This window comes from Streptomyces cupreus (assembly GCF_014257025.1).
GTDB classification, from domain to species: domain Bacteria; phylum Actinomycetota; class Actinomycetes; order Streptomycetales; family Streptomycetaceae; genus Streptomyces; species Streptomyces cupreus.
In genome coordinates, this window is record NZ_JACMSF010000045.1 from 1 (window position 1) to 57,671 (window position 57,671).

45 protein-coding genes and 2 pseudogenes (1 of these 47 running past the window's edge) are annotated in these 57,671 nt (G+C 68.8%); 17 read left to right on the forward strand and 30 right to left on the reverse strand.

Annotated features, from left to right (window positions below; translation table 11 throughout):
• The 5 genes and pseudogenes from H4N64_RS46900 to H4N64_RS32020 form a co-directional block, all read right to left on the reverse strand.
• Positions 1-1,280: pseudogene (locus tag H4N64_RS46900) on the reverse strand (IS701 family transposase); the annotation flags it as partial.
• 72 nt (positions 1,281-1,352) lie between these two features.
• Positions 1,353-2,681, reverse strand: a complete 1,329-nt coding sequence (locus H4N64_RS32005; RefSeq protein ID WP_186285935.1) for a hypothetical protein — start codon at positions 2,679-2,681, stop codon at positions 1,353-1,355.
• A gap of 107 nt (positions 2,682-2,788) precedes the next feature.
• A complete protein-coding gene (locus H4N64_RS32010) occupies positions 2,789-3,235 on the reverse strand; it encodes a hypothetical protein (protein WP_186285936.1) in 447 nt (148 codons plus the stop codon).
• 138 nt (positions 3,236-3,373) lie between these two features.
• The gene (locus H4N64_RS32015) at positions 3,374-4,345 is read right to left on the reverse strand and encodes an NAD-dependent epimerase/dehydratase family protein (protein ID WP_186285937.1); all 972 of its coding nucleotides are present in this window, start codon (positions 4,343-4,345) and stop codon (positions 3,374-3,376) included.
• Positions 4,342-5,550 carry a glycosyltransferase gene (locus H4N64_RS32020; protein WP_186285938.1) on the reverse strand — a complete coding sequence of 403 codons (1,209 nt, stop codon included), beginning with the start codon at positions 5,548-5,550 and terminating at the stop codon, positions 4,342-4,344. Before H4N64_RS32020 ends, H4N64_RS32015 begins: the two co-directional genes overlap by 4 nt.
• Before the next feature lie 142 nt (positions 5,551-5,692).
• On the opposite strand from H4N64_RS32020, the gene H4N64_RS32025 reads away from it, so the two are divergent.
• Genes H4N64_RS32025 through H4N64_RS32035 form a run of 3 tightly spaced genes read left to right on the forward strand, consistent with a single transcriptional unit; the run spans position 5,693 to position 9,979 of the window.
• Positions 5,693-6,796 carry a glycosyltransferase gene (locus H4N64_RS32025; protein WP_186285939.1) on the forward strand — a complete coding sequence of 368 codons (1,104 nt, stop codon included), beginning with the start codon at positions 5,693-5,695 and terminating at the stop codon, positions 6,794-6,796.
• 47 nt (positions 6,797-6,843) lie between these two features.
• Positions 6,844-8,703 carry an asparagine synthase (glutamine-hydrolyzing) gene (gene asnB, locus H4N64_RS32030; protein ID WP_260860089.1) on the forward strand — a complete coding sequence of 620 codons (1,860 nt, stop codon included), beginning with the start codon at positions 6,844-6,846 and terminating at the stop codon, positions 8,701-8,703.
• Between the two features lie 22 nt (positions 8,704-8,725).
• Complete coding sequence (locus tag H4N64_RS32035; protein ID WP_260860093.1) at positions 8,726-9,979, forward strand: lipopolysaccharide biosynthesis protein; 1,254 nt, start codon at positions 8,726-8,728, stop codon at positions 9,977-9,979.
• Between the two features lie 5 nt (positions 9,980-9,984).
• Here the strand turns inward: H4N64_RS32035 and H4N64_RS46905 are convergent.
• From H4N64_RS46905 to H4N64_RS32060, 5 genes and pseudogenes are all read right to left on the reverse strand, one after another.
• Positions 9,985-10,356: pseudogene (locus H4N64_RS46905) on the reverse strand (IS110 family transposase); the annotation flags it as partial.
• 240 nt (positions 10,357-10,596) lie between these two features.
• The gene (locus H4N64_RS32045) at positions 10,597-12,006 is read right to left on the reverse strand and encodes a Gfo/Idh/MocA family protein (RefSeq protein WP_186285943.1); all 1,410 of its coding nucleotides are present in this window, start codon (positions 12,004-12,006) and stop codon (positions 10,597-10,599) included.
• A 371-nt stretch (positions 12,007-12,377) separates the two neighbouring features.
• Complete coding sequence (locus H4N64_RS32050; protein ID WP_186285944.1) at positions 12,378-13,259, reverse strand: class I SAM-dependent methyltransferase; 882 nt, start codon at positions 13,257-13,259, stop codon at positions 12,378-12,380.
• Between the two features lie 505 nt (positions 13,260-13,764).
• Positions 13,765-14,808, reverse strand: coding sequence for an MraY family glycosyltransferase (locus H4N64_RS32055; protein ID WP_186285945.1), 1,044 nt, complete (start codon positions 14,806-14,808; stop codon positions 13,765-13,767).
• 32 nt (positions 14,809-14,840) lie between these two features.
• Positions 14,841-15,929, reverse strand: a complete 1,089-nt coding sequence (locus tag H4N64_RS32060; protein WP_186285995.1) for an NAD-dependent epimerase/dehydratase family protein — start codon at positions 15,927-15,929, stop codon at positions 14,841-14,843.
• A 254-nt stretch (positions 15,930-16,183) separates the two neighbouring features.
• Here H4N64_RS32060 and H4N64_RS32065 point away from each other — a divergent pair, with 254 nt between their 5' ends.
• On the forward strand, positions 16,184-17,461 hold the full coding sequence (locus tag H4N64_RS32065; protein WP_186285996.1) for a nucleotide sugar dehydrogenase: 1,278 nt from the start codon (positions 16,184-16,186) through the stop codon (positions 17,459-17,461).
• Positions 17,462-17,856: 395 nt separating this feature from the next.
• A complete protein-coding gene (locus tag H4N64_RS32070) occupies positions 17,857-19,698 on the forward strand; it encodes a diguanylate cyclase domain-containing protein (protein ID WP_186285946.1) in 1,842 nt (613 codons plus the stop codon).
• Between the two features lie 48 nt (positions 19,699-19,746).
• On the opposite strand, the gene H4N64_RS32075 is transcribed toward H4N64_RS32070, so the two are convergent.
• The 5 genes from H4N64_RS32075 to H4N64_RS32095 all read right to left on the reverse strand — a co-directional run bounded on the left by H4N64_RS32075 (position 19,747) and on the right by H4N64_RS32095 (position 22,588).
• Complete coding sequence (locus H4N64_RS32075) at positions 19,747-20,331, reverse strand: vitamin K epoxide reductase family protein (protein WP_186285947.1); 585 nt, start codon at positions 20,329-20,331, stop codon at positions 19,747-19,749.
• The gene (locus H4N64_RS32080; protein WP_186285948.1) at positions 20,331-20,828 is read right to left on the reverse strand and encodes a DUF5949 family protein; all 498 of its coding nucleotides are present in this window, start codon (positions 20,826-20,828) and stop codon (positions 20,331-20,333) included. Before H4N64_RS32080 ends, H4N64_RS32075 begins: the two co-directional genes overlap by 1 nt.
• Before the next feature lie 186 nt (positions 20,829-21,014).
• The gene (locus tag H4N64_RS32085; RefSeq protein ID WP_186285949.1) at positions 21,015-21,254 is read right to left on the reverse strand and encodes a chaplin; all 240 of its coding nucleotides are present in this window, start codon (positions 21,252-21,254) and stop codon (positions 21,015-21,017) included.
• Positions 21,255-21,393: 139 nt separating this feature from the next.
• Entirely contained in the window at positions 21,394-22,227 is an 834-nt protein-coding gene (locus H4N64_RS46225) for a chaplin (protein WP_336246846.1), read from the reverse strand.
• Between the two features lie 133 nt (positions 22,228-22,360).
• The gene (locus tag H4N64_RS32095; protein WP_186285951.1) at positions 22,361-22,588 is read right to left on the reverse strand and encodes a chaplin; all 228 of its coding nucleotides are present in this window, start codon (positions 22,586-22,588) and stop codon (positions 22,361-22,363) included.
• A gap of 379 nt (positions 22,589-22,967) precedes the next feature.
• On the opposite strand from H4N64_RS32095, the gene H4N64_RS32100 reads away from it, so the two are divergent.
• Complete coding sequence (locus H4N64_RS32100) at positions 22,968-23,378, forward strand: rodlin (RefSeq protein ID WP_186285952.1); 411 nt, start codon at positions 22,968-22,970, stop codon at positions 23,376-23,378.
• Positions 23,379-23,601: 223 nt separating this feature from the next.
• A complete protein-coding gene (locus H4N64_RS32105) occupies positions 23,602-24,009 on the forward strand; it encodes a rodlin (RefSeq protein ID WP_186285953.1) in 408 nt (135 codons plus the stop codon).
• Between the two features lie 63 nt (positions 24,010-24,072).
• Here the strand turns inward: H4N64_RS32105 and H4N64_RS32110 are convergent, their stop codons facing one another.
• The 5 genes from H4N64_RS32110 to H4N64_RS32130 all read right to left on the reverse strand — a co-directional run bounded on the left by H4N64_RS32110 (position 24,073) and on the right by H4N64_RS32130 (position 33,178).
• The gene (locus tag H4N64_RS32110; RefSeq protein ID WP_186285954.1) at positions 24,073-25,995 is read right to left on the reverse strand and encodes an AMP-dependent synthetase/ligase; all 1,923 of its coding nucleotides are present in this window, start codon (positions 25,993-25,995) and stop codon (positions 24,073-24,075) included.
• Between the two features lie 89 nt (positions 25,996-26,084).
• The gene (locus H4N64_RS32115; protein ID WP_186285955.1) at positions 26,085-27,653 is read right to left on the reverse strand and encodes a vWA domain-containing protein; all 1,569 of its coding nucleotides are present in this window, start codon (positions 27,651-27,653) and stop codon (positions 26,085-26,087) included.
• A gap of 147 nt (positions 27,654-27,800) precedes the next feature.
• Entirely contained in the window at positions 27,801-28,664 is an 864-nt protein-coding gene (locus H4N64_RS32120; protein ID WP_186285956.1) for an ABC transporter permease, read from the reverse strand.
• The gene (locus H4N64_RS32125) at positions 28,661-31,519 is read right to left on the reverse strand and encodes a CocE/NonD family hydrolase (RefSeq protein WP_186285957.1); all 2,859 of its coding nucleotides are present in this window, start codon (positions 31,517-31,519) and stop codon (positions 28,661-28,663) included. Before H4N64_RS32125 ends, H4N64_RS32120 begins: the two co-directional genes overlap by 4 nt.
• Before the next feature lie 264 nt (positions 31,520-31,783).
• A complete protein-coding gene (locus H4N64_RS32130) occupies positions 31,784-33,178 on the reverse strand; it encodes an APC family permease (protein WP_186285958.1) in 1,395 nt (464 codons plus the stop codon).
• 277 nt (positions 33,179-33,455) lie between these two features.
• Between H4N64_RS32130 and H4N64_RS32135 the strand changes: the two genes are divergently transcribed.
• Positions 33,456-34,304 (forward strand): SCO4651 family lipoprotein, encoded by an 849-nt coding sequence (locus tag H4N64_RS32135; RefSeq protein WP_186285959.1) that lies wholly within the window; start codon positions 33,456-33,458, stop codon positions 34,302-34,304.
• A 48-nt stretch (positions 34,305-34,352) separates the two neighbouring features.
• Here H4N64_RS32135 and mmsA read toward each other — a convergent pair whose 3' ends face one another.
• From mmsA to iolC, 5 genes are read right to left on the reverse strand one after another with little or no spacing between them, the layout of a single operon-like run.
• The gene (mmsA, locus tag H4N64_RS32140) at positions 34,353-35,855 is read right to left on the reverse strand and encodes a CoA-acylating methylmalonate-semialdehyde dehydrogenase (protein ID WP_186285960.1); all 1,503 of its coding nucleotides are present in this window, start codon (positions 35,853-35,855) and stop codon (positions 34,353-34,355) included.
• Positions 35,856-35,869: 14 nt separating this feature from the next.
• The gene (iolD, locus tag H4N64_RS32145) at positions 35,870-37,747 is read right to left on the reverse strand and encodes a 3D-(3,5/4)-trihydroxycyclohexane-1,2-dione acylhydrolase (decyclizing) (protein WP_186285961.1); all 1,878 of its coding nucleotides are present in this window, start codon (positions 37,745-37,747) and stop codon (positions 35,870-35,872) included.
• The gene (iolB, locus tag H4N64_RS32150) at positions 37,744-38,568 is read right to left on the reverse strand and encodes a 5-deoxy-glucuronate isomerase (RefSeq protein WP_186285962.1); all 825 of its coding nucleotides are present in this window, start codon (positions 38,566-38,568) and stop codon (positions 37,744-37,746) included. Before iolB ends, iolD begins: the two co-directional genes overlap by 4 nt.
• A 7-nt stretch (positions 38,569-38,575) precedes the next feature.
• Positions 38,576-39,466 (reverse strand): Cgl0159 family (beta/alpha)8-fold protein, encoded by an 891-nt coding sequence (locus tag H4N64_RS32155; protein ID WP_186285963.1) that lies wholly within the window; start codon positions 39,464-39,466, stop codon positions 38,576-38,578.
• On the reverse strand, positions 39,463-40,530 hold the full coding sequence (gene iolC / locus H4N64_RS32160) for a 5-dehydro-2-deoxygluconokinase (RefSeq protein WP_260860090.1): 1,068 nt from the start codon (positions 40,528-40,530) through the stop codon (positions 39,463-39,465). The genes H4N64_RS32155 and iolC overlap by 4 nt, the downstream gene beginning before the upstream one ends.
• A gap of 125 nt (positions 40,531-40,655) precedes the next feature.
• Here iolC and H4N64_RS32165 point away from each other — a divergent pair, with 125 nt between their 5' ends.
• The 3 genes from H4N64_RS32165 to H4N64_RS32175 all read left to right on the forward strand — a co-directional run bounded on the left by H4N64_RS32165 (position 40,656) and on the right by H4N64_RS32175 (position 43,195).
• Positions 40,656-41,582 carry a sugar phosphate isomerase/epimerase family protein gene (locus H4N64_RS32165; RefSeq protein WP_186285964.1) on the forward strand — a complete coding sequence of 309 codons (927 nt, stop codon included), beginning with the start codon at positions 40,656-40,658 and terminating at the stop codon, positions 41,580-41,582.
• 114 nt (positions 41,583-41,696) lie between these two features.
• Entirely contained in the window at positions 41,697-42,620 is a 924-nt protein-coding gene (locus tag H4N64_RS32170; protein ID WP_418896305.1) for a helix-turn-helix domain-containing protein, read from the forward strand.
• A 374-nt stretch (positions 42,621-42,994) separates the two neighbouring features.
• A complete protein-coding gene (locus tag H4N64_RS32175; protein WP_186285965.1) occupies positions 42,995-43,195 on the forward strand; it encodes a helix-turn-helix transcriptional regulator in 201 nt (66 codons plus the stop codon).
• Between the two features lie 90 nt (positions 43,196-43,285).
• Here H4N64_RS32175 and H4N64_RS32180 read toward each other — a convergent pair whose 3' ends face one another.
• The gene (locus tag H4N64_RS32180) at positions 43,286-44,332 is read right to left on the reverse strand and encodes a zinc-dependent alcohol dehydrogenase family protein (protein WP_186285966.1); all 1,047 of its coding nucleotides are present in this window, start codon (positions 44,330-44,332) and stop codon (positions 43,286-43,288) included.
• Between the two features lie 36 nt (positions 44,333-44,368).
• A complete protein-coding gene (locus H4N64_RS32185) occupies positions 44,369-46,600 on the reverse strand; it encodes an MMPL family transporter (protein WP_186285967.1) in 2,232 nt (743 codons plus the stop codon).
• Positions 46,601-46,723: 123 nt separating this feature from the next.
• Between H4N64_RS32185 and H4N64_RS32190 the strand changes: the two genes are divergently transcribed.
• From H4N64_RS32190 to H4N64_RS32205, 4 genes are all read left to right on the forward strand, one after another.
• Positions 46,724-47,386 carry a TetR family transcriptional regulator gene (locus H4N64_RS32190; RefSeq protein ID WP_186285968.1) on the forward strand — a complete coding sequence of 221 codons (663 nt, stop codon included), beginning with the start codon at positions 46,724-46,726 and terminating at the stop codon, positions 47,384-47,386.
• Between the two features lie 209 nt (positions 47,387-47,595).
• Positions 47,596-48,549 (forward strand): PrsW family glutamic-type intramembrane protease, encoded by a 954-nt coding sequence (locus H4N64_RS32195; RefSeq protein ID WP_186285969.1) that lies wholly within the window; start codon positions 47,596-47,598, stop codon positions 48,547-48,549.
• Positions 48,550-48,620: 71 nt separating this feature from the next.
• Positions 48,621-48,836 carry a heavy-metal-associated domain-containing protein gene (locus H4N64_RS32200; RefSeq protein WP_186285970.1) on the forward strand — a complete coding sequence of 72 codons (216 nt, stop codon included), beginning with the start codon at positions 48,621-48,623 and terminating at the stop codon, positions 48,834-48,836.
• A 13-nt stretch (positions 48,837-48,849) separates the two neighbouring features.
• Positions 48,850-51,084 (forward strand): heavy metal translocating P-type ATPase, encoded by a 2,235-nt coding sequence (locus H4N64_RS32205; RefSeq protein WP_186285971.1) that lies wholly within the window; start codon positions 48,850-48,852, stop codon positions 51,082-51,084.
• Between the two features lie 529 nt (positions 51,085-51,613).
• Here the strand turns inward: H4N64_RS32205 and H4N64_RS32210 are convergent.
• Positions 51,614-52,903: a citrate synthase gene (locus H4N64_RS32210; RefSeq protein WP_186285972.1), complete on the reverse strand. Its 1,290-nt coding sequence runs from the start codon at positions 52,901-52,903 to the stop codon at positions 51,614-51,616.
• Positions 52,904-53,148: 245 nt separating this feature from the next.
• On the reverse strand, positions 53,149-55,380 hold the full coding sequence (recD2, locus tag H4N64_RS32215; RefSeq protein WP_186285973.1) for an SF1B family DNA helicase RecD2: 2,232 nt from the start codon (positions 55,378-55,380) through the stop codon (positions 53,149-53,151).
• 151 nt (positions 55,381-55,531) lie between these two features.
• On the opposite strand from recD2, the gene H4N64_RS32220 reads away from it, so the two are divergent.
• Positions 55,532-56,452 carry a ribokinase gene (locus tag H4N64_RS32220; RefSeq protein ID WP_186285974.1) on the forward strand — a complete coding sequence of 307 codons (921 nt, stop codon included), beginning with the start codon at positions 55,532-55,534 and terminating at the stop codon, positions 56,450-56,452.
• Positions 56,453-56,759: 307 nt separating this feature from the next.
• Positions 56,760-57,521 (forward strand): hypothetical protein, encoded by a 762-nt coding sequence (locus H4N64_RS32225; protein ID WP_186285975.1) that lies wholly within the window; start codon positions 56,760-56,762, stop codon positions 57,519-57,521.
• On the opposite strand, the gene H4N64_RS32230 is transcribed toward H4N64_RS32225, so the two are convergent.
• Positions 57,425-57,671, reverse strand: the final stretch of a protein-coding gene (locus H4N64_RS32230) for an NACHT domain-containing protein (RefSeq protein WP_186285976.1). The gene runs 1,838 nt beyond the window's last position; the window shows 247 of its 2,085 coding nt (coding positions 1,839-2,085); its start codon lies beyond the right edge, outside the window; the stop codon is at positions 57,425-57,427. The two genes, H4N64_RS32225 and H4N64_RS32230, sit on opposite strands and share 97 nt — an antisense overlap.

Consider the following 57,671-nt stretch of genomic DNA (forward strand, 5'->3'; position numbering starts at 1 on the left):
AACCCGGCGGTAGAGATCAAGGTGGCTGCCGGGGTGAGCCAGGAGCGAGTGGCGCGTAATGCCCTGGGCCAGCAGGGCGGTTGGGGCTGGTGGGGTGAGGCGGTGCCCCCTCTCTGGCCGCTCGTCGGGGCAGGGGTCGGGTGCGGTGGCATCCAGCGCCCCGGGTGGGGCGAAACCACTGGTCCCAGCAGAACGAGAAGGCGCAGTTGACCAGGGTCTGGTGGCGGCGGATGGCGTGGTCGGAGGGAACTGGAAGTCTGCCCAGCCGAGTTCGTCCTTGATCTGCTTGTAGCGCTGCTCGATCCACGGCCGCAGCCCGTAGAGCCGCACGATTTCGGCAAGGTCGGCCGACGGGTGCGGACTGGTGACGGCGTGCGGGGCGTCGGGATGAGGCAGGTTGGTGGCCAGGTACCAGGTCGCCTTCTCCGACAGGGTGGCCGGTCGGTGGTGGCCACGACCAGGCGGCAGGGGCTGTCGGGGCCGTAGCCGCCCAGGCTCGCGTCGGCGGCCCACCAGCTCTCGGTGTGCCCGTCGCGGAAGCGGCGCTCGACGGGTGTCCACTCGCCGGGTTGGCCGGCGTCCCACCAGACCAGAGCGGGTGCGGTGTCGACGGGGTTGTGCGGCTGGTCGGCCGGGGATCACGTACCGTTGCGCCGCTTGAGGGCCACCACGTAGGCCAGCCCGGCGTCGCACAGCGTGAAGTACCAGTCGTCGCTGACGGAGTAGGCGCAGTCGGCGACCACCGCCCGGAAGCCGAAGCCCGCCTCCTTGCCTCGGGCCGCAAGATCGGCGGCCAGCTGCGGTTTAGTGCGGAAGGCCGGCTCACCGGCCGCGGGCGAAGTGGTGGGCGGGTGTGTAGCAAGTCGCGTGCAACGGGTAGTACACGCGGCCGTCGGTCCACACCGTGGTCACCGTGACGATGCCGTTGTCGGTCTTGCCCAGCCGGCCCAGCCACTGCCGTCCCACATGCGCGATCGCCGTGCCGTCCTTGCGGTCCCCGGAGTCGTCGATCACGATGACCCCGCCACCGTGCGGAGCGGTCGTTGTCTGGCCGCGCAGCAGGTCAAGTCGTCGGTCGTTGACTTGCTCGGCGTTCCAGGTGGACTCGGACAGGAAGAACTGCAGCCGCTGCGCTGCCGCCGCTCCCGCGGCGCGAGCAGCCCGGTCAAGTACTCGCGAAACCCCCGCCGCTGGGCGAGGCCGGCAAAGAGGTCGTCGAACCGGTCCGCGGACTCCTCCCAAGGGCCTGGGGCGGGCTGAAACGAACGGCGGGCAGTCATCATCAGCCCCCAGCATGGCAGTTGACTCGTACCCACCGCTCTACGACCGAACCAGCCAGCCGTCAACCCACGCTACCGCCGGGTTAACGAACTACCGGTACCAGCGCGGCTTGTGCCAGCGGATGCGCGCCGTCCGGCCGCCGTAGGGCAGATGCCGAGGCGCAGTGACGCGCCGGTCCTTTCACCCTCGCCGCGCTCCGCAGCAGGATCGGGAGTGAAGTCCGCTGACCCTCGGCTGATCCGGGCGAGCGGTGCGAACAGGCTCGCCGCCAGGACGATGGGAATTCGCTGTCGGAACACAAGGCCGATGTTCGCGAAGCTGATCGAATAGGCGACCACACTCGGGACGATGAACGCCAGGAGCACCCAGAACGACGTGCGGTCCCTCTTCCACAACCGCCGCGCCCCGATCGTTGCGAGCACTGCCAGGATGTACCAGATCAGCGCGTCGATCTTGCCCAGCTGGAGCGCCAGAGTCCCACTTTCCCAGGGGAAAGGCGCGAAGACGGTGTAGACCAACCGCAGGGCGAACGAAGCGATTGAGTCGTCGTCGAGTGCAACTCCCGACCCTCCCACGAGCAGGGCCTGATGCACCGTCTCGGACTGCGCCAGGGCGAGCTGCGCATGAAGACTTCCCGCTACGCCGTCGCCGCCTTTCTCAGAAATGAGGAGTGCCGCCGCCGTGCCAGTCATCGCAATACAGGCGATAGCCCGCATCGACACCAGCTTCACAGGCCGGAACATCCCGATGAGGAGCGGTGGGATGCAGAGAAAAACCATGTACGACCGGACGTACCAGAGCGCCCACAGCAACGGCACGGCCGGTAGAAGCCTTGCCACTCCGGGTCGCTTCGCGCAGCACACGGCGGTCGCGACGCAAGCGATGACGAGAAACGCGTTGAATCCGTCCTTATACATGTCGGAGGTGTGCAGGACGAACGACGGCAGAAAGGCCGAGACGGTGAGCAGCCAGAAGGCCATGCGATCCGGCGCCCCCAGCGCAAGCGCTGTCCGGTAGAGGATGATGCATGTCGCGCAGGCAACGAAGGCTACGAATGCGGTACACGCCAGCGGCGCGGAACCGCCGCATGCGTACATGATTAGTGCGAACAGATTACACGGCAGGGGCACGCGGACGGCGGATAGCTCGTCCACCGTGACAAACGAAATCCCATTTTGTTGCCACAATTGCACGATAGTGCGTGCAATTGCCTCGTAGCCCAGATTGTCGCCACCGTAGCCGATCGCGTCCACGCGGGTCACAGTGATGTGAACGGCGAGGCGGAGCGCGAACGCCGGCACCAGCACGGCCAGGCACCGAACCACATTTATCCTGGGGGCGGCAAACAGTACCGTCACGAACAGTGCCAGCGCAATGACCGCCACCAAAAGGATCTCCACCTGCGTTTCCTGCCTCTCCAAGGTCTCGTAAAGAGATCCGCCCCGGGCCGTGCCGCGGGTCCATTCCGCCCGCCTCGATCTATCAATAACCCATCTCGATGCCGAAGTCAGGGCTGGCATGCTGGGTCTTCGAAATTAATGGGGGTGCGTGTCTCGCCGGCTTCGGCGGGTGGTTGCGCAGCGTGACCGGAGGCGCTGGTTCTCTCGGTTCGTGAAGGCGAAGGCGTTGCGGGCTTCGAGCTTGATGAGGTGCGGTTGTTGCCCTCGGACCTCGGCCAGGACGAGGAGTTCGGGCAGGTGGGCGTGGAAGCGGTAGCGGGCACGTGGATCTGCCGTCCGTAGGTCCCCGTGTGGTCCAACTCGATATTGAGCAGGGCGAGTTGCTCTTCGGTGAGGTCTTCCTTGCTGCGGCGCAGGAGTGTGCGGACGGTGTAGATGCCGTCGCCCTTGCGGGCCCGGCGGCCCTGCTGCTTCCAAGTCGGCGCGGTGAAGTTGCCCCGCACCAACTGCAAGACGGCGAGCGGTGAAGCGGGTCCGGTCGGATCCGGAAGCATCGGCGGGTCCCTCAAGGCAGGCGACGTAAGCACCGCCGATGCTTCTCTGCTGTCCACACCCCACGCGGTCCGATGACGCCACATCACCCAACTGAGCGACCCCGACGGCGATCACCGAAAACGTCGAAAGTCGAGAGTTCACCCGATCGGGGTCAGCGACTGTGCAGCCGGTGCTGCGTACTGCGGAAGGCGCTGGAACCAGCGCAGCGTCTCGGTCAGACCCTCGTCGAACGACGCCGCTGCGACATCCGGGAACAGCTCCCGCAGCAGACGGTCGTCGGCTTGCGAGTCCCGCACGTCTCCCCGGCGCGGGGGTTCGTGCACGATCTCCAGGGGTGCATCCAGGACGGACGCCATGCGCTGGGCAAGATCGAGGACCGACACTCGCGTGCCGAAGGCGAGGTTCACCGGGCTGCTGGAGGTGACGCGCCGAAGGGCGGCATCGGCCAGAATCCGTGCGACCGTTCCCACGTAGGTGAAGTCACGGGTCTGCCGCCCGTCGCCGAAGACCCTCAGCGGCACACGGCGCATCATGGCGTCGGCGAAGGCCGGAACTACTGCGGCGTAGGCGTGGCCGGCGGGCTGCAGTGGCCCGTACACGTTGAAGAAGCGCAACGCGAGGGTCGGCAGGTCGAAGGCCGACCCGTAGGCGAGTACGTATGACTCGGTCGCAAGTTTACTCGCGGCGTACGGGCTTAGCGGGCGGGTTGGAAGCTCCTCGTGCTTGGGCAGATCCGGGACCGACCCGTATACGGAGGACGACGAGGCGGCGACCACATGGACACCCCGCGCCCGGCACGCTTCCAGCACGCGCATGGTCCCGGTCGCGTTGACCTCATGACTGGCGAAAGGATCCTCGAGGGAGCGCGGCACGGAGGGGCGGGCGGCCAGATGGACGACGGCATCCGCGCGGTGGAGCACCGCGTCGAGGAGCTCCCGGTCCAGAATGCTTCCCTCGACCAACTCCACGCCTGTGCCGGCGAGATTGGCCGCCGATCCGGTGCTCAGGTCGTCGAGGGCGACGACGTTGCTGATGCCGGGCCGCGAGACGAGTTCCTTGCACAGGTTCGCTCCGATGAAACCTGCACCTCCGGTAATGACGATGTTCACTGCTGGTCTCCTTTCCGTAGGGATGCGGGCCACCACCCATGTGCGACCGCGATGGAGGTGTAGACGTCCTGAATGTCGGTCACGAGGCGCTGCGCCCCGAACCGCTGCGCCGTCCAGGCGGCCGCACGTTCACCCATCCGCCGCCGCAGCGGCTCGTCGTGCAGCAATCGCACGGTGTGTCCGGCGAGTTCGGCGGGGCTGGTGGAGGCCAGGAGTCCGGTCTCCTTGTCCCGTACCACCTCCGCGACGCTGCCCACGTTCGTGGCGACAACGGGCACCCCCGCCTGACCGGCTTCGATGAGACTGAGCGGCATCCCCTCGTTGTCGGAGGTGAGCAGCACCACGTCCGCCGCGGCGTGCACGGTCTCCACGTCGGACCGCCAGCCGAGCAGATGTAGTGCGGACCCGAGGTCGCTCACCGAGGCGAGGGCGTCCTGCTGTTCGCCCTCTCCGCACACCAGGAAGACGGCGTCCGGTACGGCCCGGTGCACCTCTCGGGCCACCTCCAGGAACCGGTCGGGCCGCTTGATCCGGGTCACTCGCCCGACGTAGGCGACCACGGGGCACCGTTCGGGCAGACCGAGGCGCCTGCGTGCTTCGACGCGCCCCGGCGGTGTGGGAAGGGTCGTTCCGGGCGGGACGACGACGTACTGCTCGGGCCGGCCGATGCCGGCGGCCAGCAGTTCGTCTTGGACACGCGCCCCTACGGACAGCAGCCGGTCGCAGTGACGCGCGAGCCGTCGTTCGGTTCCGACCACCAGGCGGGTCTTGACGGGGGAGAAGTACCCGTGCAGCAGATGCCCGTGAAAGGTATGCACCCGCGCGGGTACCCGGGCCATCACCGCCGCGACCCGTCCCAGCGCACCGGCCTTGGCCGTGTGGGTGTGCACGATGTGGGGTCTGAACCGGCGCATGGCCGCGATGAGTTCGGCGAGCGCCCGAAGGTCGTCGGCGGGGCGCACCGCTCGGCCGAGTGCCGGAATGCGGGTGACCGAAACGTCGGGGGCGCAGTGGTCGATGTAGTCCGCCTCGTCCGGTCCCACTGATCCGGCGAACAGACGATGGTCGAAGCGTTCAGGGTCGAGCCTCCGCATCAATGTGGAGACCTGGAGGGCGGGTCCGCCGACGTTCATCCGAGCGATGACCCTTATCACCTTGACGCGCGGAGGGCGGAAGTCCTCGAGGTGCCCGCTTGTGATCGACATGACGAATACACTAAACCACGACATATCGAAATAAAGCGGAATGCGGAGTGTGCCCCATATGCCCTTGAAGGAAGAAGAACCAGCGACGCGGTCCGTCCCTCACACAGTCCGACCGGACCCGACCCCCGACCGGGTGCACCTGATGATCTGTGAGCTCGGCCTCGGGGGGGCGGAGAAGCAGATCACCCTTCTGGCCCGGGAGTTGAGTGAGCGGGGCATCACAACGGACCTGCTGGTCATGTTCGGCAGAGGGCCGCGCGAAGAGGAGCTGCTGGGCTCCGGGGTGAGGATCGTGGACCTCGGATTCCGGCGCCGCAAGGCCGTGACCCTGCTGACCTGCCTGACGGCCAACGCACGGGCCTTCGCCCGACTCGTCCTTCACCTCTGGCGGACTCGACCCCAGGTTCTGCAGACGTTTCTGTTTCACTCCTACCTGGTCGCCGCACCCGCAGCTCGGCTGGCGGGGGTACCGGTGATCGTGGCCGGGCGGCGCTGCCTCGGAGACGCCAGACGGGGTCGCCGCCTGGCGTTCGCCGCCGAGCGCATGGCGACACGGTGGACGGACTCCGTGGTCGCCAATGCGCAGGCTGTCGCGGACGACGTACGCCGCAACGAGGGCGTACCGGCCTCCAAGATCACCGTGATCCCCAACGGCATGCCCCGACAGGACCTCGAACCGGCACACGCGGCCACGGTCGAGACTCCGTTGCCCCTCGTAGTCTGCGTAGCCAACCTCATCGACTACAAGGGACACCGGTACCTCCTCGACGCCTGTGCCCTGCTCCGCTCAAGAGCGCGCGAGTGCACCCTGCTGCTCATCGGGGATGGCCCGGAGCGCGCACCTCTGATGGCTCAGGCCCAACGGCTCGGAATCGACGTGCGGTTCCTGGGCACCCGTACCGACGTGGCGCGGTTCCTCGCGCGGGCCGACATGGTCGTCCTGCCGTCCCTGCACGAGGGATGCAGCAACGCCGTGATGGAGGCACTCGCGGCGGGCAGGCCGGTGGTTGCCACCGCAGTCGGCGGTACGCCGGAACTGCTGCGAGGGCGTGGCGTGCTGGTGCCTCCCGCGGACGCGGCCGCGCTCGCCGACGGTCTGCAGCGCCTGCTCGACGATCGTGAACTCGCCAACGAGTTCGGCCGGCGGGGCCACGCATGGGCTCGCGCCAACCTGAGCGTGGCGGCGATGACGGACCGCTACGTCTCCCTGTACCGCGAACTCCTGGGGCGGCGATGTGCGGCGTAGCGGGAATCGTGTCCACGACGCCTCCGGATCCCGGAGTCGTCCGGGCAATGTGCGATTTGATCGTCCATCGTGGCCCTGACGGCGAGGGATTCCACATTGGCGAGCAGGTGGCGCTCGGCATGCGACGTCTGGCCATCATCGACGTCGCCGGAGGTGATCAGCCGGTCTACAACGAGGACCGCAGCGTCGCGGCCGTGTTCAACGGCGAGATCTACAACTTCGCCGAGCTCCGCACGGAGCTACGGAACCTGGGCCACAGGTTCCGCACGGACAGCGACAGCGAGTGCCTGGTCCACTTGTACGAGGAGTACGGCGACGACCTGGTCCACCGGTTGCGCGGCATGTTCGCCTTCGCTCTGTGGGACGTGAACAAACGCCGACTGCTGCTGGCCCGCGACCGGGTGGGCAAGAAACCGCTGTATTACCACCAGGTCGGCAGGGAGTTGGTCTTCGCCTCCGAACTCAAGGCGCTGACCGTAGTCCCCTCGGTGCGCCGCGATCTGGATCCGGTGGCCCTGCATCACTATCTGACCTACCAGTACGTCCCAGCCCCCTGGTCGATCTACCGAGGGGTGCGCAAACTGCCCCCCGGACATCTGCTCGTCTGGGAGAACGGCCAGGTGGACGTACGGCGCTACTGGGCGCTGGACTTCACCCCGGCCTACGTCGGCGACGAGCAGGAGGCGATTGAGCGGACCCGTGAGCTGCTGCTCGAGGCGACCCGCATCCGCATGGTCGCCGAGCGGCCGCTGGGCGCGTTCCTGTCCGGAGGCATCGACTCGTCCGCCGTGGTGGCCGCCATGGCACGGATCGCCGACGGACCAGTGAAGACGTTCGCCATCGGCTTCGACGACCCTCGCTACGACGAGCGGACACACGCCCGGACGGTGGCGCAGCGGTATGGAACCGACCACCACGAGCTGGTCGTCGAGAGTTCCGCGCTGGCCGTACTGCCCACCCTGGCCTGGCACTTCGACGAGCCCTTCGCCGACTCGTCCGCCATCCCGTCCTTCTACGTGGCCAGACTGAGCCGCGAGCACGTCACCGTGGCACTCAACGGCGACGGCGGCGACGAGGCCTTCGGCGGATACACGCGCTACGCCTTCATGTCCCGAGCGGGCGGCATCCGGATTCCTCGCGGGGCTCGGCTGGTTTTCCAGCGTCTGGGACGCTCGCTACTCCTCAACGGGCCGGACCGCTCGCGTCGTCGGAAGGCTGGCCAGGCACTGACCTTTCTCGGGGAGGAACCGCGGCGGCGCTACGCCCGGCTCATGTCGTACTTCACGCCCGAGCAGAAGGACGCCCTGTACACGGAGGGGATGCGCGAGGAACTATCGGGTATTGACAGCTACGACCTATTGGCTCAGGCGTTCCAGACTTCCGTCACGGACGATCGGGTCAATCAGCTCATGGACGTGGACGTCAACACCTATCTGCCCGGGGACCTTCTGGTGAAGGTGGACATCACGACCATGGCCAACTCCCTGGAGGCTCGCTCACCCTTCCTGGACCACCATCTGATGGAGTGGGCGGCAGGGCTACCGGGCGACCTCAAAGTACGGCGGGACACCACCAAGTACCTTCTGAAGAAGGCCGTGGAGGACTGGCTGCCACCCGAACTCCTGCACCGGCCGAAGCAGGGATTCGGTGTTCCGCTGGGCCACTGGCTCCGCACCGAGCTGCGGGACCTGGCCTGGGACGTCCTGACAGACCGGACGGCCCGATCCAGAGGCCTGTTCCGGCCTGAAAGCGTGAAAGCCCTCCTGTCCGAGCACGAAGCGGGCAAGAACCACGCCAACAGGCTGTGGGCACTGATGCAGTTCGAACTGTGGCACCGCAGATTCGTGGATCAGGCTCTCACCGGTTCGCCCTCGTTGGCGCAAAAGATCCGGCAACACCGTGGCTGAACGCGGTGCGCAGTTCGTGAGCATGTTGGGGGCCCGAGTGGCCACCCTCGCGCTCGGCGTTGTCGTCAGTGCGCTCATTGCCCGGTCGCTTTCGCCCGAGGAGCGCGGGATGTACTACATAGCGGTCACGTTCGCCCTGACAGCCATAGCTCTGGGACACCTGTCCGTAGAGCAGGCGCAGACGGCGTTGTGGCCGGATACGTCGAGACGAGCCGTGCTTACGGCCAACAGTGTTCCCCTGGGACTCTGCATCGGGGCCGCGGCCGCCTTGGCAGCCCTTGCCGTGGCCGGTGTGCTTCGGAACGTGGCCAACCTTCCTGATATGTGGATGGTGGCCATGGCCTGTGCGGGCGTGCCTTTGTCCATGGCTGTTCTCTATGCGAACAACATCGCGTTCCTGAGTGACCGGGCCCAGTTAGTTGCAGCGGTGATGCTGCTCGGCATGGGCTTCCAGTGCCTATCCCTCATTGTTCTCGGCGTGTCGGGACGACTCACCGCGTACTCGGTCGTGGTCATCTGGACCATCGCGGCTGGCGTATCGCTGATCGTTCTGATCGGCGGCAGAAACGCTCTCGTCGGCCGCCGCGCTGACCTCGCGTCGGCGCTGACCACCTGTGCCATGGGAGTTAGGTTCCACCCCGGTTCGGCCGCCGCGTACCTCTTGCAGCGATCGGATGTCTTCCTGCTCAACGCATTGGCCGGCCACCGTCAGGTCGGCATCTACTCGTTGGCCGTCACCCTGGCGGAAATGAGCCGTTTGGTGATCGACGTCGTCTGGCAGGTCACTTTGTCCCGGCAGCTCGACGAGAAGGATCGCGATGCTGCGGGTGACACGGTACGGATCATCCGGCTCATGGTGGTGCTGGCCATTGCCTCGGCACTGATCGCAATCGGTCTGACGTCGGTCCTGGTAGTGCCCGTCTACGGCCATGCCTATGCCACAGCGCATCAGCTTCTCGTGCTCCTGCTCCCCGGCATTCTGCTGGCGGGGGCGAGCCGGCCTGCAGCCACGTACCTCTTGGGCAGCCGCTCGTCGCGGATCATCGTGTATCCATCCGTGGCGGCACTGATCCTCAACATCGGACTCATTGTGGTGCTGATTCCTGTCTGGGGAGCAGCAGGGTGCGCCGTCGCAACCGGCGTCGCCTATGCGGCACTGGCGGTGTGCCAGGTCACGCTCTTCATTCGGGTGACTGGAATCTCGGGGCGGCTGTTGCTTCCCAGAGTTTCGGACTTCGCCGAGATCACGGGGCGGCTGAGGGCCGCTTCCCAATGACGATGTCAAGCAGCACTGGTTGCGGGTGGTGTGACTTGGTAGCACCGTCGATCACGGATAAGGGCCCACAGGACGTTGACGCGTCGGCGGGCAAGGGCCAGCACGGCTTGGACGTGGCGCTTCCCCTCAGCGCGCTTGCGGTCGTAAAACTGGCGCGAGTTGGGGTCGCGCTGGACGCTCACGAGCGCAGAGGTGTAGAAGACCTCGATGGCGTGCTCGTCGTCCGGACGCAGGAGCGTCAGGTCCCGGCGCATCCGGGCCTGGTCGGCGATGACGGTGGCGTCCTTGGCATCGGTTTTCCCCATGCCCCGGTAGCCGGCCGAGGCACGGTTGACGGCCATGCCGGGGATATAGACGAGCTGCTGGCCGTGGTTGAGCGCGCGATGCGGTTCCGGACGACCTTGCCGGCGTGGTCCTGGTACTCGCGGCTCCTAATCAGCGGTTAGGCCGTCGTCAGACACCGGGCGGCCAGGTTGGGGGAGCCATCGAGGGCAACCCTACGAAAGCCATACCCGGTGTCTCCGGGCCTCCAGACCCTACAAGTGGTCTTGATCAACCCGATCGAGAAGGTAGGACCCTACGAATGGCTGGGGCAGGCCCAGGAAGAAGGTAGAGACTCATGATCGGTCTTCCTGCGGCTCCTCGGAGTCCACACCTGAGCGGTGGTTCATCCAGCGGCCGCGAGTGAAGTCCGGGATCGACTGCGGAACGCCCCCCTGCTTGAGGGAAGCGTTGCTGAGCGGCAGGGGGGAAGCCCAGGTGGCCGCGTCGTACACGTCGAAGTCGGGGGGCAGGCCAAGTCGCATACACTGCACTAGGCGCAGAAGCATGAGATAGTCCATACCATCGGAACTTCCTGGCGGATTCGGGTACTTCTTCCACAGCCAGTGGTCCCAGCGGTCGTACTTGGCAAAATCGCCCCAGACGCCATTCGCCATGTCGGGCTCGACATAGATCCGAGGCGGATAATCCTCGAAGACACCCTTCGTGCCGCCGAGGATGTTAACGCGACTGTAGGGATGGGGATTGGAGACATCGTGCTCCAGTCGGATCAGTCTGCCCCTGGCGGTTTGTACCAGGCTGATCGTCATGTCACTCTCGATGTAGGTCTCCTTCCAGCTGGGGTCGCTGACCGGCACGTGCTCCTTGCGGTAAGCAGAGAGGCCCAGTGCGGCGGAACCGAGGGTCGTAATGCGCACGGCGCGATCGCCGCGGTTGATGTCCATGTAGTTGGCCACCGGCCCGAAGCCGTGAGTGGGGTACAGATTCCCTCGCATCCGAGTATGCCAACGGCGCCGCCAGCCACCCTCGTAGTGGTCGGAGAAGAGACCGTGGCGCAGATCGTGGATGTAGGCCCCCGCACCGTGCACCAGTTCACCGAACACGCCACCATGTGCCATGCGCAGCACGCGCATTTCAGTGCGGTCGTAGCAGCAGTTCTCCAACTGCATGCAGTGTTTCCGAGTGGTCTCCGACACATCCACCAGATCCCACAGTTGCCCGATCTCCACGGCGATCGGGCATTCAACACCGACATGCTTTCCGCTGAGCATGGCGGTCCTGGCCATCTCGAAGTGGGATTCCCAAGGTGTCGCCACATAGACGAAATCGAGGTCGTCCCGGCGACAGAGGTTGCGGAAGTCGTCTTCGCCCTTGGTGTAGACAGCAGGCGCCGGCCAGCCCGCCGATTCAACTTTCGCAGCAGCCTTGGCCACCTTGTCCTGCACTGGATCGCAGAGTGCCACGACACGCACCCCGGGGAGTGCGAGGAAAAGGTCGATCATGCCGCCACCGCGATGACCGAGACCGATGATCCCGATCCTGACAGTGCTGTGCCGCTCGAAGGGTACCCCGATCATCGTCGCTCCCTGAGGAGCGGGCGAGTCGACTACTGACGAATGAGCGGTTTCAGCATCCAGACCCTGCAAGCCCATTCCAGCGGTCAAGAGACCCGCGGTACGCAGAATCGAGCGACGATTCACCGAAGGCTCCGTGTCGTCATGCCCCGGGGACGTGCCCTCGTTCATCGCGCCTACTTCTCCAGTACTAGAGTGACGGACGCCGCGTGGCGGAGTGCGCAGAAGGCCAGCCAGTCAACGACGGGCCGTCGAGTACGGCGGTAAATGTCCAGGCTCCGGCGGCCCAGCTCAGCGGCGAGCTTCTGCTGCCGGTTCGAAAGCCTGAGTTCTGCGTGCTTCGCCTCGTCCACGAACTCCTGGAAACATCTGTACGTGCTGCCAGGTGAAGATAGGTCGAGAGGTGTTCGGCGGTTTCTGCCATGTCCCCAGTCCTGTTTTTCCCCACCCCGACCGCCGTCACATGCCTGCCATTGCCGCGCGTTGCTCGTGTTAGGATCACGAAGAATTGAGGTGAAGGGTGAATGGTTCCTGCGGGTACGTCAGCTGCGCGCGAAAATGAACTCGTTGCAGCCGATCCCGCCCTTGCAGGTCTTCAGATGGCGCAGTTGGAACTCGCGCTCACGACAGAAGTCGAAGACCCGCTCGGGTGAGGCTACTTCGAAGGGATACCCGCCCACCCAGTCGACGAGGTCATGCTTGCGCGACATGCCCCGCGGGCATGGCTCGGTCCAGGGCGTGGACCCGGCTCCGCCCCCCATCAGACCAGCCGCCACCCGCAACGGATACCGCCTGCCGAGATACAGCATGCTGCCGGCCAGCAGCAGGCGCCGCACGGCGGGCCCGGAGTCGTTGTACCGGCGTTTCACCGAGGTCCACATGCGGCTTTCCCCGCCCTGGTCGTTGTAGATCGACACATACAGAAGGCCATCCCGGGCGACGAGCCCGCATACCGCTTCCATAGCCTTCCACAGGGCACCCGTGTGGTGCAGAACCCCCCACGAGTAGACGATGTCGAACTGCCCGAGCCCCTGCACGAACCCGGCATCGAGGATGGAAGCGCACTCGATGTCCCAGGCGCTACCCGGGGCGAAGTCATCCCGCAGCTTCCGGGTGGTTGCCACCGAGTCGGGGTCGAAGTCGAAGGACCGGACGCGTGCCCCGAGCCGCAGGGCTGCCAGGGAGAACAGACCGCTACCGCAGCCGACGTCGAGGAAGGTACGCCCGGTCAGGTCTGAGGTTCCCAGAGCGTTCTCCAAAGACGTCTGCGCACCGCGGACGCGCTCCTCGTCGATCAGGCGCCCGAACTTCTGCCAGTTCAGGCCGAACGCGAACCGGCGGCCCTGGCTGATCTCAGTCTGGCAATCGAGCACTGTTCTCTCCTCAGTACATGCAAGGGGTGGGTTGATCGGTGCGGTCCGCATGCCGCGAGGTCTGTACGTCGTGCGGCTGAGAGGGAGTGGCCGGTACCCCGTCGGACACGGGGAGTAGGCCGGCTCCCGCCATCGGATGCGCGGGCGCGCAGGCAGCCCGGCGCGACAGACCCCGCCATATGAGGGCCGCCAACAGCACCAGGGCCAGGACACCCGCCTCAGCGCCGAGCCACAGGAAGTCGTTGCGGGTGTTCATGTAGAGGCCGACTGATCACTGAGTTCTCCATTCTCATCGAGAGGATGAGAAACCCTCCCATACCTCCCCTCAGACGCATTGCGTCCCATTATGTCCAAGGGGGATGTCTCGAGACGCCCAACCTCGCCGGGTACTGATCCGAATGGCCTACCCCGTGTTGCGGCTCGACGGCGCTGCCCAGACGCAGGCGTACCTCTGCCGTGACCGAACCGGTTGAGCGTCCACCGTGATGAAGCGCCCCTAACTACGGCTCTTCCTCCCGCAGTTGGGGGCGCTGCCGGTCCCGCGCGAACACCCGCCCTACCTGACCCGGACGGCCGAACGCTCGCCACCACTCGCCGTCCTGCCCGCAGGGAGTGCGGGAGATGTCGCCGGCCCCGGCATGGACGGAACCCTCAGCAACAATGCCACCGCGGCGACGCCGACCACGGCGGCTGCCGGGAGCAAAACGCCCGGCGGCAGGACGCCCTGTGCCAGGAGCAACCCGGAAAGACCGCCCAGTCCCGCGAACGCCCACAGAACGGTGACCGCCTGCTGCTCCGTCAGGCCCGTCCGCCGCAGCCGGTGGGATGCATGGTCCAGCCCTCCCTGCAGCAGCGGCCTCGACTCCCGGTAACGGGACAGCATGACGAGTGCGGTGTCCACGGTCGCCACCAACGTCGTGACGAGCAGCCCGGCAGGGGCTGTGAGACCCGCTGAGTCCTTATGGAGCACCACTGCCGCAGACGCCAGGGTGAAGCCGATGAAGAGGGACCCGGAGTCTCCCAGGAAGATCCGTGCCGGATGCCAGTTGTGCAGGAGGAAGCCCAGACAGGCACCGCAGAGAGCCACGAGGACCAGTCCCAGCCCGGCCTGTCCGCTCGACCACGCGTTCCAGCACAGGAATCCACAGATGACGGCGCACACCGACGAGGCCGCTCCGTCCATGTTGTCCAGCAGGTTGAACGCGTTGGTGGTGAAGACGATCCACAGGACGGCGAAGGTGGCGTCGAATACGCCGCCGAAGATCGTCGGATGCCCGCCGACGAACACGACGAACGAAGCCGCCGCGGCCGCCACGCCCAACCGCAACGCCGGCGGCAGCGGGTGCAGGTCGTCGACGAGTCCCAGAACCGCCATGATCGCGGCACCCCCGAGCAGTACCGCGAGGCCTGGGTTCCCGAAACCGCTGGCGAACGCCGTGACGGCTCCGGTCGTGAGCGTGACGACGGCGACCGCGATCCCGCCGAGGTATGGAGTCGGACGAGCATGGCCCTTGCGGTCGTTGGGCCGGTCAGTGATGCCATGACTGAGGGCGAACCGCCGCAGCGGTTCCGTCAGCAGCACACCGAGCGACAGGGCCACGCAACCGACTGCCACCGCCATCGACAACGGACTCAGGCCTGCCACGGGCCCGCCAGTGCAGTTCCGACGCTGCTCGCGGTGGCCGCAGTGGCCGCGGGGAGACTCTCTTCCCTGCCGCTCGGCAGACTCGTCGACGCCATGCGGCTAATCTCGCCGCGCGCGTCCGCGATGGCGTCGGTGAGCACGTCGGTCAGGTCGTGCCGGGGCTGCCACCCCGTCAGCGCGCGAAGTCTCGTGGTGTCGGGGACTCTTCGTTGCATGTCCTCGAAGCCCGCACCGTACGCCTCGGCATACGGCACGTATTCCACCGAGGAGGCGCTCCCCGCCTGGGCGATGACACGCTCGGCGAGCTCGCGGACGCTGATCTCCTCGGAGGAACCGACATTGAACGTCGCGCCTTCCGCCCCCGGATTCCCCAGCAGGAGCATCAGCGCCTCGACCGCGTCGGCGACATGGAGAAAACAGCGCCTTTGCCGACCAGTCGCGTGAACGGTGAGAGGCTCTCCGCGCACCGCCTGCCGGGCGAAGCGCGGAATGACCATCCCGTAGGACGGGCTCTGCCGAGGCCCCACGGTGTTGAAGAACCGGACGATCGTCGCCCTCAAACCCCGTTCGCGGTGATAGAGCCCCGTGAGGATCTCGTCGACCGCCTTCGCCGTGCTGTACGACCAACGGACCACTGAAGGGCTGCCCAGGATTCGGTCGGAGGTTTCGCTGAGCGGTCCCGAAGAGTTCTTGCCGTAGATCTCCGAGGTGCTGGCCACCAGAACTCTGAGCGAGTAGCGCTGAGCCGACTCGAGTACCGTCTCCGTGCCTCTGATGTTCGTGATGAAAGATTTCAGAGGTTGCTCGACGATGAGTTTGACCCCGACGGCGGCGGCCAGATGGACTACGGCGCCACACTCACGCGCCAACTCATCGACGAGGAGTTCGTCCAGAACGGAGCCCTGGACGAAACTGAAGCGCGAGTTCTCCTGCGCTCGGGCGAGGTTGGACATTCGCCCGGTCGCAAGGTTGTCGAGAACCACCACTTCCTTTCCTTCGGCCAACAGCGCGTCCACGAGGTGTGAGCCGATGAAGCCAGCTCCACCGGTGACCAGATATTTCGAACAACGATCCATGCGGGCCACTCCGGTTCGGTGGGTGGATGTCGGACAACTCCCACGGAGCTCGATCGTCACGCCGAGCCCAACATTCACCTATGGGAGAAGTAGCAGAAATTGAAACATCGGCGCGCCCACAAGTTACGTCGACCGGGCCGTCTCTTACTCGATTGGAGTGATTCGGAAAAACATGACGTGGCAAGGGCAACACTGCGCACCGCATGTGCGTCAATTGGCCTGAGAACACTACTGCCCAGGAGGCCACGGTGATGATGGCACACGACCCGCACAGGCAAGAGAAACTGATTGTCGTAGGTCAGGGATACGTTGGACTCCCCCTCGCTGTACGGGCGCTGGAGGCCGGTTTCTGCGTGGTCGGCGTGGACACCGACGAATTGCGCGTGAAACGCCTGCTCTCAGGCGATTCCTATATCGAAGACGTCGACGGGGCACGCCTGGTGGCCGCGCTGGACAGCGGCCGTTACCAGCCCACCACGGACTACGACGGGATCGCCGACTTCGACGTATGCGTGATCACCGTGCCCACCCCACTGCGTGACGGCGTGCCAGATCTGAGCTTCGTGGAAAGCGCGGGCCGCAGCATCGCCCCGCACATCACGGACGGCGCCACCGTCGTCCTGGAGTCCACCACGTATCCCGGCACCACCGAATACCTGCTACGGCCGCTGCTGGAGGAGGGCAGTGCGAAGAAGGCAGGCGTGGACTTCCACCTCGGATACAGCCCCGAGCGTATCGACCCCGGCAATCCCGACTGGCACCTGGAGAACACTCCGAAGGTGACCTCCGGGATCGACTCCGCGTCGCTGCGCAGCGTCGAGCGCTTCTATGCGCGCATCGTGGAACGCACCGTGCCGGTCAGCTCATGCCGCACCGCCGAACTGACGAAGCTGCTGGAGAACACCTTCCGGCACATCAATATCGCCATGGTCAACGAAATGGCGATGATCTCGCGGGAGTTGGGGGCCGACATCTGGGAAGCCATCGAGGCGGCCGCCACCAAGCCGTTCGGCTTCATGCCCTTCACACCCGGCCCCGGTGTCGGCGGGCACTGCCTGCCGGTCGATCCCTCGTATCTGTCCTGGCAGGTCAAGCGACTACTGCGGCAGGACGTCCGGTTCATCTCACTTGCCAATGAGATGAACGACCAGATGCCCGCCTACGTCACCTCGCGGATCACCCGGGGACTGAACGAACGCGCCAAGTCGGTCAAGGGGTCCCGGGTCCTGCAACTCGGCCTGGCCTACAAGAGGAACACCGGCGACATCCGTGAGTCGCCGGCCATCATGCTTGCCCAGTCGCTGCGCAAGCTCGGCGCCCACGTCGTCGCGGTGGAACCACACACGGAATCCCATCTGCTCCCCCCCGACATCACCGTCGTGGAGCTCACCGAGGCGGAGATCCGGGCGGCGGACGTGGTCGTCGTGGCCACCGACCACGACGCTTTCGACTACTCGCTCGTCGAGCAGACCGCGGCATACGTCCTCGACACCCGCAACCGCTGCCGGGGGGAGCGCGTCGAGGTCCTGTGAAGGTGGACCTCAGGCTAGCGGTGACGACAACGCCCCGGGTCTCAGTGATCCGGGGCGTTGCTCTCCGCGCCTGGATGGGGCACCCGGAAACGATTCGCCATGCGCCAGTACGACACCGAGGTCACCGGTAGACGGTACGCCTTCTTTACCAGTTCATGTGCGCCTGCATCCCCCAATGGGATGAGCTGTCATTATTTCAGGTGAAGATCACTAAAGCCAGTCATGCAACTTGCGAGAAGATCCTCCTGACCATTCTTTCGCTCGCGCAGCCCCGTACGTCTTTTCGGCTGCCCTTGTGAGCTCGATCATCGTCGGGGGTTCGCATGATCCACGGGTGGGCCGGCCGAGCCGGTTCTCTCCGTACCACTCGCATCGGCTGCCCATCTCTCGCCCGGATGGGCAAGACACTGGGTACGGGCCCCGCTCTGGTCGCCGCCGCCGGAGCCGGTGTGACGGCAGCCGTGCTCGTGCCAGCGGGCGTAGGAGTGGCGGCTGCGCACGGCGGGGCCGCTCTGTCCCTCCTTGCCCGGGCCCGGACGGCCCAGGGCAAGGTGCGTCTTCGTTTCACGCTGCTCGCCGCTTCGGCCGCGGCGGGTGGCCTTCACCACCTCCTCGTGAGTCAGATCGGCTCCGGTGCGCGCTCCGCCGGGTTCGTCCAGTCCGTGGTTCGTCCACTGGCGGGCGCCGGGATCACCACATGTCTGGCGATCGCCGTCGTCGCGCTGGTGATGGCGGCCGCGGACAACGGAACGACCCTGACCCGGCTACGACGGCTGCTGGACGGCTGGCTGATCGCGGGCTCCCTGCTCACCCTGGGGTGGGTCCTCCTGCAGCATCGTGCCGACCAAGGCGGTGACGTGTCGGCCTCGCTGCTCGGTCTCGCACGCGTTGTGACGGACGTTCTGCTCCTGGGTCTCGTCGTCGCCCTGCGCTGCTGTCCGAAGCGCGCTGAGCGCAGGGCCACCACAGTGGGCGTCCTGGCTCTCACCGTTCTGTTCGCGGGCGACGTGCTCCGCGTCCTTCTGTCAGGGCCGGGCAGCTGCTACGGGATCCCCCTCCCGGCAGCCTGCTCGATCACCGGACTGTCCCTCGTCGCTGTCACGCCGTGGCTGCCGGGGAGCACCGACGACGTGGGGCTCGACCAGCGGACGATGCCCGTCGTCGGGGTGGTGGCAGCATTTGTGCCCATGGTCGTCTGCGCTCTGGCCATCGCGGCCCACGCCGTCACCGGTGGCTCCATGGACATCGTGATGGCAGCCCTGGCCGGCTCGGTGCTTCTCGCGCTCGCCGCCCGCCAGGGCGTCACCCACGCCGACCACCTGCGGATCGCACAGGAGGCCGCGGCCCGTGAAGCCCACTACCGCACACTGGTCGACGGCACGCTCGACGTGATCACCATCATCAGTCGGGACGGGGTGGTGCTCTACGTCAGTCCGGCGATCCACCCGGTTTTCGGCTACCGGCCCGAAGAACTGATGGGCGCTCGCCTGCCCGAGTTCTGCCATCCGGACGACCTGGCGACCTTGCAGCAAGCCGAATCAGACACCGGCAGAGGGGGCCACCGCGTGTCCTGGCAGTTGCTGACCGCGGACGGACGTTGGCGCCATGTCGAATCGACCATCAGTCGCCATCCCGAGGGATTGATCTTCATCAGTCGCGATGTGAGCGAGCAGGTCAGGCTCCAGGCACAACTGGAGCACCATGCCTTCCACGACGCGCTGACGGGCCTCCCCAACGGTGCCCTGTTCGCCGACAGGGTCGCTCATGCCCTGCAGAAGCGGGGCACGGACGTGGCCCCGCCCGTGCTGCTCTTCGTGGACCTGGACGGTTTCAAGGCCGTCAACGACTCTGCCGGACATGCGACCGGCGACGCTCTCCTGGCCCACGCGGCGCGTCGGATCCAGTCGTCCGTGCGGGCGGGAGACACCGTCGCCCGCCTCGGCGGCGACGAGTTCGCGGCCCTGCTGGAATGGAAGGCGGGGACGCACCCCTCAAGTGCCGAGGAAGTCGCCACAAGGATCCTGTCCGCTCTGACGAAGCCGTACCGGATCGGCAGCGCGGACGCCGTGATCTCGGCCTCCATCGGCATGGCGGTGGCCGTACCGGGAATCTCACCGGAGGAGCTCCTGCATCAGGCGGATCTCGCCATGTACGCGGCCAAGGCAGCAGGCAAGGGGCGTATCCACGTGCACCAGTCGCCGGCAGCCCACGGACAGGGGGCGTCCATCCGTGGATGAGCCGTTCATGCCCGGTGCAGTGGGGCACGGCCGTCCCCTGCGGGATTGTCACCCCGTCCAGAAGTCCCACCATCGCGTCAGGATCAGCATCCCGACGACGCCGACGTGCAGCAGTGGCAGCACGTGGGTGAGCTCGTCGAAGAGCGTCCTCGACCATTCGGGCGCGGGCAGGATTTCGTTCCGTACGTTGAAGGAGGTCAGGTACCAGAAGACGAAGATCGTGGCGATCCACGCCAGACAGCACCACAGGCACAGGGCGTTGATCCGGTACAGCGACTCGAACTGCAGCCACGACACGAATCCGATCCCGAACAGCGTGCCCGCCTCGAAGGTCAGCCAGTACCACCGGGGGAATCGCGCCCCGGCCAGCAAGCTCATGCCGACGCAGATCACGATGCCGTAGCAGACCAGGCCCAGCATCGGATTGGGGAACCCGAAAGCCGAGGCCTGGTCGCTCTTCATGACGCTGCCGCAGGAGAGCACCGGGTTCAGGCTGCAGCCCGGCGTGAAGTCCGGGTCCTCCAGCAGCTTGAACTTGTCGAGCGTGATGACCCAGGAAGCAAGCAGTCCGGCCGCACCCATGACCACCAGCAACAGGGCGAACGCCCGGCCGCCGCCTGCGGTTCTGGCCATCAGCCGCGCAGGCTGCGGGCCGGGAGCAGGACGTGCGCCGCGGCCCTGAGTGTTTCCTCGGCTCCCACGAAGGCGGCAAGCGTCTCGGGGTCGACGGGCTTGCCCGGCTCGGCCCCGGGCCAGGGCCGCGTGGTGAATACGAGGTAGGCGTGTCCGCGTCGGCCGACGGCGGCGAGCCACTCCGGCGGCGGCACGCACTGGACGTTGAGGTGGAACATGGTGACGACGGCCTGACCGGCCTCGACCAGCAGACTGATGGGCAGACTGGGGCATGCGGCAGCGTCGACGAGTCCCTCGCCGAGGGACAGCCCGGCGCTGAGCAGCAACCGCTCGACGGCGGCTGACGCAGCATCCGGGCCGCCCCCGCCGTCCCCCAGGGAGTAGGCGAGAAGGTAGGGCATGTCGCCGTCGGGAGCTGTACCACTCCAGGCCATCACGACGAGCGTGCCCAGGTCGGCGGCGCGGAAAGGGCGCATTTCGCTTGAGGTTGAGGTCACCGCGGAACCCTATCGACGGGCCGACAGGCACCAGGCCGCGTTCTCACCCGTACGGCCGACGGTCCGAAGGGTCTCCACACGAACGAGGGAGAAGGCATCGTGTTCCTCTCTTCGGCGGCTCATGCGACGAGAGGGACGGCCGCCCTCCCCTGCGGGAGAGCGGCCGTTGGAACGGACTCCGCTCGGTCAGCTGTTGTCGCAGACGCTGCCGAACGCCGGGTTCAGCAAGCCGACGACATCGGCCGTGTTGCCACAGACGTCGACCGGAACATGGAGCGGTACCTGGACGACGTTGCCCGACAGGGCGCCGGGGGAATCGGCGGCGGCGGCCTGGGCACCACTGTCGGCGGCGGCGACACCGGCGGTGCACGCCACGGCCGCGGCGGCAATGGAGGTCAGGGCCAGGCCCTTGGCGATACGCAACATGGAGTAGGTGCTCCTCGGGGTTGACACAGTGACGGGCGGGATGCCCGGCACTGTGTCAACGCATGGTGCATCCGAGAGTTGCGCCGCCAATGGGGTGATCCTCGCATACGAGGACACAACGGGACGGGCTGCACACCGCCTACGACACGCGGACTCGGCCCCGTCGGTACAGCACGGCTCCGCCGAGGAGCAGTGCAGCACCGGCGGCCGATGCCACCAGGACGTTCTCACTTCCGGTGTCGGCCAGGGCAGGTACGCGTTCGGAATCCGCGGTGCCGGAGGCCGTCAACGACGTGCTGGACGAGGCCGTGGTCACCGGCTCGGATCGCTCTGTGCTGGGCGACTCCACCGAAGGCTCGGTACGCGGCGCGACCACCTGCGTGACCGGCGTCGTCGGCGTAGCGGGCGTCGCGGGCGTGACCGGTGTCGCGGGGGTAACCGGCGTAACCGGCGTCGCGGGCGTAACCGGCGTCGCGGGGGTAGCCGGCGTCGCCGGCGTGACGCCCTCGTCGCCGGACGGGGCTTCCGGGACGTCCGGCTCGGTCTGCGGCAGGGGGGCGTCCGAGATGCTGGACGCCGAGTCGCCGTCGCCGTTGCCGCAGGAGTTGCCGAACACCGGGTTGAGGACGCCGGCCGCGTTGGCGGAGTTCCCGCACACGTTCACCGGGGTGCTCACCGGCACCTGGACGTCGTTGCCCGAAATGACACCGGGCGAGTTCGAGGCGTCTCCGTAGGCAGCAGCCTGCTGCGGGACGTTGGAGTCGCCATTCGCGCACGAGTTGCCGAACGCCGGGTTGAGAAGGCCGATGACGTCGACGGAGTTCCCGCACACGTTCACCGGAATGTTCGCCGGCGCCTGGACGGTGTTGCCCGAGAGGACACCGGGCGAGTTTTCCGTGGCCCCAACCGCGTCCGAGTCGGCGAAAGCGGCGGTGGTGTACAGGGACAGGATACTCGTCGCGGTGGCAGCCACGATCGTTCCCCTGCTCAGGGTCTGTCGCACTTTTTTCGTTGTCTTCCTGCTTGGAGAAGTGGAAAGCCGGCCTTGGCGCCGAAGCGGCTTCCCAAGGCCGGCCATGACAGCCAGGCCGGCTGACGAGGCGCCGTCAGCCGTTGACGCAGCCGTTGCCGAACGCCGGGTTGAGCAGGCCGATGATGTCGACCGTGTTGCCGCACGCACTGACGGGGACATGCAGGGGAACTTGGAGCACGTTGCCCGAGAGGGCGCCCGGCGAATTCGCGGCGGCGCCATTGGCGTCCACATCCGCGAAAGCGGGGGCGGCCAGTCCCATGGCCATGACCGCGCCCGCGACGACAGCAGCGCTCTTCTTCATGGAATTTCCTTCCCATCTCTTCGGTCATGCCCCTGTGTCGGCCGAAACCGAGCGAGCACAGCGTGAAAGCTCGCGCCATGACCTGCAGGCTGTGAACGAGTGATAGACGGCCGAAGCAACTGTGGAACGCCACCGTGGCAGGAATTCACTCGAATGCCTTGCCCTGACGCGGAGAAACGATTCATGGACGGGCTCGGGCCGGCCCACGCGGGGATCTTCGCCGACGTCAAGTACACCTCGGGTCAACCGTGTGCGCGGGGATTGACTTCGTTACTTCACCCAGGTGGGCCATCGGAGTGAAGGGGAGCAACCATGCGCGGCGGCGGCAGTTGAACCCAGGTGCTCCGGTGGACGGAGTTTCTCCAGAAGGGATCAGTAAGTGATCAAGAAGATTATGGCTGCCGCCACGGTCGCCGTTTCCGTCGTCGGTGCCTCGGCTGCCGCCGCACCGAGTGCGCTGGCAACCGGCAACGACGGTGACGTGACGTCCACCAGCGGCAGTGGTGCCGTCCAGCAGTACGGCAACTCGGCGACGTACGGCGGCATGAGCCCCCAGATGGCACTCATCCAGGGTTCTTTCAACAAGCCGTGCATCGGCCTTCCGGCCAAGGCGAACCTCGGCTCCCTCGTGGGCGTCGTACCGGTCTCGGTCCAGGACATCCCGGTCCTGTCGGCTCCGCAGAACCAGCAGTGCGCCGAGAACTCCACCATGGTCAAGGGCGACGAGCCGCTCTCGCACATCCTGGAGGACGTCCCGGTCCTGTCCGCCAACGGCACCAACAACAGCTGAGCCGGGCCGGCATTCGGGCCTTCCTCAGCCCAACGGACCCTCTTCCCAGGTCTCGTCAGTGGGCCGCCGAATCGTCGGCGGCCCATTGGCCTGCCGTTCATGAACCGGCTCATATTCCTCGAAAACTGAGCCAATCGGGTTAATTCATGCAACCCGGGGCGACATTGAGCCGTTGGTGACCACGTAACTCCCCGCCAAAGTCCGCTTTTCGAAGGGAACCACCATGAAGAAGCTGTGGGCCACCGCGGCTGTTGCCGCTTCCGTCGTCGGCGTCTCGGTCATGGCCGCCCCCCAGGCCCTGGCGACCGCTGACGACGGTGACACCACGACCGTCAGTGGCAGCGACGCCGAGCAGTTGTTCGGTAACTCGGCCACGGCCGGCGACATGAGCCCGCAGTTCGCGCTCCTCCAGGGCTCGCTGAACAAGCCGTGCCTCGGTCTGCCCGCGCAGGCCAACGCCGGTTCGATCGTGGGCGTCGTACCGGTCACGGTCCAGGACATCCCGGTCCTGTCGGCCCCGCAGAACCAGCAGTGCGCCGAGAACTCCACCATGCTCAAGGGCGACGAGCCACTCTCGCACATCCTGGAGAGCGTCCCGGTCCTGTCCGCCAACGGCACCAACAACAGCTGAGCCACCACACGAAGGCGGCGGGTCACCGGAGATCCGGTGACCCGCCGCCTTCGTGTCACGTGATCACCTGCGGTACAGCGCCTCGATCTCATCCGCGTACGCCGCGGTCACGGCGTGCCGTTTGACCTTCAGGGAGGCGGTCAGCAACCCGTTCTCCTCGTTGAACTCGCCGGCGACCAGGGTGAAGGCGCGGATCGACTCGGCGCGGGAGACGGCCTCGTTGGCGTAGTCGACGGCCTTCTGGACGTCGGCGCGCATGCGCGGGTCGCGGACGACCTCGACCATCGGGGTGTCGGGGGGCATCTTGCGTACGGACAGCCAGTGGGCGACCGCATCGACGTCAAGGGTGATCAGGGCGGCGACGAAGGGCCTGTTGTCGCCGACGACGATGCACTGACCGACGGGCGGGCGGCTGCGCAGCCGGTCTTCCAGGACGGCCGGGGAGACGTTCTTGCCGCCGGAGGTGACGAGGATGTCCTTCTTGCGCCCGGTGATGGTGAGGTAGCCGTCCTCGTCCAGGGAGCCGAGGTCGCCGGTGGCGAACCAGCCGTCGGTGAGGACCGCGTCCGTCGCCGCCGGGTTGTTCCAGTACGAACTGAAGACGATCCCGCCCTTGATGAGCACCTCACCGTCGTCGGCGATGCGGATGGCGGTGCCGGGGACGGGGAGGCCGACCGTGCCGGGGCGGGGTTCCAGGGGCGGGACGATGGTGGCGGCGGCTGTGGACTCGGTCAGGCCGTATCCCTCGTAGACGATGATCCCGGCCGCGCAGAAGAACAGGTTGAGGTTGCGATCGAGCGGGGAGCCGCCGCTGATGGCGTAGCGCATACGGCCGCCGAGCTCCTTGCGGATGCGCCGGTAGACCAGCAGGTCGTACAGGGCCCAGGCGGCGTAAAGGCCGAGGCTCGGGCCCTTGCCCCGGTCGAGGAACTTGTTCAGGTACGCCTCGCCGAAGCGGACGCCGATGCGGTCCGCGCGGTCGAAGGAGGCGCCGCGGCCGATCTTCTCGGCGGTCGCGCGGCCGGTGTCGTGGATCTTCTCGAAGAGGTACGGGACGCCGACGAGGAAGGTCGGACGGAACTCCTTGAGGGCCGGGCGGAGTTCGTCGGGCTTGATGCTCGGGCAGTGGCCGATCTCGATGCGGGCCATCAGGCAGGCGATCTGCAGGGTGCGGCCGAGGATGTGGGCGAGGGGGAGGAAGAGGAGGGTGGAGGCCACCTGGCGGGTGACCTCTTTGAAGATGGGGTGGAGCAGCTCGACCGTGTTGGCGGCCTCGGCGTGCAGGTTGGCGTGGGTGAGGACGCAGCCCTTGGGTTTTCCGGTGGTGCCGGAGGTGTAGCAGATCGTCGCGATCGTGTCGGGGGTGAGGGCGGTACGGCGCTTGGTGACCTCCTCGTCGGGGATGCTCCGGCCGAGGGCCGTGAGGTCGTCGAGTGCGCCCGCGTCCAACTGCCAGATGCGGGGGATGTCCTGGTGGCCGGTCTTCGTGCCGGCAGTCACCGTGGCGGTGTTCTCGGCGGTCTCCGTGACGACGTAGCAGGCGCCCGAGTCTCGGACGATCCATTCCACCTGTTCGGCGGATGAGGTGGCGTATACGGGAACGGTCTGGCCACCCGCCGCCCAGATCGCGAAGTCGAGGACCGTCCACTCGTAGCGGGTGCGGGACATCACGGCGACCCGGCCGCCCGGTTCGAGGCCTGCCGCGATCAACCCCTTTGCCACGGCGGTGACTTCGCGGGCGAAGGCAGCCGCGGTGACGGGGTGCCAGGTGCCGTGGTGCTTGCGGCGGAGGACGACGGCGTCGGGGGCATCGGCCGCGTTGATGTAGGGCAGGTCGGCCGTGCTGCCGGTGGTGGCCCTCGGGGCCATCGGTGCGGTGCGGGCCTCGCGCACCACGCCGTTCTCGTCCCTGACGATCTCGACCTTGGTGCGGGAGGCCAGCTCGGTGCGCAGCCCGGCCCGTTTCAGATCCTTGCGTACGCCCATGACGGCTCCCCTGGTCGACGCTGACTCGAAGTCAACTTACTCATAAGTAAGGAATGGTCAATGGGGCCCGCGAAGACGGCACTGATGTTCTAGCCCTGGCCGCGGTGGGCCTGTTCGATCACCTCGGCGAGCTGCTCGACGTCCTTGTCCTCGGTCGTCTTCGCCAACTCTGCGGCGCGGTCCTGGAGTTCGCCGAGGCCTGGGTCGCCGGGGAGGGAGGGTCGGCCGTCGTCTCCCTGACGGAGGGCTTCGGCGAAGTAGGCGGCTGTCGCGGTGACCTGGAAGCGGGGGCTCGCGTCCCGGAGGGAGTCGTGGAGGGCGCCGGTCTCCACGTCGCCGGACTTCTCGTGCGGAGCTCGGGTGTCGGGGTCGAGCCAGCGGACCGTAGCCGTGGCGAGGTGGCCGTCGGCACCGGGGTGGGCGCGGACGGCGTACAGGGCGGTGACGGTGTGGCCCGGCCCGACTTCGCCGCCGTCGACACGGTCGTTGCGGAAGTCGTCGTCGGCGACCAGGCGGTTGTCGTAGCCGACGAGCCGGAACTCGGCGACCGTCTCGGGATCGAAGGCGACCTGGGCCTTGGCGTCGCGGGCGGTGAGGTCGATGTTCTGCGGGAGTTCGGTGCAGAAGACCCTCGCGGCGTCGTCCTCGCCGGACACGTACACCGTGTGGCCGTCGCCCTTGTCGGCGAGGCGTTCCATGAGGGCGTCGCCGTAGTCGCTGCCGACGCCGACGCCGAAGAGGGTGATGCCGTACTCGCGGCGGGACGACGAGATGCGTTCGAGCATGGAGTCCGGATCGGTGTCGCCATCGTTGGCGAGGGCGTCGGAGACGAGGACGACCCGGTTGGTGGCGCCCGCGCGGTGGCCCTCCACGGCGGTGGCGTAGCCGGTCTCGACGCCCGCGCCGAGGTTGGTGGAGTACGTCGGCTCCAGGCTGCCGATCGCGTCGTGGATCTCGCCGCGGTGGCCGCCGAGGCGGGTCATCGGCAGGACCTGCTCGGCCTTGTCGCTGAAGGTGACGACGGCGACCGAGTCGTCGTCGCGCAGGCGGTCCGTCATGGTGTGGAGGGAGTGCTGGGCGAGGTCCAGGCGGCCCGGCTCGCTCATGGAGCCGGAGATGTCGATGACGAAGGTGAGGGCCGCGGGCGGGCGTTCGCCGGTCTGGGTGGAGGGGCGGGTGGTGAGGCCGACGCGGACCAGGGACCAGTTCTTCTCGTCGGTGCGGGCGCCGTCGACGGTGACCGTGAAGCCATTGCCGTCGGGGCGTTCGTAGTCCTGGCGGAAGCTGTTGACGAACTCCTCGGGTCGGATGGTCGACGGGGCGGGGCGCCCGCCTGCGGCGAGAGTCCGGCGGGCGTAGTCGTAGGAGGCCGTGTCGACGTCGAGGGCGAAGGTGGAGAGGTAGTCGGGCGAGGGACTGGCCTCCCGGGCGGTGTCGCCGTCGGCGCCCTGCCGTTCGCCGCCGTCCTGGCTGCTGTGCGGGGCGGGGAAGCCGGTCCTCTTCGGGGCGTCCGCCGAGTTGTTGCTGCTCTCGGAGCCGCCCGCGCCGCACGCCGTGAGCAGCAGACCGCCCGTCGTCGTGAGGGCGAGGAGGACGGCGCGCAGCCGTCGAGTGCGGTGGTGTCGCCTGCCCGGCCGTGGTGTTCGGTGCCGCTCCATCTTCCGTGCCCCCTTGGGGTGTTGACGCCGACGTCTGTGACTGTGACGGCGCGGGGGGCCGGAATGTGCGGCATGGGGCGTTACGGATGAATCTCAAGACGGCCACGATCATGGCCGCTTGAGACCGGTGGGTGATCCTCCGTTGACCTAGGACACCACGTCCTTGCGGGCGAAACCGCGGAAGGCCAGGGCGAACAGCACGAGTGCGTACGTTATGGAAACCGCCGTGCCCTGGATCATGCCGGACCATTCGAGATGCGGCTGGACGGCGTCCGCCCAGGCGAACTGCCAGTGCGCGGGCAGGAAGTCGCGCCAGTGGCCGAGGGCCGTCACGGCGTCCAGGACGTTGCCGACGATGGTCAGGCCGACCGCGCCGCCGACCGCGCCGAGGGGAGCGTCCGTCTTCGTCGACAGCCAGAACGCCAGTCCCGCGGTGACCAGTTGGGACACAAAGATGTACGCCACTACCACCAGCAGGCGCTGGGCCGCCGTCCCCGGGTCCAGCGCACCGCCGGTGGGGATCTCCAGCGGGCCCCAGCCGTAGGCGGCGGTTCCGACGGCCAGCGCGACCACGGGCAGCAGGATCATCGCGGCGAGGCTGAGTCCGAGTCCGACGACGAGCTTGGACCACAGGAGGCGGGCGCGTGGGATGGGTGCGGCGAGCAGATAGCGCAGGGAGGACCAGCCGGCCTCCGAGGCGACCGTGTCCCCGCAGAACAGGGCGACCGGGATGACGAGCAGGAAGCCGGCCGACACGAAGAGATTGACGGCGGCGAAGTTGGCACCGGACGCGGTGGCCGTGTCCATCAGGGTCACCGTGTCGCTGCGGCCGCCCGGCTCGCCGCCGATCGCGAACGCGATCAGCAGCACGAACGGCAGCGCGGCGAGGATCCCGCCCATGACCAGCGTCCGGCGCCGCTTGAGCTGACGGACCAGCTCCACCCGGAGGGGCAGGGTCCGGCCCGCACGGTAACCGGAGGCGGTCTCGGTGCGCTCGACCAGCGCGCTCATGCGGAACCTCCGATCAGAGTGAGGAAGGCGTCTTCGAGGCGGCGGTGGGGGCCGATCGAGGCGACCGGCACTTCGAGTCGCACCAGCTCGACGAGGAGGCGGGCGGCGGCCGCGGAGCCGGTGGCGGGGGGCTCGGGTTCGGGCCCCGCACCGACGACGGCCGCGGTCGCGTCCTCGACGGACGACACGCCCCCGTCCGTCTCCCGGACGGGGACCGGGACCGGCTCCGCCGCGCGGCGAGAGACGCCGGCGGGCACCGCGATCGGCTCGTCGGAGGGCAGGGCGACCGCGTCGGCGAGCGGATCCGTCCCTTGAGGCGAGGCACCGCCGGGTGCCAGCCGCACAAGCAGCCCTCCATCCGTCCGCACCGCCGACTCGACCCCGGACAGCGCGGCCACCTTCTCGACCAGTGGGTCCGCGATGTCGGCCGCCAGGCCGACGAGCAGGGTGTCGCCGGAGCCGACGATCTGCCCCACGGGACCCGCCTGGACCAGCTTGCCCCGGTCCATGACGACCAGGTGCGTGCACGACTGCTCGACCTCCGCCAGCAGGTGGCTGGAGACGATCACCGTGCGGCCGGCCGCGGCGTACCGGATCATCACCTCGCGCATCTCGCGGATCTGCGGCGGGTCGAGCCCGTTGGTCGGTTCGTCGAGGATGAGAAGGTCCGGGAGGCCGAGCATGGCCTGGGCGATGGCGAGGCGTTGGCGCATGCCCTGGGAGTACGTGCGGACGGCGCGGGCGAGCGCGTCGCCCAGACCCGCGATCTCCAGAGCCTCGTCCAGATGAGCGTCCTGCGGGGGCCTGCCCGTCGCCTGCCAGTACAACTCCAGATTCTCGCGGCCGGAAAGGTGCGGGAGGAAGCCCGCGCCCTCCACGAACGCGCCGACCCGGGACAGGACGGGGGCGCCGGGGCGGATCGCATGGCCGAAGACGCGGATCTCGCCGCCGTCCGGCTTGATCAAGCCCATCAGCATGCGGAGTGTTGTGGTCTTGCCCGCGCCGTTGGGGCCCAGCAGACCAAGCACCTGGCCCTTCTCCACGCGGAACGACAGGTCCCGTACCGCATACCGGTCCGCCGACTTGGCGTACCGCTTGCTCAAGTCCGTGATCTGGAGCGGGACTTCGGCGAGCGCGGGGTCCGGGGGCGGCGCGGTGGTGCGGCGGTGGCCCGTCAGCAGCAGGGCCAGGGCGATCACCGCGCCGGCCAGCGGGAGCCACCACACCCAGGACGGCAGGGGGGCGGCCGCGGTCGTCACGGCCGGGGCCGTCGGGACCTTCAGATCGCCCTTCAGGGAGACGGTGTACGTCGCCGGAGCCGTCGGGGATGCGTAGCCGAGGTCGGTGGAGGCGAGGATCAGGCGCAGGCGGTGGCCCTGCTCGATCTCGCGGTCGATGGCGGGGAGGGTGATCGTGACGTCCTTGCCGGACTTCGATCCCTCGACCCGGAGGGGCGCGACCAGCTGGGAGGGCAACACGGACTGGCTGCCGCCCGGGCCCACGTCGTACACCTTGGCGAACAGCACGGCGTCGTCGCTCGTGGACTTGACGTGGACGGTGACCGTCGGGGATCCGGTGATGCGGAGGTCGCCGGTCACCGGTGCCGACTCGAACTGCGCGTACTGCCCGGGGAAGTCCAGCGACACCCCGACGCCGAGCGAGGAGAGCTGGGCGAGGCCGCCTCCGCCGAGGCCGGGCAGGGCGGAGACGGCGGGCGGGCCGGCGCCGGCCGGGTTGTCGAAGCTCTGCTCACGTCCGGTGAGGGCGATCGCCTGCTGCCCGTTCTCCAGGCCGGGGTAAGCGTCCGCGGTCGCGCCCCGCAGCAGGGCCGCGCCGTCGGTGGAGTCGACGCCTCCGGTGCGGGTGATACGGAAGGCGGGGCCCGTGTCCGTGCCCTTCTCGTCCTTGAGGTACCGGTCGAACCACGCACGCACGCGTGTCTGCACGCGGCTGGTCTCCATGTCGCCGCCGTCATGCCCGCCCGCGATCCAGTCCACGTCGACCGGGGCGCCGTTGGCACGGATCGCCTTCGCCGCCGCGTCCGCCTGGCCGAGCGGGAAGAGGGAGTCCGTCTGGCCCTGCACCAGGAGTGTGGGCACCTTGATGCGGTCGGCGACGGCGGACGGTGAGCGGCCCTCCAGCAGCCGCGTGGCCTGCGCGTCCGGCTTGCCCGACTGCGCGACCCGCTCGTACATCCGGCACAGCTCGGTCTGGAACTTGTCGCAGCCGCCGCCGGAGTTGATGAAGATGCCGGCCCACAGCTTCTTGAACACGCCGTTCGGGAAGAGTGCGTCCGCCAGGTTCCAGTAGGTGATCGCCGGGGCGATGGCGTCCACCCGGTCGTCGTGGCCCGCCGCGAGCAGTGAGATCGCGCCGCCGTACGAGGCGCCTGCGACGCCCACGCGTGGATCACCGGTCTTGTCGAGCTGGACCTGAGGCTGTCTGGCCAACCAGTCGATCAGCCTGGAGACGTCGGCGACCTCGCCCTTGGAGTCGTTGAGGCCGATCTTCCCGGTGGACCTGCCGAAGCCGCGCGCCGACCAGGTCAGCACCGCGTATCCGTCTCTGGCCAGGTCCTCCGCCTGCTGCCGTACGTCGTCCTTGCTGCCGCCGAAGCCGTGGGCCAACAGGACTGCTGGGCGGCGGCCCTCGTCGGAGGACGTGAAGTACGAGGTGTCGAGGCGGACGCCGCCGACGACCATCACCCGGTCGGTGTGCCGCACCGCGGGCGCGTCGTCGGAGGCGACGGCCGTCCATGTCCCGGCACCGGCGAGCACTACGACGGCGGCCCCGGCGGCAAGAAGCCGTCGGGGCCTCCGAAGCAGGCCTCGCAGGGCGGGCAATCGAAGATCCATGCCTTCAACGGTACGGCGTGCCTTTGACAGTCGGAGCAGACCGCGGGGTGAACGGGCGCCCCTCCCCTGGGAGTACGGGTTCGCCTCGCTGTACCGCAGTCGTGGTACGGCCAAGAGCTCGATCGCTGCTGTGATCGGCCGACCGCGGGTTCGTTGTGGCTTGTCGCTCCTCCACTCTCGGCTTCGCTCGAGCGGGGGGACCCCCATCGCGGCGGAGCCGCAATTCGATACAGCCCCGCGCCCCCAGGCGCCCCTTCGGGGCGATCAGGGTTGTGCGTCCTCCGGGATCGAGACCAGCCACCGCGTGTCCCTGCGCGGGCGCAGGTACAGCGCCCAGTACAGGGTCGCCACCGCCGTGATGCCGCCCGTCCACAGCAGATGGCTCGTCTCCTGCCGGCTCAGGATGTACGCCAGGACCGCGATCAGCAGGACCGGCATCGCAGGCCACAGGGGCATTCGCCAGGCCGGCGTGTGCTGGTGCGAGCCTCGGCGGGAGAGGAGCGCGGCTACCGCGACCAGCAGGTACATGCCCGTCACCGACACGCCCGTGACGCCGTACAGGGTGTCCAGGTTCACGAAGCAGAGCAGGGCGCCGGGGACGCCGACGGCGAGCGTGGCGACCCAAGGGGAGCCGAAGCGGCCGAGCTTGGCGAAGACGGTGTTGACCGGCTCGGGCCAGGCCTTGTCGCGGGCCGAGGCGAACAGGACGCGGGAGTTCTGGATGACCATGACGATGCCCGCGTTGATGATCGCGAGGGCCACGCAGAGGCTGACGAAGGTGCCGACCGCGGAGTTGGACCAGGCGTGGACCATGGCGCCGATGTCGCCGCCGGTCAGTTCGGCGAGGTCGGAGGCGCCGAGGGTGATGCCGATGACCGGGACCAGGATGATCACGGCGGAGATGCCGAGGGTGGCCAGGACCGTACGGGCGACGTTCTTGCGCGGGTTCTCCAGTTCCTCGGAGAGGTAGACCGCGGTGGAGAAGCCCTGGGTGACGAAGAGGGCGATGGCGAGCCCGGAGACGATCAGCATGGCCGTCACGGTGTCCACGCCGCCGTCGGCGCCGGCCACCTGGAGGGCGACCAGGCTGTCCGGACCGCGCTCGGCGTGGGCGAAGCCGAGGACCGCGACGACGGCCGCCGCGACGACCTCCAGGACCAGGAAGACTCCGGTGATCCAGGCGTTGGCGCGCAGGTCGAGCAGACCGGCGAGGGTGGCGAGCAGCATGACGCCGGCGCCCGCCATCGACGGGTCGAGGTCGACGATCGGGGCGAGATAGTCGGCCGTGCCCATCGCGATCACGGGCGGCACGATCATCACGACCAGCAGCGAGAGCACGAAGACCAGCCAGCCCGCGAGGCGTCCGGCCATCGTGGTGACCATCGCGTACTCACCGCCGGCGCTCGGGATCAGGGTGCCGAGCTCGGAATAGCAGAACGCGACGGCAATACAGAGCAGGGAGCCGATCGCGATGGTGAGGGCGGTGGCAGTGCCGAGCGAGCCGAAGAGGTCGGGGACGACCACGAAGAGGGTGGAGGCGGGCGTCACGCAGGAGAGCGTGAGCAGAGTGCCGCCGACGACTCCGATCGAACGCTTCAGCTCCGGTGTGGGGGCCGATACGTCATCGGTGACGGGGGACTTCTCCAGCGTGTCGGTCATGCGGCGGTTCCGATCGACTCGTGCGGCGGTGGTTCGGAATGGAACACCGACGAAAACCATTGCGTCAATGGCTGTATACCTACGAAATCCGCAGCAAAAGCAGCCTCTTGATCGCGTAAACAGCAGAACAGGCAAGCCGTTTCGGTTTTTGTCGCCGTGCGGGAACCGCAAGGCGAAGGTCGAAAAAACTGCCGGGGTCCGGCATACGGACGTGTCAGTGGGGCCCGCTAGAGTCCCCCTGTCGCACAGAGAAGACACAGTGAATGGGTGGGGACACATGAAGCTGAGGCACACCACGGCCTGGGTGGGGTTCACGGCGGCGGCTCTGGTGGCGGCCACCGGATGCGGATCCGAGGCGGCCAAGGAGACCACGAAGAAGGCGGCCGAGGCGGTCACCAACTCGGACAAGATCATGGCGGCGCTGGCCCGCGCCACCGACCGGACCGAGGAGCTCGGTTCCGCCGAGGTGAGTATGTCGACCGACCTGGGCACCGGTACGCCGATAGCCATGGACGGCACCTACTCGTGGGGCGACGGCATGGCCTACGACATCCAGATGGACACCAAGGCCGCCCAGATGGAGTCGCTCCAGGACGACCCGACGATCCACTGTCTGCTCGTCGACGGCGTCTACTACTACGACGTCGACCCGCAGCCCTCAGGACCGATCGAGGGCAAGGAGTGGATCAAGATCGACTCCTCCGCGGTGTTCGGCGAGAGCGGCAGCCAGGCCTACAAGGGCGGCGGCGACAGCGGCAACCCGACGGCCTCCCTGAAGGGACTGAAGTACGCCGACGACGTCGAGGACCTCGGCACCGAGACGGTGAACGGCCAGAGCACGACCCACTACCGGGCCGTGCTCGACGAGGAGGACATGGGCCAGTTCAAGGAGGCCTACAGCGGCGAGGACAGCATGCTGGGCGACATGACCGGCGGCGCCACCACGATGGCCATGGACATCTGGGTCAACGACAAGGACCTGCCCGTCCGTCTGAAGCAGGTCATGGGCCAGATGTCGATCTCCATGGACTTCGCCAAGTTCGGCGCCACGAAGGACATCTCCGCCCCGCCGGCCGCCGAGACCGTCGACCTCACCGACGAGCTCAAGGCGAACAACGGCCAGTGACACGACCGGGCCCGGGCACTTCTCCAAGTGCCCGGGCCCGCAAGTGACTCAGTGGTTGCGCGGGAAGCCCAGGTCGACGCCGGTCGGGGCCTCGGACGGGTCGGGCCAGCGGGTGGTGACGACCTTGCCGCGGGTGTAGAAGTGCGTGCCGTCGTTGCCGTAGATGTGATGGTCGCCGAAGAGCGAGTCCTTCCAGCCGCCGAAGCTGTGGTAGCCGACGGGGACCGGGATCGGGACGTTCACGCCGACCATGCCGGCCTCGATCTCCAGCTGGAAGCGGCGGGCGGCGCCGCCGTCCCGGGTGAAGATCGCGGTGCCGTTGCCGAACGGCGAGCTGTTGATGAGGGCCACGCCCTCCTCGTAGGTGTCCGCGCGCAGCACGCACAGCACCGGGCCGAAGATCTCGTCCTGGTACGCCTTGGCGCTGGTCGGCACCTTGTCGAGGAGCGAGATGCCGATCCAGTGGCCGTCCTCGAAGCCGTCGACGGTGTAGCCGGTGCCGTCGAGGACCACCTCGCAGCCCTCGGCCGCCGCGCCCTCGACGTAGGAGGCCACCTTGTCGCGGTGGACCTTGGTGATCAGCGGGCCCATCTCGGAGGTGGGGTCGTTGCCGGGGCCGATCTTGATCTTCTCGGCGCGCTCGCGGATCTTCTCGACCAGTTCGTCGCCGATCGCGCCGACGGCCACGACCGCGGAGATCGCCATGCAGCGCTCGCCCGCGGAGCCGTAAGCGGCCGATACGGCGGCGTCGGCGGCCGCGTCCAGGTCGGCGTCCGGCAGGACCAGCATGTGGTTCTTGGCGCCGCCGAGCGCCTGCACGCGCTTGCCGTTGGCGGAGGCGGTCGTGTGGATGTAGCGGGCGATCGGGGTCGAGCCGACGAAGGAGACGGCCTTGACGTCCGGGTGCTCCAGCAGACGGTCGACGGCCACCTTGTCGCCGTGGACGACGTTGAAGACACCGTCGGGCAGACCGGCCTCCGCGAGCAGCTCGGCGATCTTGATCGATGCCGACGGGTCCTTCTCCGACGGCTTCAGCACGAAGGTGTTGCCGCACGCGATGGCCAGCGGGAACATCCACATCGGGACCATCGCCGGGAAGTTGAACGGCGTGATGCCCGCGACGACACCCAGCGGCTGGCGGATCGCGGCCACGTCCACGCGGCTCGCGACCTGCGTCGACAGCTCGCCCTTCAGCTGCACGTTGATCCCGCACGCCAGGTCGACGATCTCCAGGCCGCGCGCGACCTCGCCGAGGGCGTCGGAGTGCACCTTGCCGTGCTCGGCGGTGATCAGCTCGGCGATCGCGTCCCGGTTGGCGTCCAGCAGCGCCCGGAACTTGAACAGGATGGTGGTGCGCTGGGCCAGCGAGGACTGGCCCCAGGTCACGAAGGCCTCCTTCGCGGTCCGTACCGCGGCGTCCACCTCGTCGACCGAGGCGAACGCGACCTTCGTGGTGACGGCGCCGGTGGCCGGGTCGGTGACCGGCCCGTAGTTACCCGACGCGCCTTCGACGGTCTTGCCGCCGATCCAGTGGTTGACGATCTTCGTCATGACCAAGAACTCCTTCACAGATGGCGGCGTCGGGTAGAGACGTGCCGGTCGTACTCGTCGCGGGCCTTGACCGCCGACGGTCGGGTCGCGGTCTCGGCCACAGGAACATCCCACCAGGCCTGCGCTGCGGGCGCGCCCGACACTGTGTCTGCCGTTTCGGTCTCCACGTAGACACATGTGGGAGTGTCGGCGGCCCGCGCCTCGGCGAGCGCCGCGCGCAGGTCCCGGACGGTCTTCGCGCGCAGCACGCGCATGCCGAGGCTGGCCGCGTTGGCGGCGAGATCGACGGGGAGCGGGGCGCCCGTATAGGTGCCGTCGTCCGCCCGGAAGCGGTAGGCGGTGCCGAACCGCTCGCCGCCCACCGACTCCGACAGGCCGCCGATGGACGCGTACCCGTGGTTCTGCACGAGCAGCATCTTGATGGCGATGCCCTCCTGCACGGCGGTGACGATCTCCGTCGGCATCATCAGATAGGTGCCGTCGCCGACCAGCGCCCAGACATTGCGCTCGGGGGCGGCCATCTTCACGCCGATCGCGGCCGGGATCTCGTAGCCCATGCAGGAGTAGCCGTACTCCAGGTGGTACTGGTCGGCCGAGCGGGCCCGCCACAGCTTGTGCAGATCGCCGGGGAGCGAACCGGCCGCGTTGATGATCACGTCCGACTCGTCCACCACGGCGTCCAGCGCGCCGATGACCTGCGGCTGGGTCGGCCGTACGTCCGGTTCCTCGGCCTCGAAGCAGGCGTCGACGCGATGCTCCCAGACCGCCTTGTCCTCGGTGTACTCGGCGACGTACGACGGCGCGACCCGGTGGCCGTGCATCTCCAGCCTCGTGGTCAGCTCCTCCAGGCCGGTGCGGGCGTCCGCGATCAGGGGCGTACCGGCGAGCTTGTGGCCGTCGAAGGGCGCGATGTTGAGGTTGAGGAAACGCACGCCCCGCTGCTGGAAGAGGGTGCCGGAGGCGGTGGTGAAGTCGGTGTACCGGGTGCCGACGCCGATCACCAGGTCGGCGGTGCGGGCCAGTTCGTCGGCGGTCGCGGTGCCGGTGTGGCCGATGCCGCCGACGTCCTGGGGGTGGTCGAAGCGCAGGGAGCCCTTTCCGGCCTGGGTGGAGGCCACCGGGATGCCGGTGACGCTCGCGAACTCGGCGAGGGCCTCCTCGGCGCGGCTGTGGTGGACTCCGCCGCCGGCGACGACGAGGGGCCGCCGCGCCATGCGGATCGCCGTCACGGCCTCGGCGAGCTCGGTCGGGTCGGCTCCTGGCCGTCGTACGACCCAGGTGCGGTCGGCGAAGAACTCCTCCGGCCAGTCGTACGCCTCCGCCTGTACGTCCTGGGGCAGGGCGAGGGTGACCGCGCCGGTCTCGACCGGGTCGGTGAGGACGCGTACGGCCTGGAGGGCGGCCGGGATCAGGGCCTCGGGGCGGGTGACACGGTCGAAGTACTTGGACACCGGGCGCAGACAGTCGTTGACGCTGAGGTCGCCCGCGTACGGGACTTCGAGCTGCTGGAGGACCGGGTCGGCGGGGCGGGTGGCGAAGATGTCGCCGGGGAGCAGCAGGACCGGGAGGTGGTTGATGGTCGCGAGGGCGGCGCCGGTGACCAGGTTGGTCGCACCCGGACCGATCGACGTCGTCACCGCATGCGTGGACAGCCGGTTCGACTGGCGGGCGTAGCCGACGGCCGCGTGCACCATGGATTGCTCGTTGCGGCCCTGGTGGTACGGCATGACATCGGCGTACTCGACGAGTGCCTGGCCGAGTCCGGCGACGTTGCCATGGCCGAAGATGCCCCAGGTCGCGCCGATCAGCCGGTGTCGTACGCCGTCGCGTTCGGTGTACTGGGCGGCGAGGAAACGGACCAGCGCCTGCGCGACGGTCAGCCTGATCGTCATCGGTAGCCCCCTGTGCCTTCTACGTGGGCCGGGTGGAAGCAGATCCGCCATTCGCGGGTCTCGCCCGGGCCCGCCATGACGTTCAGGTAGTACATGTCGTGGCCGGGCTGGGCGATCGACGGGCCGTGCCAGCCGTCGGGGACGAGGACGACATCACCCGAGCGGACCTCCGCGAGCACATCGGAGCCGCCCTCCCGGGAGGGGGAGACCCGCTGGTAGCCAAAGCCGTGCGGGCCGTCGATCTCGAAGTAGTAGATCTCCTCCAGCTCCGCCTCCTCCCCCGGCCGGTGCTCGTCGTGCTTGTGCGGCGGGTACGAGGACCAGTTGCCGCCGGGGGTGATCACCTCGACGGCGATCAGCCTGTCGCACTCGAAGGCGTCGGCGGAGGCGAAGTTGCGCACATGGCGCAGCCGGTTGCCGCTGCCGCGCTCCTCCATGGGGACCTCCGGCGCGGGGCCGTAGCGGGCGGGGAGTCGTCGCTCGCACCTTGCTCCTGCCAAAGCAAAGCGGCCACCCGCGCCGGAGGCGATCTGAACCCGGGCGTCCCGGGGCACGTACGCGAAGTCGGTGACCGACGCGAACACGTTTTCCCGGCCCAGGAGTTGGAACTCCTGCTGTTCTGTTTGCACCGTACAACCACCGCTGAGGGGCAGCACGATCCACTCGCTGTCACCGGTGGCGAAGGCATGCGTGCCACCCGGCTCCAGCTCGACGATCCGCAGGCTGGAGTAGGTCCAGCCGGCCCGCTTGGGGTCGATGTCCAGGGCGTGGTTCGCGCCCGCGGTCGCGCCCTTTCGGACGTACAGCTCACTGTTCGTCATGCGGCCCTCACAGCAGTCCTACGGCGGTGTCCACGGCGGCGGTCACATCGCCGTCCGCCGGATACAGCAGCGAACGGCCGACCACCAGGCCGCGCACGGTGGGAAGTTGGAGGGCGCCTCGCCACTTCTCGTAGGCGGCGACCTGGTCCTCTGCGGAGTCCCCTATGTCGCCCCCGAGGAGCACCGCGGGCAGCGTCGACGTCTCCATGACCTGGGCCATGTCGTCCGGGTTGTCGGTGACCGGGACCTTGAGCCAGGTGTAGGCCGAACTGCCGCCGAGGCCCGAGGCGATGGCGATGGACCGGGTGACCGCTTCGGCGGAGAGATCGTTGCGGAGCTTCCCGTCGGGCGTGCGACGGCTGATGAACGGCTCGACGAACACCGGGAGTTGCCGGGCGGCCATCTCGTCGACGGCCCGGGCGGTGGACTCCAGGGTGTTCAGGGAGCCCGGGTCGTCGTAGTCGATGCGCAGCAGCAGCTTTCCGGCGTCGAAGCCGAGGCGCCGGATGTCCTCGGGGCGGTGGCCCGTGAAGCGGTCGTCTAGTTCGAAGGCGGCGCCCTGGAGTCCGCCCCGGTTCATCGAGCCCATGACGACCCGGTCGTCGAGGGCTCCGAGCAGGAGCAGGTCGTCGAGGATGTCGGCGGTGGCGAGGACTCCGTCCACGCCGGGGCGGGAGAGCGCGAGGCAGAGGCGTTCGAGCAGGTCGGCGCGGTTGGCCATGGCGAACTTGCGGTCGCCGACGCCGAGCGCTCCGCGGGCGGGGTGGTCGGCGGCGACGATCATCAGGCGGCCGGAGTCACCGAGGAGCGGCCTGCGGCGTCGGCGGGCGGCGGCCTCGGCGATGGCCTCGGGGTGGCGGGTGCGGGTGCGGACCAGCTCCGCGATGTCGACGGTCACTGGTCGGCCTCGGCTTCGCCTTCGGTCCCTGTTGTGTTACCACCCGCACCAACTCTTTCGTTGTCGGGTGCGGGTGGCCCCTGTGGGACGGTCTCGCCATCGGCGGCTGCGGGTGTGTGCACGGCTCCAGCCGTCAGGGCCGCCGTTACCTCCGCCTGTGTGGGCATCGCCGAGGAGCATTCCAGGCGGGAGGCGACGATGGCGCCCGCGGCGTTGGCGTGGCGCATGGTCGTTTCCAGGTCCCAGCCGTTGAGCAGGCCGTGGCACAGGGAGCCGCCGAAGGCGTCGCCGGCGCCGAGGCCGTTGAGGACGGTCACCGGGAGCGGGGGGACCTCGGCCTGGTCGCCGTCGCGGTGCACGGCCAGTACGCCCTTCGGGCCCTGTTTCACCACGGCGAGTTCCACTCCGGCGTCGAGCAGGGCGCGAGCGGCCGCGTGCGGTTCGCGGACTCCGGTGGCGACCTCCACCTCGTCGAGATTTCCGACGGCGACGGTGGTGTGCTTGAGGGCTTCGGCGTAGAAGGGGCGGGCGGCTTCGGGGTCGCTCCAGAACATCGGGCGCCAGTCGAGGTCGAAGACCGTGATGCCGGACTTGGCGCGGTCGGCGAGCGCCGCGAGGGTCGCCGTACGGCTGGGCTCCGCGCTCAGACCGGTGCCGGTCACCCAGAAGATACGGGCGTCGCGGATGGCGTCGAGGTCGAGTTCGTGGGCGTCGATCTCCAGGTCGGGCGCCTTGGGCTGCCGGTAGAAGTACAGCGGGAAGTCGTCCGGCGGGAACACCTCGCAGAAGGTGACCGGGGTGGGCAGGCCCTGGACCGGGGTCACCCAGCGGTCGTCGACGCCGAAGTCCCGCAGGGCCTCGTGCAGATAGGCGCCGAAGGGGTCGTCGCCGGTGCGGGTGATGACGGCGGTGTTCCGGCCCAGCCGGGCGGCGGCGACCGCGACGTTGGCCGCCGAGCCGCCGAGGAACTTGCCGAAGGAGGTGACCTGCGGCAGGGGGACGCCCGTCTGCAGCGGATACAGGTCCACCCCGATCCGCCCCATGGTGATCAGGTCGTACGCCATCGCGTTCCCTTCGTATCGGCTCTCCCCGGCTTTCTAGCCCCGTGGACGGAGCCCTGTCAATGTTTTGTCCAGACATTCGGACCAGACCTTGACAGCGTTTGCGGCACGGGCCGAAGCTGGCGGCCATGACGTCGTTGTCACCCCAGTCGCCCCCGCCCTCACTGTCGCGCATCCGGATCGGCTCGGCGCCCGATTCATGGGGCGTGTGGTTCCCCGACGACCCGTTGCAGGTGCCCTGGCAGCGCTTTCTCGACGAGGTCGCGGACTCCGGGTACGAGTGGATCGAACTGGGCCCGTACGGGTATCTGCCCACCGATCCTTCGGTGCTCGCGGAGGAGACGGCACGGCGTGGGCTGAAGGTGTCCGCCGGGACCGTCTTCACCGGGCTGCACCATGGCGTGGACGTCTGGGACAGGACCTGGGCCCATGTCTCCGACATCGCCGCGCTCACCCAGGCCATGGGAGCGTCCCATCTGGTGGTCATCCCGTCCTTCTGGCGGGACGACAAGACCGGTGAGGTGCTGGAGCCGAGCTCTCTCACGGCCGAGCAGTGGCGGAATCTCACCTCGCTGACCGAGCGTCTCGGGCGGGAGGTGCGGGAGCGGTACGGGCTGCGGATCGTGGTGCATCCGCACGCCGACACGCATATCGACACCGAGGAGAACGTCATCCGGTTCCTCGACGGGACGGACTCCTCTCTGGTGTCGCTGTGTCTGGACACCGGGCACTACGCCTATTGCGGCGGGGACAGTGTGAAGCTCATCGAGACGTACGGGTCGCGGATCGGGTACCTGCATCTGAAGCAGGTGGATCCGGCGGTGCTGGCGGAGGTCCGGGCTGAGGGGACGCCGTTCGGTCCCGCGGTGGCCAAGGGCGTGATGTGCGAGCCGCCGTCGGGGGTGCCGGCGCTCGGTCCTGTTCTGGAGGCCGCTCAGGGGCTGGGAGTCGACCTGTTCGCGATCGTCGAGCAGGACATGTATCCGTGCGCGGCGGATGTGCCGTTGCCCATTGCTCGGCGGACCCGGGCGTTTTTGCGGTCTTGTGGGGCTTGAGGGTCGCCTAACGGGGTGCCGAGTGCTGTGATTGCGCGTGTGCGGGTTGTGGTGGGCCGGTCGCGCGGTTCCCCCGCCCCTGAGGGAGTCAATGCTCTGTTGGAGGAGGGGCTCGTGCGGGTTCTGGGCGGAGAGAGTCCCTCTGGCTCCTGGGAGTTCGCCCTCACCCTGCCCCATCCCCGGTTGCGGCCCGGAGTGATCAGTTATCGCGGGTTCCGGCTCGGGTTCGAGCGGCCTCGGCGGCGGTTGGAGACTCCGATCGGGGCGGCGACCTTGCTGCTCGGGTTCGGGGAGCCCGTGCGGGTGCTGCGGCCGGGGCGGCTGCCCGACACACGCGTGTCGTTGTTCTGCGGGCCCACCACCACCCCGGCCGTCGGTGAGCACAGTGGGCGGCTGGCCGGGATCGAGGTGCTGCTCACGCCCTGGGCCGCGTTCACACTGTTCGGCACGCCGCAGTACGAACTCGCCGACCGCACCGTCGATCCCGACGAACTGCCGCACGCCTTGGACATCGGGGTCGGTGAACTGGCGGGCGCGCTGGCAGCGTTGCCGTCCTGGGAGAACCGGTTCGCGCTGCTGGACGATGTGTTCGCGCGCTGGTCCGAGGCCGGGGTGCCCAGTTCGGAACGGGTGGTGCGGGCCTGGTCGGAGCTGGTGCGCAGTGGTGGCGCGATGCCGGTGCCGCGGCTCGCGGAGGAGGTCGGCTGGAGCGTACGGCACCTGGAGAGCCGGTTCCGTGAGCAGATCGGCCTCGGCCCGAAGGCGGCGGCCCGGGTGCTGCGGTTGCAGCGGGCCCGGCGGTTGCTGGTGGCCGGACGCGGGGTCGCGGAGACCGCGGCCGCCTGCGGGTTCTACGACCAGGCCCATCTGAGCGGTGAGTTCAAGGCGATGACGGGGTGTACGCCTCGGGAGTTCACGGCCGCCCGGCGATTGCCGGTTCAGGCGGCGGACGGGTCCCCGGTCGCGGACCGGCTGGCGGGCGAGGCCACGAGCCTGGTGCTCGCGTCGGGCGGCAGTTCGGTTTTTTCCAATACGTGACGGGATCTCCGCAGGCACGCTGTGCGCCTGGCCTTGAGCCGAAGAGCCGATGTCGGCGGGGGCAATGGCGGGCCGGACCCGACGCAGCGGGTCCGGCCCGTCCTGCCATGCACTGCTCGGGCCGCTCCTGTCAACACGCCGCGCCCATGCGCCCGCGTACCCCTTTGCGTCATCTGTGTCACAAACGCCCCCCTTGTGTCACACATGTCGCACGTACGCGGGGCTTGTGTCACACCCGGCGCACAGCCCCTGCCCCGCGCCCGCTCGGCGTCGTTCACCGGGCACAGGCTTTGAGATCGCCAGCGCAGCGCCCGGTACCCCCGACGGCCGTTCCCGGCCGCGACCGCCGAAGCGCGCGCGGGGAGGTGCATGTCATGACCGACCGACGGCTCTGGTCCTACAAGGAGATCGCGGCGCACATCCGTGTGCAGCCCGACACCGTACGGTCCTATCGCAAGCACGGGCTGCTGCCGCCACCCGACCATGTGGAGGGCGGCAAGCCCTACTGGTACGCCGAAACCGTCCGGGTCTGGGTCGCCTCCCGCCCGAGCAACCGCGGCCGAAAAGAGGACTGACGCTCCGGTGCCCCACGTCGAGTGGGGCACCCTTTCTCCCGGCGCCTCGGCTCCAGGGCCCTCGGCTCCAGCGCCTCAGCTCCAAGGCCCTCAGCTCCAGGGCTCGATGACCGTCACCCCCGATCCCGCCGCGGTGCCCATCGCCGCCAGCGCGGCCGGGGTCTCGTCCAGGGTGATGGTGGAAGTGACCAGGAGATCGGGGCGCAGGACACCGGACCGGACGAGCTCCAGCATCGGCGGGTAGGTGTGGGCGGCCATGCCGTGGCTGCCGAGGAGTTCCAGCTCCCAGCCGATCGCGCGGGCCATCGGGACGGGCGTGGTGCCGTCGGCCGAGGGCAGCAGGCCCACCTGGACGTGCCGGCCGCGGCGGCGCAGGCTGTTCACCGAGGCGACGCAGGTGAGGGGGGAACCCAGCGCGTCGAGGGACAGATGGGCACCGCCACCGGTCAGTTCATGGATCGCCCCGGCCGTGGTGTCCGGCACGCTCCTCGCGTCCACACAGTGCGCGGCCCCGAACTTCCTTGCCAGGTCCAGCGCCTGGGGCGAGACGTCCACGGCGACGACCCGCGCACCCGACGCTGCCGCGATCATCACCGCCGACAGGCCCACCCCGCCGCAGCCGTGCACCGCGACCCACTCCCCCGCGGCGACCCGGCCCTGCTGCACCACCGCCCGGAACGCGGTGGCGAACCGGCAGCCGAGCGAGGCGGCGGTGGCGCTGGACAGGTCGTCCGGTATCGCGACCAGGTTCACATCGGCGTGGTCCAGCGCCACGTACTGGGCGAAGGAGCCCCAGTGGGTGAAGCCGGGCTGGGTCTGCCGCTCGCACACCTGCTGGTCGCCCGCCGCGCAGGCGGGGCAGTTCCCGCAGGCGCAGACGAAGGGGACGGTGACCCGGTCGCCGGGGCGCCAGCCGGTCACCCGGGGGCCCACCGCCTCGACGACACCGGCGAGTTCATGGCCGGGAACGTGCGGCAGCGTGATGTCGGGGTCGTGCCCCTGCCAGCCGTGCCAGTCGCTGCGGCACAGGCCGGTCGCCTCGACCCGGACCACGACTCCATGGTCGGCGGGGCGGGGGTCGGTCAGCTCACGTACCTCGGCGGGTTCGCCGTACTGCTCGAAGACCACGGCTCGCATGGGGGCTCCTTTCCTCCATCGCGAAGGCTAGATCCCTCAGGGGGATCGGTCGTAGGCCATCTCGCGGTCCGTCGTGGCCGGTCGCGTGGCTGCCGGCGCCTCTGGCGTGTCTGCGGCACCTTCCTCGCTCACCCCGAACCGGTTGTGGAAGCGCCGCAGCGGGCCCGGGGCCCACCAGGTCGCCCGGCCCGTCAGGCGCATCGCGGCCGGGACCAGGAGGCTGCGGACGATCATCGCGTCCATCAGGACCGCGAGGGCGATCCCGAGGCCGAGCATCTTGGTGTTGGTGACCCGGGAGGTGCCTATCGCGACCATCACCACCGCGAGGATGACCGCCGCCGCGGTGATCAGGCCGCCGGTGCGCTGGAGTCCGTGCCGCACCGACGCCTCGTGGTCGCCCGTTCTGTCGTACTCCTCCTTGATGCGGGAGAGCAGGAAGACGCCGTAGTCCATGGACAGGCCGAAGGCGACGCAGAACATCAGGACCGGGAGGGTGGTCTCGATGTCGCCGGTGCTGGTGAAGCCGAGCAGGCCGGAGAGATGGCCGTCCTGGAAGACCCAGACCACGGCGCCGAACATGGCGGTCAGGCTGAGGGCGTTGAGGATCACCGCCTGGACGGGGATCAGCACGCTGCCGGTGAGAAGGAAGACCAGGAGCAGGGTGACGATCGCGATGAACGCCACCGCCCAGGGCAGCCGCTCGGCTATCGCGTCCTTGGAGTCGACCAGGACGGCCGCCGTGCCGGTCACCTTGGTCTCGAAGGGGGCCTTCGTCGCGCGTACCTCGCCGACCAGGCGCTGGGCGGGGGCGTCGACGGCCTCGCCCTTCGGCAGCACCGTGAAGTACGCCGAGTCGCCCTTCACCAGCGGTCCGTCCACGCGCAGCACGTCGGGGAGGCCGGCGACGCGCTCCTTGTACGCGGCGTACTGTGCCTCGGTGGCCCGGCCCTCGGCGAGCACCTCCAGACCGCCGCCCGGGTTGCCGGGGAAGTCCTGCCGGATGTGCTGCTGCACCACATGGGACTCGGCGGAGGAGGGCAGCTGACGGTCGTCGGCGGTGCCGAACTTCACGCCCAGGAACGGCAGTCCGAGCACGATCAGCACCGCGGTGGTCGCCACGGCGAAGAACGGGGCCCTGCGCATCACGAGGGCCGCAGTGCGCGCCCAGGCCCCGCGCTCCTCGCCCGCCGCCTTGCTGGGCCCACCGCGCCGGAACAGGCGGCGCAGGTCGAGGGAGTTGACGCGGTGGCCGAGCAGGAGGAGGGCGGCGGGGAGCAGGATCAGGGCCGCCGCGGCGGCCAGCAGGACCACGGCGATACCGGCGTAGGCGAAGGACCTCAGGAAGTACTGCGGGAAAAGCAGCATCGCCGCGAGGGAGACCGCGACGGTGAGCGCGGAGAACAGCACGGTGCGGCCCGCCGTGCGCAGGGTCGTGCCCACCGCGGTCGACGGCTCGGCTCCGGTGGCCAGTTCCTCGCGGAAGCGGCGGACGATGAACAGGGCGTAGTCGATGGCGAGGCCGAGGCCCAGGGCCGTGGTGAGGTTCAGCGCGAAGACGGAGACATCGGTGAACTCCGTCAGGCCGCGCAGCACGGCGTTGGTGCCGAGGATCGCGACGATGCCGATGCCGAGCGGCAGCAGGGCGGCGACCGCGCTGCCGAAGACCATCACGAGCAGTACCAGGGTCACCGGCAGGGCGATCACCTCGGCCCGGGTCAGATCCTCCTGGATGATCTTCTGCATCTCGTGCTGGACGGCGATCCGGCCGCCGATGGCGACCTCCACCGGGCCGTGGGTGCCGCGCAGTTCGGGCGCGATGCGGTCCAGGGTCTCGCCCATGGCCGTCTCATCGCCGGTCAGCCGGGCGGTGATCAGCGCCTGACGGCCGTCCTCGGCGCGCAGGGCGGGTGAGGGCGACCGCCAGTAGGAGCCGACGCCCGTCACGCCCTTCTCACCGGCGAGTTCGGCCGTGAGCCGGTTGGCCTCGGCGGCCACCGCCGGGTCGTCCACGGAGGCGCTGCCCGCGTCCACCAGGAGCAGCAGATTGGGCTGCGAGTCGGGGAACTCCCGCTCCAGCGCCTCGGTCGCGTACGTCGACTCCGCCGCCGGGTCCTGCCAGCCGCCGCTGCCCAGCCGGTCGGCGACTCCTCCGCCGGCCAGCACCGCGAGGGCGGTGAGGACCAGGGCCGCGAGCAGGGACAACCTCGGGCGGGCGGTGACGAAACGGGTCCAGCGCCCCGGGAGGAGCGGTTTGTTGACATCGGTCATCGTGCGGTGTCCCCTTCACCGTGGAACCATAGAATCGAAAACACGAGAGATCGCTCGCGTTTCACCAGAATGCGAGCGACCACTCGTATTTGTCAATGGCGTTCGGAGATCTGGGGATAACGCGTGCCCGACACCTCACAGAACGAACAGAAGAGCGAACAGCCGCGCCGCCGTCAGGCCCGCGGTGAGCGCCGTATCGCCCAACTGCTCTCGGCCGCCGCCTCGGTCTTCTGCAGCACCGGCTACACGGCCGCCAGCACCAACGCCATCGCCCGTGAGGCGGGCGTCTCACCGGGCACGCTCTACCAGTTCTTCCCGAACAAGGAAGCCATCGCGATCGAGCTGGGCGACCGGCTGATGCACGAGATGCGGGACACCTACGGCGAGGCGCTCGCCCCCGTCGACCCCGCCACCCCGCTGGAGGAGGCCGTCGGCGCCGCCGTCGACCGCTTCATCGACTTCAACTGCGCGCACCCGGTGTTCTTCGCGCTGATGCACGGCCCCGACGTCCCCGGCCGTATGGCCGAGGAGCACGACGCCCTGCACGCGACCCTGCTCTCCCGGATCGAGGGCCTGTTGTCCTCGTACCTGACGGACGCGCCCCCGGCCGAGCTCAACCGCACAGCGCACATGGTCCTCGGTATCTACAAGGCAGGGCTCGAACTGGTTCTCGCCCACGAGGGCGCCGAGCGCGAGGCCTTCGTCGCGGAGCTGAAGAACGCCCTGATCCGCTATCTGCGACCGCTGGCCGAGGCCCGGGGCCTCACCACGACTCCGGCTCCCTGACCACGTCCCGCCGACCGGGATCCGAACCGGGAGTGCGGTTCCCCCGCGTCCCGCGGCAAGGGCAGGACCGTGCCGAGGGCGGTGCTGGTCAGATGGGCCTCGCCGCCCTGCTAACTCGATCTCATGATCAGGATGAGCGTCCCGGCCTGCGGCATGGGGGCTACCTACCATATGGTGCCGACAAATCCGCCCAATCCGAGGGATTTGCCGTGACCCACTCCCCGCCGCCCGGCGCTCCCCAGGCCCACGCCCCCGGACCGCAGCAGCCGCCAACGACGTACCCGCAGATCCGCGCGGGGCTGTGGCGGCGGTGCCTGTGGGTCGGGCTCGGGCTGTGGGTGCTGACCGCGCTCGTCACGTACGCCACGAAGAACACCGCCCTGCTGCCCACACTGATCCTGCTCGGCAGCTTCCTGGTGCCGGTCTGCTTCGTGCTGTGGGCGTACGAGCGGCACGGGCGTGACCTGGGCGTCAGCGTGATCCTCGGCTGCTTTCTGACCGGCGGCACGCTGGGCGTCCTCGGCGCCTCGCTGATGGAGTACTACCTGCTGCACCCCTCGCTATGGATGTTCGTGGGTGTCGGCCTGATCGAGGAGGCGGTCAAGCTCGGCGCGCTGATGTTCGTGCTGCGCCGGCAGCCGCGGATCCGGGGGATGCGGGCCGGTCTGGTGCTCGGCGCCACCGTCGGCTTCGGCTTCGCGGCGTCGGCGAGCGCCGGGTACGCCTTCACCGCCGCCGTCTCCACCGAGGGCGTCGATCTGCGGGCGCTGCTGGGGACGGAGATCCTGCGCGGGGTGCTGGCGCCCTTCGGGCACGGACTGTGGACGGCCATCGCGGGCGGTGTTCTGCTCGCCCACCGCCGCCCGGACGGGCGCTTCCGGCTCGCCGGCCCGGTGCTCGGCACCTACCTCGGCGTCTCCCTGCTGCACGCCCTGTGGGACTCCACCCACGGCATCGCGCTCTGGCTGGTGGCGCATCTGACCGTCACCGGCCATCTCGACAAGGAGTTGTTCGCCCAGGGATACCTGCCGCACCCGACCGATCAGCAGGAACATCTCTTCACGCTGTTCTCGGTCGGCGGGCTGGCCCTCGTCGCCGCGCTGGGGGTCACCTGGGCGCGCTGGCTGGCCCGTGGCGACCCCTCTTGGAGAAATACCCCATAGGGGTATACGGTGGTGATACGGGGACTCCCGTGGTACCCCTCAGCCCCACATGCCTCTACGAGGAGAACAACATGAGCGTGAGCGCCGTCTACAAGGTCAGCGGGATGAGCTGCGGACACTGCGAAGGCGCCGTCTCCGGCGAGATCTCCGAGCTCCCCGGCGTCAGCTCCGTGAAGGCCGTCGCCTCCACCGGCGAGGTCACCGTGATCTCCACCGAGGCGCTGCGCGAGGAGGACGTGCGGGCGGCCGTGGAAGAGGCCGGCTTCGAACTCGTCGGCGTGGCCTGAGCGCACTGGAGTCATGCCCATGTCCACCGCCCAGGCCCCGATAGCCCCCACCGCCGAAGTCGAACTGCTCATCGGCGGCATGACCTGTGCCTCCTGTGCCGCCCGGGTCGAGAAGAAGCTCAACCGGATGGACGGGGTCACCGCCAGCGTCAACTTCGCCACCGAGAAGGCGAAGGTCAGCTACCCCGCGGGCGTCGAGGTGGCCGATCTGATCGCCACGGTGGTGAAGACGGGGTACACCGCCGAGGAGCCCACGCCGCCCGAGCCCGCCGCAGCGGATCCGGCGGCCGAGGACGATCCCGAACTGGCCGACTACCGGCAGCGCTTCACCGTGTCCGCGCTGCTCGCCGCGCCCGTCGTCCTGCTCTCCATGATCCCGGCCCTCCAGTTCGACAACTGGCAGTGGCTCGCGCTCACCCTCGCCGCTCCCGTCGTCGTCTGGGGCGGGCTGCCCTTCCACCGGGCCGCCTGGACCAACGCCCGGCACGGCGCCGCGACCATGGACACCCTGGTCTCGCTCGGGACGCTGGCCGCGTTCGGGTGGTCGCTGTGGGCGCTGTTCTTCGGGGACGCCGGGATGCCCGGGATGCGGGACGAGTTCCGATTCACCGTCGGCGGGATGGACGGCGCCTCGACCATCTACCTCGAAGTGGCCTCCGGGGTCGTCGCCTTCATCCTGCTCGGCCGCTATCTGGAGGCCCGCGCCAAGCGCCGCGCGGGAGCCGCGCTCAGGGCGCTGCTGGAGCTCGGCGCCAAGGACGTGGCCGTTCTCAGGGACGGACGCGAGCAGCGGATCCCGGTGGCCGAACTGGCCGTCGGCGACCGGTTCGTCGTACGGCCAGGGGAGAAGATCGCCACCGACGGCACCGTCGTCGAGGGCGTCTCGGCGGTGGACGCCTCCATGCTGACCGGCGAGTCCGTGCCGGTGGACGTCACGGCCGGGGACCCGGTCACCGGGGCCACCGTCAACGCCGGCGGGCGCCTCGTCGTCGAGGCCACCCGGGTCGGCGCGGACACCCAGCTGGCGCGGATGGCGCGGCTGGTGGAGGACGCGCAGAACGGCAAGGCCGAGGTCCAGCGGCTCGCCGACCGGATCTCCGCCGTCTTCGTGCCGGTCGTGCTCGCCATCGCCGTCGCCACCTTCGGCGGCTGGCTCGGCGCCACCGGTGACACCGTCGACGCGTTCACCGCGGCGGTCGCCGTCCTGATCATCGCCTGCCCGTGCGCCCTGGGCCTCGCGACCCCGACCGCGCTGATGGTCGGCACCGGGCGCGGCGCCCAGCTCGGCATCCTGATCAAGGGCCCTGAGGTGCTGGAGTCCACCCGCCGCGTCGACACGGTCGTCCTCGACAAGACCGGCACGGTGACGACCGGACACATGACCCTGCACGAGGTGTACGTCGCCGAGGGCACCGATGAGAAGCAGGCGCTGCGGCTCGCGGGCGCCCTGGAGCACGCCTCCGAGCACCCCGTCGCCCGGGCCGTCGCCATGGGCGCCGAGGAGCGGGCCGGGGCGCTGCCGGCGGCCGAGCACTTCGAGAACGTGCCCGGTCGGGGCGTACGCGGGCGCGTGGAGGGCCATGAGGTCGCCGTGGGACGACTGTTCACCGACCTGCCCGAGGAGCTGGCCCGCGCGCGGGACGAGGCCGAGCGGGACGGACGTACAGCCGTCGTCGTCGGCTGGGACGGGGACGCGCGTGCCGTCCTCGCGGTCGCCGACACGGTCAAGGAGACCAGCGCCGAGGCCGTGCGCGAACTGCGGGCCCTCGGGCTCACGCCGGTGCTGCTGACCGGGGACAACCGGGCGGTGGCCGAGGCGGTGGCGCGGAGCGTCGGGATCGAGCAGGTGATCGCCGAGGTGCTGCCCGAGGAGAAGGTCGAGGCGGTACGGCGATTGCAGGGCGAGGGGCGGACGGTCGCCATGGTCGGCGACGGCGTCAACGACGCGGCCGCGCTCGCCACCGCCGATCTGGGGCTCGCCATGGGCACCGGGACGGACGCGGCGATCGAGGCCGGGGATCTGACGCTGGTGCGCGGGGATCTGCGGGTGGCGGCGGACGCGATCCGGCTGTCCCGCCGGACGCTCACCACGATCAAGGGCAATCTCGTATGGGCGTTCGGCTACAACGTGGCCGCGCTGCCGCTGGCCGCGGCCGGGCTGCTGAATCCGATGATCGCGGGGGCGGCGATGGCGTTCTCGTCGGTCTTCGTAGTGACGAACAGCCTGCGGCTGCGGACTTTCCGTTAGGGCCCCTCTGGAGTCCGGCGCGAGCCTCACATAAGCTCTTCACAAGGCTCGCGCATCATCCTTACGCTTGGGTCTCGTTCGGTTGAGCGGGGCTCTTGCGCATCTAACGGACATATGCAAGAGACGCAGATCACAGTGATGTGAACGTAACCATCGAAGGGGTTCGAAGGTCTAAGTTGGCGATGTCAGGAAGCGTCTTGGGGGGCGCGGACTGGCATCTGGGGATGTCTTGGGGGACTTCCTCAGAGATGCGTTGCCGGGGCACGCACACCGGGGAGCTTTGAGCGGCCCTCCCGAGCGTGCGTTGTCCCGGCAGACCGCACACCGAGTAGTACGAGGAATGTCGCTCGTTCTGCTCAACGCACTACCGAACAACAGCGATTCAGGCGCTGTCCTCACAGACGCCCGGCCGGATCCCGTGGGGGGAATCCGCACCGGGACATGGGAAGGCGCCCTGGACGTCGGCCCGTGGGGGGACCGGCGCCAGGGCGCCTTCTTCTTGCCTGTACGGCCTGGACGCCTACAGCGTTCAGCGCTCCTCGACCGGAACGAAGTCGCGCTCCACGACGCCCGTGTAGATCTGGCGCGGGCGGCCGATGCGGGAACCCGGCTCCTTGATCATCTCGTGCCACTGGGCGATCCAGCCCGGGAGGCGGCCGAGGGCGAACAGGACCGTGAACATCTCGGTCGGGAAGCCCATGGCCCGGTAGATCAGGCCGGTGTAGAAGTCGACGTTCGGGTAGAGGTTGCGCGAGATGAAGTAGTCGTCGGAGAGCGCGTGCTCCTCCAGCTTCAGGGCGATGTCCAGCAGCTCGTCGGACTTGCCGAGGGCCGAGAGGACATCGTGCGCGGCGGCCTTGATGATCTTGGCGCGCGGGTCGAACGACTTGTACACCCGGTGGCCGAAGCCCATCAGGCGGACGCCGTCCTCCTTGTTCTTCACCTTGCGAATGAAGGAGTCGACGTCGCCGCCGCCCGCCTGGATGCCCTCCAGCATCTCCAGCACGGACTGGTTGGCTCCGCCGTGCAGCGGGCCCCACAGGGCGCTGATGCCGGCCGAGATCGAGGCGAACATGTTCGCCTGCGAGGAGCCCACCAGACGGACCGTGGAGGTCGAACAGTTCTGCTCGTGGTCCGCGTGCAGGATCAGCAGCTTGTCGAGGGCGGAGACGACGACCGGGTCGAGCTCGAACTCCTGCGCGGGGACCGAGAAGGTCATACGGAGGAAGTTCTCGACGTAGCCGAGGTCGTTGCGCGGGTAGACGAACGGGTGGCCGATCGACTTCTTGTACGCGTAGGCCGCGATCGTCGGAAGCTTGGCGAGAAGCCGGGTCGTGGAGAGGTTGCGCTGCTTCTCGTCGAACGGGTTGTGGCTGTCCTGGTAGAAGGTCGACAGCGCGGAGACCACCGACGACAGCATCGCCATCGGATGGGCGTCGCGCGGGAAGCCCTTGTAGAAGTTCTTGACGTCCTCGTGCAGCAGGGTGTGCTGCGTGATGTCGTTCTTGAACGTGCTCAGCTCGTCGACGGTGGGCAGCTCACCGTTGATCAGCAGGTAGGCGACCTCCAGAAACGTGGAACGCTCGGCCAGCTGCTCGATCGGGTAGCCGCGGTACCGGAGGATGCCCTGCTCACCGTCGAGGTAGGTGATGGCGGATTTATACGCGGCCGTGTTGCCGTAGCCGCTGTCCAGGGTCACCAGACCGGTCTGGGCGCGGAGCTTGCCGATGTCGAAGCCCTTGTCGCCGACGGTGCTGTCGATCACCGGGTAGGTGTACTCGCCGTCGCCGTACCGCAGTACTACAGAGTTGTCGCTCACGTCTTCCCTCACCGACGTTGTGCCTCTTCTTCGAGGTTGCCCTGACTGTCTCTACCATCCCCCATTTGGCGCAGGAGAGTGCACTCGGGGTCGACCATTGGGCTTATTGGCGGCACTCAGTGCCGCCAACCTGCTCATCCTGCCCCCTCCGCCCCGGCATCCGGAAGGGCTCTGTGACCTTTACGACTCGTTTGATCGATCAAATTTCACTCACGCCTCCCCACACCGGGCTGAGAGCCTGGCACTCACACCTCCAGCGCGCGTGGTGCGAGCCTGAAGTCCAGCGCAGTGCAGCGCCGTCCGGCCGAGACCGTGCGCACCGCCTGGCCGATCGCCTTGCGCGAGCCCACGAGCACGACCAGCTTCTTGGCCCGGGTGACGGCCGTGTACAGCAGGTTCCGCTGGAGCATCATCCACGCGCCCGTGGTCACCGGGATCACCACCGCCGGGTACTCGCTGCCCTGGGAGCGGTGGATGGTCACCGCGTACGCGTGCGCCAGCTCGTCCAGTTCGTCGAACTCGTACGGCACCTCCTCGTCCTCGTCCGTCCGCACCGTCAGGCGCTGGTCGACCGGGTCGAGCGAGGTGACCACGCCCACGGTGCCGTTGAAGACGCCGTTCGCGCCCTTGTCGTAATTGTTGCGAATCTGGGTGACCTTGTCGCCGACCCGGAAGACCCGGCCGCCGAACCGCTTCTCCGGCAGGTCGGGGCGGCCGGGGGTGATGGCCTGCTGGAGCAGGCCGTTGAGGGTGCCGGCGCCCGCGGGGCCTCGGTGCATGGGCGCGAGCACCTGGACGTCCCGGCGCGGGTCGAGCCCGAATTTGGCCGGAATACGTCGGGCCGCCACGTCCACGGTGAGCCGCCCCGCCTCCTCGGTGTCCTCCTCGACGAAGAGGAAGAAGTCCTTCATGCCGTCGGTGACCGGCTGCTGCCCGGAGTTGATGCGGTGGGCGTTGGTGACCACCCCGGACTGCTGGGCCTGGCGGAAGACCCGGGTGAGACGGACGGCGGGGACCGGGCTGCCGTCGGCCAACAGGTCCCTGAGCACCTCCCCCGCCCCGACGCTGGGCAGCTGGTCGACATCCCCGACGAACAGCAGATGGGCGCCCGGCGCGACCGCCTTGACCAGCCTGTTGGCGAGCAGCAGGTCCAGCATGGAGGCCTCGTCGACCACCACCAGGTCGGCGTCCAGCGGGCGTTCCCGGTCGTAGGCCGCGTCCCCGCCGGGCTTGAGCTCCAGCAGACGGTGCACGGTGGAGGCCTCGGCGCCGGTGAGCTCGGCCAGGCGCTTGGCGGCGCGGCCGGTGGGGGCGGCGAGGACGACCTTCGCCTTCTTGGCGCGGGCCAGCTCCACGACCGAGCGGACGGTGAAGGACTTGCCGCAGCCGGGGCCGCCGGTCAGCACGGCGACCTTCTTGGTCAACGCCAGCTTGACGGCGGCCTCCTGCTCGGGCGCGAGCTCGGCGCCGGTACGGTCCTTCAGCCAGGCCAGCGCCTTGTCCCAGGCCACGTCCCGGAAACCCGGCATCCGGTCCTCCTCGGTGCGCAGCAGCCGCAGCAGCTGGCCGGAGAGGGACAGTTCGGCGCGGTGGAAGGGGACGAGATAGACGGCGGTGACCGGCTCCCCGTGCTCACCAGGGACCTTCTCCCGTACGACCCCGGGGTCCTCGCCCTCCTCGGGCGGCGCCGCCAGTTCCGCGAGGCACTCGATGACAAGACCGGTGTCGACCTGCAGCAGCTTCACCGCGTCGGCGATCAGCCGCTCCTCGGGGAGATAGCAGTGCCCCTGGTCGCTCGACTGGGACAGCGCGTACTGCAGGCCCGCCTTGACCCGCTCCGGGCTGTCGTGCGGGATGCCGACGGACTGGGCGATCTTGTCGGCGGTGAGAAAGCCGATGCCCCAGACGTCGGCGGCGAGCCGGTAGGGCTGGTTCTTCACCACGGAGATCGAGGCGTCGCCGTACTTCTTGTAGATGCGCACCGCGATGGACGTGGACACCTCGACGGTCTGGAGGAAGAGCATGACCTCCTTGATCGCCTTCTGTTCCTCCCAGGCGTCGGCGATCTTCTTCGTCCGCTTGGGGCCGAGCCCGGGGACCTCGATGAGCCGCTTGGGCTCCTCCTCGATGATCCTCAGGGTGTCCAGGCCGAAGTGCTGGGTGATGCGGTCGGCGAAGACCGGTCCGATGCCCTTGACCAGGCCTGATCCCAGATAGCGGCGGATGCCCTGGACGGTGGCCGGCAGGACGGTGGTGTAGTTCTCGACGGTGAACTGCTTGCCGTACTGGGGATGGCTGCCCCAGCGGCCCTCCATCCGCAGGGACTCGCCGACCTGGGCGCCGAGCAGCGCGCCCACGACCGTGAGGAGATCGCCACCGCCACGGCCGGTGTCGACGCGGGCGACCGTGTAGCCGTTCTCCTCATTGGCGTACGTGATGCGCTCCAGGACGCCTTCGACCACCGCCTGATTGGACATGATCCGACGGTACCGGTCGGCACTGACAGGGCAGCCGGCCTGTGCCTCCAGGGCATAGGTTTCAACGGCACTCCGGACGGCCTGAAGGCAGTCGAATCGGGCACGCTGTACGCGTCCATGGCTCAGCAGCCCAGAACTCGGGAGATATTTCATGTACGACTACGACCTTCTGGTCGTGGGTTCCGCCAACGCCGACCTGGTGATCGGCGTGGAGCGGCGGCCCGGCGCCGGGGAGACGGTGCTCGGCTCCGATCTCGCCGTCCACCCGGGCGGCAAGGGCGCGAACCAGGCGGTCGCCGCGGCCCGGCTCGGGGCCCGTACGGCCCTGCTGGCCCGGGTCGGCGACGACGCGCACGGCAGGCTGCTGCTGGACTCGCAGCGGCAGGCCGGGGTGGACACGGTGGGCGTCCTGGTCGGCGGTGCGCCGACCGGGGTCGCGCTGATCACCGTGGACCCCTCCGGGGACAACAGCATCGTCGTCTCGCCGGGCGCCAACGCCCACCTCACGCCCGGGGACGTACGGGCCGCCGCGAGCCTCTTCCAGGCCTCGCGGGTGGTCTCCGCGCAGTTGGAGATCCCGTTGGAGACGGTCGTGGAGGTCGTACGGAATCTGGCCGACGGCAGCCGGTTCGTGCTGAACCCCTCGCCGCCGCGGCCACTGCCCTCGGAGGTGCTCGCCGCCTGTGATCCGCTGATCGTCAACGAGCACGAGGCGAAGGTCATCCTGGGTGACGCCGCGGTCGGGGACGAGCCCGAGGACTGGGCGCGGATCCTGCTGGCGAAGGGGCCGCGGTCGGTGGTCGTGACGCTGGGGGCCGAGGGGGCGCTGGTGGCATCCGCCGAGGGGGTGTCCCGGATCCCTTCCGTGAAGGTACGGGCCGTGGACACGACCGGCGCCGGGGACGCCTTCACGGCGGCGCTGGCCTACCGGCTGGGCACGGGCGCGGTGTTGGCGGAGGCGGCGGCCTACGCGGCCCGGGTGGGCGCGGCGGCGGTCACGAAGGAGGGCGCGCAGGTGTCCTTCCCGACGGCGACGGAGGTCGAGGCGCTCTGCGGAAGGCGGGCATCCTGAACCGGCATCCGGCGTTCGCCGAGGTGCTGCTGCGCCGCTGCGGCGTCTTCTTGCTTCGAGGGGGCCCGGTCCGTCGACCGGGGCCCCCTCGCGCTTTCCCCCTCCGTGTCAGAACCCCCCGCGATCCCCCCAGATCCCCCTCCAAGAAGTTCCGACACCAAGTACGACCCACGGCCCCCGGGAAGGGTTGCACGGTCTCGCGGAAGTTTTTTTGGGACGGGGCCGTGAGACGCTCGGTCGGCGTGCCGGTAGCGTCACCGGGTACGTATCGACTCAAGGCGTCGACGGAGGGCAGGCGGGTGCGGCGATGAGCTACGAACCCGGACTGCTACGGCCCGAAGTGCCCGTCGCACTCGCGCCGTTGCACAGGTTCCCCCACCTGCTGCGGCGCCGGGCCACCGGTCTGACCGGGCCGGAGTTCGCCCGGGCGCAGCGGGTCACGGTGGCCTGGGCGGTGCTGCCGCCCACGGTGACCCTGGTCGGACTGCTGGTGCCGGGCGTGCGTACGGCGGCACTGGGTTGTGCGGTCCTCCTGGGGCTGCTGGTGCTGACGAGAGCGTTGTTGCTGGTGGTCTTCGAGAACCTTCAGCAGCGGCACGAGCCGCGCTGGCTGGCCGAGCGGACCGCCGCGCTGCGCGGCCATGAGTTCCCGGTGCTGCGCTGCTCCGTCCGCTACGACGAGACGCCGGGCCTGGCCCGGGTGTACGACCTGACGAGCGGTGACCAGGTGGGGCGGCTGCTGGACCGGCGGGCCCGGGAGCGGGCGTCGGGCACGCATTCTCGGGCCACCCTGGAGTTCGTCTGTGCGACGGCGGGGCGCGAGCAGTTGCTGGCGGTCGCCGAGGTGCGCCGGGAGCTGGCCGAGCTGGAGCTGCTGACGGTACGGCCGGACGGCGCGCAGGCCCGGGTCCGCTTCCCTCAGGCGCGGTATCTGCCGTTGCCGGAGGCGGGGCGGCGCCCGGCGCGGCGGGCCTACTGGGAGCTGGCGGGGCCTGTCCTGGTGTCGGCGGCCGGAGCCGGTGCCGGGGACCGGGAGGGCGCGGCGGGTCCTTCGGTCTCGGCGAGATGACGGTGCAGCAGTGAGTGCCGGAACTCGTAGTAGCCGTTGACCTGCCGCAGCACCCCGCGCTCCCGGGCGTCCTCGGCGAACCGGATGAGCCGGCGCGGGGTGTGCCCGCGCAGCGCCAGCCAGGCCCGCGACGGCAGGAACCGCCCCCAC

What these genes read in the sequence shown, in the direction of transcription:
- H4N64_RS32095 (WP_186285951.1), bottom strand. Translation starts at nt 22,588, where the DNA reads ATGAAGAAGAGCGCTGCTGTCGTCGCGGGCGCGGTCATGGCCATGGGA.
- H4N64_RS32185 (WP_186285967.1), bottom strand. Translation starts at nt 46,600, where the DNA reads ATGACCGATGTCAACAAACCGCTCCTCCCGGGGCGCTGGACCCGTTTC.
- recD2 (WP_186285973.1), bottom strand. Translation starts at nt 55,380, where the DNA reads ATGTCCAATCAGGCGGTGGTCGAAGGCGTCCTGGAGCGCATCACGTAC.
- H4N64_RS32125 (WP_186285957.1), bottom strand. Translation starts at nt 31,519, where the DNA reads ATGGATCTTCGATTGCCCGCCCTGCGAGGCCTGCTTCGGAGGCCCCGA.
- iolB (WP_186285962.1), bottom strand. Translation starts at nt 38,568, where the DNA reads ATGACGAACAGTGAGCTGTACGTCCGAAAGGGCGCGACCGCGGGCGCG.
- iolD (WP_186285961.1), bottom strand. Translation starts at nt 37,747, where the DNA reads ATGACGATCAGGCTGACCGTCGCGCAGGCGCTGGTCCGTTTCCTCGCC.
- H4N64_RS32010 (WP_186285936.1), bottom strand. Translation starts at nt 3,235, where the DNA reads ATGCTTCCGGATCCGACCGGACCCGCTTCACCGCTCGCCGTCTTGCAG.
- H4N64_RS32200 (WP_186285970.1), top strand. Translation starts at nt 48,621, where the DNA reads ATGAGCGTGAGCGCCGTCTACAAGGTCAGCGGGATGAGCTGCGGACAC.
- asnB (WP_260860089.1), top strand. Translation starts at nt 6,844, where the DNA reads ATGTGCGATTTGATCGTCCATCGTGGCCCTGACGGCGAGGGATTCCAC.
- H4N64_RS32180 (WP_186285966.1), bottom strand. Translation starts at nt 44,332, where the DNA reads ATGCGAGCCGTGGTCTTCGAGCAGTACGGCGAACCCGCCGAGGTACGT.
- H4N64_RS32220 (WP_186285974.1), top strand. Translation starts at nt 55,532, where the DNA reads ATGTACGACTACGACCTTCTGGTCGTGGGTTCCGCCAACGCCGACCTG.
- H4N64_RS32075 (WP_186285947.1), bottom strand. Translation starts at nt 20,331, where the DNA reads ATGGCCAGAACCGCAGGCGGCGGCCGGGCGTTCGCCCTGTTGCTGGTG.
- H4N64_RS32065 (WP_186285996.1), top strand. Translation starts at nt 16,184, where the DNA reads ATGGCACACGACCCGCACAGGCAAGAGAAACTGATTGTCGTAGGTCAG.
- H4N64_RS32175 (WP_186285965.1), top strand. Translation starts at nt 42,995, where the DNA reads ATGACCGACCGACGGCTCTGGTCCTACAAGGAGATCGCGGCGCACATC.
- H4N64_RS32035 (WP_260860093.1), top strand. Translation starts at nt 8,726, where the DNA reads ATGTTGGGGGCCCGAGTGGCCACCCTCGCGCTCGGCGTTGTCGTCAGT.
- H4N64_RS32135 (WP_186285959.1), top strand. Translation starts at nt 33,456, where the DNA reads ATGAAGCTGAGGCACACCACGGCCTGGGTGGGGTTCACGGCGGCGGCT.
- H4N64_RS32045 (WP_186285943.1), bottom strand. Translation starts at nt 12,006, where the DNA reads ATGAACGAGGGCACGTCCCCGGGGCATGACGACACGGAGCCTTCGGTG.
- H4N64_RS32130 (WP_186285958.1), bottom strand. Translation starts at nt 33,178, where the DNA reads ATGACCGACACGCTGGAGAAGTCCCCCGTCACCGATGACGTATCGGCC.
- H4N64_RS32025 (WP_186285939.1), top strand. Translation starts at nt 5,693, where the DNA reads ATGATCTGTGAGCTCGGCCTCGGGGGGGCGGAGAAGCAGATCACCCTT.
- H4N64_RS32105 (WP_186285953.1), top strand. Translation starts at nt 23,602, where the DNA reads ATGAAGAAGCTGTGGGCCACCGCGGCTGTTGCCGCTTCCGTCGTCGGC.
- iolC (WP_260860090.1), bottom strand. Translation starts at nt 40,530, where the DNA reads ATGGCGTACGACCTGATCACCATGGGGCGGATCGGGGTGGACCTGTAT.
- H4N64_RS32225 (WP_186285975.1), top strand. Translation starts at nt 56,760, where the DNA reads ATGAGCTACGAACCCGGACTGCTACGGCCCGAAGTGCCCGTCGCACTC.
- H4N64_RS32060 (WP_186285995.1), bottom strand. Translation starts at nt 15,929, where the DNA reads ATGGATCGTTGTTCGAAATATCTGGTCACCGGTGGAGCTGGCTTCATC.
- H4N64_RS32110 (WP_186285954.1), bottom strand. Translation starts at nt 25,995, where the DNA reads ATGGGCGTACGCAAGGATCTGAAACGGGCCGGGCTGCGCACCGAGCTG.
- H4N64_RS32205 (WP_186285971.1), top strand. Translation starts at nt 48,850, where the DNA reads ATGCCCATGTCCACCGCCCAGGCCCCGATAGCCCCCACCGCCGAAGTC.
- H4N64_RS32085 (WP_186285949.1), bottom strand. Translation starts at nt 21,254, where the DNA reads ATGTTGCGTATCGCCAAGGGCCTGGCCCTGACCTCCATTGCCGCCGCG.
- H4N64_RS32115 (WP_186285955.1), bottom strand. Translation starts at nt 27,653, where the DNA reads ATGGAGCGGCACCGAACACCACGGCCGGGCAGGCGACACCACCGCACT.
- H4N64_RS32070 (WP_186285946.1), top strand. Translation starts at nt 17,857, where the DNA reads ATGGGCAAGACACTGGGTACGGGCCCCGCTCTGGTCGCCGCCGCCGGA.
- H4N64_RS32020 (WP_186285938.1), bottom strand. Translation starts at nt 5,550, where the DNA reads ATGTCGATCACAAGCGGGCACCTCGAGGACTTCCGCCCTCCGCGCGTC.
- H4N64_RS32120 (WP_186285956.1), bottom strand. Translation starts at nt 28,664, where the DNA reads ATGAGCGCGCTGGTCGAGCGCACCGAGACCGCCTCCGGTTACCGTGCG.
- H4N64_RS32165 (WP_186285964.1), top strand. Translation starts at nt 40,656, where the DNA reads ATGACGTCGTTGTCACCCCAGTCGCCCCCGCCCTCACTGTCGCGCATC.
- H4N64_RS32050 (WP_186285944.1), bottom strand. Translation starts at nt 13,259, where the DNA reads ATGCGGACCGCACCGATCAACCCACCCCTTGCATGTACTGAGGAGAGA.
- mmsA (WP_186285960.1), bottom strand. Translation starts at nt 35,855, where the DNA reads ATGACGAAGATCGTCAACCACTGGATCGGCGGCAAGACCGTCGAAGGC.